At 49.8% G+C, this 49,463-nt stretch carries 44 protein-coding genes and 1 tRNA gene; 5 read left to right on the plus strand and 40 right to left on the minus strand.

Annotated elements, in window-relative coordinates; genetic code table 11:
• The 19 genes from OEM52_00845 to OEM52_00935 form a co-directional block, all read right to left on the minus strand.
• Positions 1-497: hypothetical protein (locus OEM52_00845; GenBank protein ID MDK9698684.1), on the minus strand; the 497-nt coding region annotated here is incomplete at its 3' end.
• Positions 498-556: 59 nt separating this feature from the next.
• Positions 557-3,484 (minus strand): DEAD/DEAH box helicase, encoded by a 2,928-nt coding sequence (locus OEM52_00850; protein ID MDK9698685.1) that lies wholly within the window; start codon positions 3,482-3,484, stop codon positions 557-559.
• Positions 3,477-3,788: a hypothetical protein gene (locus OEM52_00855; GenBank protein MDK9698686.1), complete on the minus strand. Its 312-nt coding sequence runs from the start codon at positions 3,786-3,788 to the stop codon at positions 3,477-3,479. The genes OEM52_00850 and OEM52_00855 overlap by 8 nt, the downstream gene beginning before the upstream one ends.
• Positions 3,785-4,780 carry an NAD(P)-dependent oxidoreductase gene (locus OEM52_00860; GenBank protein ID MDK9698687.1) on the minus strand — a complete coding sequence of 332 codons (996 nt, stop codon included), beginning with the start codon at positions 4,778-4,780 and terminating at the stop codon, positions 3,785-3,787. The genes OEM52_00855 and OEM52_00860 overlap by 4 nt, the downstream gene beginning before the upstream one ends.
• Positions 4,777-5,907 carry an N-acetyltransferase gene (locus OEM52_00865; protein ID MDK9698688.1) on the minus strand — a complete coding sequence of 377 codons (1,131 nt, stop codon included), beginning with the start codon at positions 5,905-5,907 and terminating at the stop codon, positions 4,777-4,779. Before OEM52_00865 ends, OEM52_00860 begins: the two co-directional genes overlap by 4 nt.
• Positions 5,908-5,966: 59 nt before the next feature.
• Positions 5,967-7,148, minus strand: coding sequence for a pyridoxal phosphate-dependent aminotransferase family protein (locus OEM52_00870; protein MDK9698689.1), 1,182 nt, complete (start codon positions 7,146-7,148; stop codon positions 5,967-5,969).
• A gap of 6 nt (positions 7,149-7,154) precedes the next feature.
• Complete coding sequence (locus OEM52_00875; protein MDK9698690.1) at positions 7,155-7,511, minus strand: hypothetical protein; 357 nt, start codon at positions 7,509-7,511, stop codon at positions 7,155-7,157.
• A gap of 15 nt (positions 7,512-7,526) precedes the next feature.
• Complete coding sequence (locus OEM52_00880; protein ID MDK9698691.1) at positions 7,527-9,221, minus strand: proline--tRNA ligase; 1,695 nt, start codon at positions 9,219-9,221, stop codon at positions 7,527-7,529.
• 24 nt (positions 9,222-9,245) lie between these two features.
• A tRNA-Arg gene (locus OEM52_00885) sits at positions 9,246-9,322 on the minus strand.
• A gap of 43 nt (positions 9,323-9,365) precedes the next feature.
• A complete protein-coding gene (locus OEM52_00890) occupies positions 9,366-10,508 on the minus strand; it encodes a T9SS type A sorting domain-containing protein (GenBank protein ID MDK9698692.1) in 1,143 nt (380 codons plus the stop codon).
• Positions 10,509-10,510: 2 nt separating this feature from the next.
• The gene (gene purL / locus OEM52_00895) at positions 10,511-12,739 is read right to left on the minus strand and encodes a phosphoribosylformylglycinamidine synthase subunit PurL (protein ID MDK9698693.1); all 2,229 of its coding nucleotides are present in this window, start codon (positions 12,737-12,739) and stop codon (positions 10,511-10,513) included.
• 171 nt (positions 12,740-12,910) lie between these two features.
• The gene (locus tag OEM52_00900) at positions 12,911-13,687 is read right to left on the minus strand and encodes an MBL fold metallo-hydrolase (protein MDK9698694.1); all 777 of its coding nucleotides are present in this window, start codon (positions 13,685-13,687) and stop codon (positions 12,911-12,913) included.
• Position 13,688: 1 nt separating this feature from the next.
• A complete protein-coding gene (pyrE, locus tag OEM52_00905; GenBank protein ID MDK9698695.1) occupies positions 13,689-14,267 on the minus strand; it encodes an orotate phosphoribosyltransferase in 579 nt (192 codons plus the stop codon).
• Positions 14,268-14,403: 136 nt separating this feature from the next.
• Positions 14,404-15,126 carry a PilZ domain-containing protein gene (locus OEM52_00910; protein ID MDK9698696.1) on the minus strand — a complete coding sequence of 241 codons (723 nt, stop codon included), beginning with the start codon at positions 15,124-15,126 and terminating at the stop codon, positions 14,404-14,406.
• Positions 15,104-15,907, minus strand: a complete 804-nt coding sequence (gene pyrF / locus OEM52_00915) for an orotidine-5'-phosphate decarboxylase (GenBank protein ID MDK9698697.1) — start codon at positions 15,905-15,907, stop codon at positions 15,104-15,106. Before pyrF ends, OEM52_00910 begins: the two co-directional genes overlap by 23 nt.
• 150 nt (positions 15,908-16,057) lie before the next feature.
• Positions 16,058-16,822 carry a hypothetical protein gene (locus OEM52_00920; protein ID MDK9698698.1) on the minus strand — a complete coding sequence of 255 codons (765 nt, stop codon included), beginning with the start codon at positions 16,820-16,822 and terminating at the stop codon, positions 16,058-16,060.
• Positions 16,823-16,830: 8 nt separating this feature from the next.
• Positions 16,831-18,048: an ammonium transporter gene (locus OEM52_00925; protein MDK9698699.1), complete on the minus strand. Its 1,218-nt coding sequence runs from the start codon at positions 18,046-18,048 to the stop codon at positions 16,831-16,833.
• A 399-nt stretch (positions 18,049-18,447) separates the two neighbouring features.
• A complete protein-coding gene (locus tag OEM52_00930; protein ID MDK9698700.1) occupies positions 18,448-19,104 on the minus strand; it encodes a response regulator transcription factor in 657 nt (218 codons plus the stop codon).
• Complete coding sequence (locus tag OEM52_00935) at positions 19,101-20,276, minus strand: sensor histidine kinase (protein ID MDK9698701.1); 1,176 nt, start codon at positions 20,274-20,276, stop codon at positions 19,101-19,103. The genes OEM52_00930 and OEM52_00935 overlap by 4 nt, the downstream gene beginning before the upstream one ends.
• 101 nt (positions 20,277-20,377) lie before the next feature.
• On the opposite strand from OEM52_00935, the gene OEM52_00940 reads away from it, so the two are divergent.
• Positions 20,378-21,484 (plus strand): glycosyltransferase, encoded by a 1,107-nt coding sequence (locus tag OEM52_00940; protein MDK9698702.1) that lies wholly within the window; start codon positions 20,378-20,380, stop codon positions 21,482-21,484.
• A gap of 15 nt (positions 21,485-21,499) precedes the next feature.
• Here the strand turns inward: OEM52_00940 and OEM52_00945 are convergent, their stop codons facing one another.
• The 15 genes from OEM52_00945 to OEM52_01015 form a co-directional block, all read right to left on the minus strand.
• Positions 21,500-22,699 (minus strand): ABC transporter permease, encoded by a 1,200-nt coding sequence (locus OEM52_00945; GenBank protein ID MDK9698703.1) that lies wholly within the window; start codon positions 22,697-22,699, stop codon positions 21,500-21,502.
• Positions 22,700-22,735: 36 nt separating this feature from the next.
• The gene (locus tag OEM52_00950; protein ID MDK9698704.1) at positions 22,736-23,971 is read right to left on the minus strand and encodes an ABC transporter permease; all 1,236 of its coding nucleotides are present in this window, start codon (positions 23,969-23,971) and stop codon (positions 22,736-22,738) included.
• A gap of 45 nt (positions 23,972-24,016) precedes the next feature.
• Positions 24,017-24,703: an ABC transporter ATP-binding protein gene (locus tag OEM52_00955; protein ID MDK9698705.1), complete on the minus strand. Its 687-nt coding sequence runs from the start codon at positions 24,701-24,703 to the stop codon at positions 24,017-24,019.
• A 24-nt stretch (positions 24,704-24,727) separates the two neighbouring features.
• Positions 24,728-25,867 carry an efflux RND transporter periplasmic adaptor subunit gene (locus OEM52_00960; GenBank protein ID MDK9698706.1) on the minus strand — a complete coding sequence of 380 codons (1,140 nt, stop codon included), beginning with the start codon at positions 25,865-25,867 and terminating at the stop codon, positions 24,728-24,730.
• Positions 25,868-25,986: 119 nt separating this feature from the next.
• Positions 25,987-27,315: a TolC family protein gene (locus OEM52_00965; protein MDK9698707.1), complete on the minus strand. Its 1,329-nt coding sequence runs from the start codon at positions 27,313-27,315 to the stop codon at positions 25,987-25,989.
• A 220-nt stretch (positions 27,316-27,535) separates the two neighbouring features.
• Positions 27,536-28,324 (minus strand): YIP1 family protein, encoded by a 789-nt coding sequence (locus OEM52_00970; GenBank protein MDK9698708.1) that lies wholly within the window; start codon positions 28,322-28,324, stop codon positions 27,536-27,538.
• A complete protein-coding gene (locus OEM52_00975) occupies positions 28,299-29,831 on the minus strand; it encodes a CCA tRNA nucleotidyltransferase (protein MDK9698709.1) in 1,533 nt (510 codons plus the stop codon). The genes OEM52_00970 and OEM52_00975 overlap by 26 nt, the downstream gene beginning before the upstream one ends.
• A 94-nt stretch (positions 29,832-29,925) precedes the next feature.
• Positions 29,926-30,924, minus strand: coding sequence for a hypothetical protein (locus OEM52_00980; GenBank protein MDK9698710.1), 999 nt, complete (start codon positions 30,922-30,924; stop codon positions 29,926-29,928).
• Positions 30,924-32,456 (minus strand): hypothetical protein, encoded by a 1,533-nt coding sequence (locus tag OEM52_00985; GenBank protein ID MDK9698711.1) that lies wholly within the window; start codon positions 32,454-32,456, stop codon positions 30,924-30,926. Before OEM52_00985 ends, OEM52_00980 begins: the two co-directional genes overlap by 1 nt.
• Positions 32,457-32,485: 29 nt before the next feature.
• Positions 32,486-33,340, minus strand: a complete 855-nt coding sequence (locus OEM52_00990; protein MDK9698712.1) for a purine-nucleoside phosphorylase — start codon at positions 33,338-33,340, stop codon at positions 32,486-32,488.
• Positions 33,341-33,384: 44 nt separating this feature from the next.
• Positions 33,385-33,978 (minus strand): thymidine kinase, encoded by a 594-nt coding sequence (locus OEM52_00995; protein ID MDK9698713.1) that lies wholly within the window; start codon positions 33,976-33,978, stop codon positions 33,385-33,387.
• Positions 33,979-34,033: 55 nt separating this feature from the next.
• On the minus strand, positions 34,034-34,660 hold the full coding sequence (gene udk, locus OEM52_01000) for a uridine kinase (protein MDK9698714.1): 627 nt from the start codon (positions 34,658-34,660) through the stop codon (positions 34,034-34,036).
• A 17-nt stretch (positions 34,661-34,677) separates the two neighbouring features.
• Positions 34,678-35,103: a cytidine deaminase gene (gene cdd, locus OEM52_01005; GenBank protein MDK9698715.1), complete on the minus strand. Its 426-nt coding sequence runs from the start codon at positions 35,101-35,103 to the stop codon at positions 34,678-34,680.
• 5 nt (positions 35,104-35,108) lie between these two features.
• The gene (locus tag OEM52_01010) at positions 35,109-36,092 is read right to left on the minus strand and encodes a hypothetical protein (GenBank protein ID MDK9698716.1); all 984 of its coding nucleotides are present in this window, start codon (positions 36,090-36,092) and stop codon (positions 35,109-35,111) included.
• 41 nt (positions 36,093-36,133) lie between these two features.
• Complete coding sequence (locus OEM52_01015) at positions 36,134-38,521, minus strand: patatin-like phospholipase family protein (GenBank protein ID MDK9698717.1); 2,388 nt, start codon at positions 38,519-38,521, stop codon at positions 36,134-36,136.
• Positions 38,522-38,649: 128 nt separating this feature from the next.
• Here OEM52_01015 and OEM52_01020 point away from each other — a divergent pair, with 128 nt between their 5' ends.
• The 4 genes from OEM52_01020 to rsmA are packed head-to-tail and all read left to right on the plus strand — an operon-like array spanning position 38,650 to position 43,971.
• Positions 38,650-40,167, plus strand: a complete 1,518-nt coding sequence (locus OEM52_01020) for a glycosyltransferase (protein ID MDK9698718.1) — start codon at positions 38,650-38,652, stop codon at positions 40,165-40,167.
• Positions 40,164-41,057 (plus strand): hypothetical protein, encoded by an 894-nt coding sequence (locus OEM52_01025; protein ID MDK9698719.1) that lies wholly within the window; start codon positions 40,164-40,166, stop codon positions 41,055-41,057. Before OEM52_01020 ends, OEM52_01025 begins: the two co-directional genes overlap by 4 nt.
• A gap of 1 nt (position 41,058) precedes the next feature.
• Positions 41,059-43,002, plus strand: coding sequence for an asparagine synthase (glutamine-hydrolyzing) (gene asnB, locus OEM52_01030; protein MDK9698720.1), 1,944 nt, complete (start codon positions 41,059-41,061; stop codon positions 43,000-43,002).
• Positions 43,003-43,056: 54 nt separating this feature from the next.
• Positions 43,057-43,971 carry a 16S rRNA (adenine(1518)-N(6)/adenine(1519)-N(6))-dimethyltransferase RsmA gene (gene rsmA, locus OEM52_01035; GenBank protein ID MDK9698721.1) on the plus strand — a complete coding sequence of 305 codons (915 nt, stop codon included), beginning with the start codon at positions 43,057-43,059 and terminating at the stop codon, positions 43,969-43,971.
• Here the strand turns inward: rsmA and queG are convergent.
• The 6 genes from queG to OEM52_01065 all read right to left on the minus strand — a co-directional run bounded on the left by queG (position 43,968) and on the right by OEM52_01065 (position 49,275).
• Positions 43,968-45,056 carry a tRNA epoxyqueuosine(34) reductase QueG gene (gene queG / locus OEM52_01040; GenBank protein MDK9698722.1) on the minus strand — a complete coding sequence of 363 codons (1,089 nt, stop codon included), beginning with the start codon at positions 45,054-45,056 and terminating at the stop codon, positions 43,968-43,970. The two genes, rsmA and queG, sit on opposite strands and share 4 nt — an antisense overlap.
• 107 nt (positions 45,057-45,163) lie before the next feature.
• Complete coding sequence (locus OEM52_01045; protein MDK9698723.1) at positions 45,164-46,444, minus strand: glucose-1-phosphate adenylyltransferase; 1,281 nt, start codon at positions 46,442-46,444, stop codon at positions 45,164-45,166.
• Positions 46,445-46,633: 189 nt separating this feature from the next.
• Positions 46,634-46,852, minus strand: coding sequence for a hypothetical protein (locus OEM52_01050; GenBank protein MDK9698724.1), 219 nt, complete (start codon positions 46,850-46,852; stop codon positions 46,634-46,636).
• A 307-nt stretch (positions 46,853-47,159) separates the two neighbouring features.
• Positions 47,160-47,474, minus strand: coding sequence for a hypothetical protein (locus OEM52_01055; GenBank protein MDK9698725.1), 315 nt, complete (start codon positions 47,472-47,474; stop codon positions 47,160-47,162).
• Positions 47,475-47,686: 212 nt separating this feature from the next.
• Positions 47,687-49,093 carry a sigma-54 dependent transcriptional regulator gene (locus tag OEM52_01060; protein ID MDK9698726.1) on the minus strand — a complete coding sequence of 469 codons (1,407 nt, stop codon included), beginning with the start codon at positions 49,091-49,093 and terminating at the stop codon, positions 47,687-47,689.
• Complete coding sequence (locus OEM52_01065) at positions 49,093-49,275, minus strand: hypothetical protein (GenBank protein ID MDK9698727.1); 183 nt, start codon at positions 49,273-49,275, stop codon at positions 49,093-49,095. Before OEM52_01065 ends, OEM52_01060 begins: the two co-directional genes overlap by 1 nt.
• Positions 49,276-49,463: the final 188 nt, after the last annotated feature.

A 49,463-nucleotide genomic window follows, 5' to 3' on the forward strand; every position in this document is an offset into this window, starting at 1 on the left:
CCGGTAGTATCGCCGGGTATGGAAACGGTACCATTTAACTTAGTCGAGTGATTGCGAATCGAATCAAGTGATAAATCAAAGTATTGTGAGTAAACATTCGGCTGCCAGAATTCGAGCGGAATCGGCGTTGTTACATTATCAGCAAGCAATCCGTACTCCTCGCGAATCGGATGCAGCGTAAGCCAGACTTGTTCAACCCGGGCGGAATCGTACAGTGCGGTATCGAGGACAAGTGAATCGAAGTTGTCGAACCGCATGGCGGTACTCGCTTCCATCCCGCGATAGTATCCGAAATGGAGATTGCCATTGGTCATGATACTGCCGCTGTTCCGGTAGCTGCTGTCGTTGGTTGCGACCAAAATTGTATCGTAAAATCTGCCATCCAACGGCGGTGTGATTTGATTTTGCCCGATATTACTGGAAAAGTCGGCACATGATGCCAACATGCCCGCTATTGCCAGCAACGCCGCCAATACAAGAATTTTGTTCCGTTTCATTGATTCCTATGAACTAAGGGTTCGTTATTGAATGTACAACGCAAGCGTAGCACGGGCAATTATCGCGAGCCGAGAATTTTGTCAAGATTCCAGTCGAGGGCGATTTTCAAACGCATGCCCCGCCGATCTTCCGTTAACAGATAACCGCGTTCCAACCCGAACTTAAAGAGATCGCGGGTAAGCTGCACATCATGGGTACAATACTCTTCGATTAAATTCCATTTCCCTTCTTTTACCCATTGAAGACTCTGTAACCCGTCGGCACTTTTGTCATTGTTGAGTGTCGCTTTCGCCAATGCCGACAGGGGAAGCCGTTTGCCGCCATAACGCTGCTGTACTTCCACCAGCATATCGAAACTGCGCCATTCTTTGAAATCTCGTAAAACGTAGCCGCGCAATACTTCGTAATCGAATCGCAGCGTATTGTAACCGATCACCAATTCCGCCGAATCGAGATGTGCGATCAGTTGCTGCACATCCTTTTCGCGATAGGTGGTGTACTGCTGAGTCCGCTCATCGAACACAACGGCAAGGGCGATCCCCATCAGGTTAATTTTTCCCCAACCACCCACATCGTCGGCGCTGCGAAGCGTTTCGATGTCGAAGTATACGGTGCCGGTCTCTTCTAATTTCCGCGGCAATAATTGTTGAGTTTTCACGATTTCCGGTTTCGCTTTGGAATGACGGGCAACAATCGTCGAAGATTGTACGGATTGCTCATGTTTTCCGTTCCGCATGAATTCGAGTAGCGCGATACACCCTTTTTTGTCGAGGGGGCGGTTCCCGCTGCCGCACTTTGGCGACTGGATACAACTGGGGCAACCGTCGATCTCTTGACAGGGACACTCGTTGACCAGTTGATGTGATCGCCGTAACCACTCTTCCCACTGCCGGTAACCGGTCTCAACCAGTCCGGCTCCGCCGGTAAAACCATCATACAGAAATATCGTTGGGCACCGGGTCTGCTCGTGAATATCGAGGGTGATCCCCCCAACGTCGTTCCGGTCGCATAATGCGATGAGCGGCAACATCGCGAGCAAGGCATGTTCGGTGGCGTGGCGCGCGCCGGGAAAATGATACCCGTTTTCCGTCCACCGCTCGATAATAGATGCCGGCATTTCAATCCAAGCCCCGGTTGTTTCGAATACCGTCTCCGGTAAATCAAGTGGAAACACATTTTCCAACCGTCGCGTATCCTTTTGACGTCGTTCGTAGGCAACAACTTGCTCATGCACTTTCAATCTGCCGAAACAGATCCGATACTCACCAAAGGTCCGCGATTCCAGTTCTTCCAGAATCTCGGTTTCCTTTTCTGTACGCGGCATTGTGTAGTAGGGCGGCGGCGGCGACGGTTCGGTTACAAGTATATTGCTGGTCGATGGATCAAGCGCGGTTACGACGAATACCCGTCCGTTATGCAGATACACCGCATTCGGATGGCATTCGCGAAATACGGTATTCCCGGAAACTTCTCCGATTTTCTTGCCGGTAACTTGATCCTGAATAATGTAAGGCGAACCAGCCGAGCGGATATCGACTTTGCGTTGCGGTTGTTGATCCGGCGAGAACCACTGACCGCCATCGGCAGCCTCGATCAAGTTCCCCGCTGCGATACTCGCGTCCATCCGATCCCGCACTTTGGGATTTTGGAGCCACGGCTCTTCCAACCGGAGCGGTATCTCTTGCGCGGCGCATTGGAGATGAGCGTCGAGGACATTCGCATTGTTGCTATTGATGTTCGCCGATTCAAATGGACGGGAAAACAGTTCTTCGGGATGCCGAAGCAAATATTGGTCGAGGGCATTCGGAGAAGCGACCAACGCAACCATTGCCTCAGAGTCACCCCTCCCCACTCTACCCCACCGTTGCCAAGTCTGTGCGATCAGACCGGGAAATCCGCTAAGGATACAGACATCCAAGCCACCAATATCGATACCCAATTCGAGCGCAGAAGTGGAAATCACCCCTAATAAATCGCCGGTTGCCAACCTGCTTTCGATCTCGCGGCGTTCCTCCGGCAAGTAGCCGGCACGGTACGCGGAGATTTTATTGGCAATAGATGGAGCGGATTCGGCAATCGCTTGATACATCCGCTCGGTTTCCTGACGCGACCGGGTGAATACCAATGTCCGCAATCCGTTAGTCACAGATAATGTGAACAACCGTGCCGTTTCCGTGAAAGCGCTGGTTTCTTCGGGATTAAACAACATGACATTGCGGGCGGGACGCGGCGCGCCGGACTCTTCAATAGCGACGGTATCGCCGCCGAACAACATTTCGCCTAATTGTTGCGCGTTGGCAATGGTCGCGCTGGTCGCGAGGAATTGCGGTTTCGCGCCATACCGTTCGCAAACTCGACGCAAGCGGCGGAACACCAACGCCATGTGGGTGCCGAATAAACCGCGATAGGTGTGAAGTTCATCGACTACAATCAGCGATAGCGATGCGATAAAATCTTTCCACAAAGCGTGATAGGGAAGAATCCCCAGATGCAGCATATCCGGCGTTGTAAACAAGGCGTGAGGCGGCGTTTTACGAATCAGTTTCCGCTGTGGATCAGGGGTGTCGCCATCGTAGATCAAAGCTCTGGGCGGATTTCCCAATGGCATCAGCTTGGTAAACTGCTCCCATTTTCGCAGTTGATCATTCTCTAACGCTTTCAACGGGTACATGAAAATCGCTCGACCGTTTTTCGTCAGCGCAGATTCGATTACCGGAATGAAGTAGCTGAGAGTTTTTCCCGAGGCGGTGGGCGTCGCGATGACAACGCTCTTCCCTTCGCGGATTCTTCGTAATGCTTCGACTTGATGGGAATAGAGCCGGAAGATACCTTGCGATTGCAGCGCGGTTAAAACGGGCGGCAGTAACAACGGATCGTCTTCGAATCGTACCGGCGAACCGGGGAGCCGCTCGTGCATCGCGAGGATTTTACCGAGCGAAGGGTGGCTCTTTATCTGGGAAATTAACATTTGCAGCCGCTCAGACATATTGGCTCAACGGCACGGTAACAGTACCGGGGAAGGGGCGGGGTCGTAAATGGACGTGGGCATGTTCGGGAATCTTCCGCTGTTCCCAATCCAATACGCCGTGAATGCCGAACAACTCGATCAACATCTTCGCTAAGGTGTTTTTCTCATGATCGTTGAACGAAGGGCGATGCGCTTTCAATACAACCATCGGCGTTTGACAAATAATACAATCAACGACAATGAATTGCTCATTCTCGTAATGCAGCGTCGATTTTAATTCACGCAGTGAGTGCAGCCGGCAAAGATCGCAGGATTCGTTCATAACCACTTTTCCATTCGATACCAATCAATCGTTTCCTGCAACGCAATTTTCAGGGACGTGCGGTTCGTCAATCCAGTAAGATGGCGAAACGCGGTATCGTCGCATCGCCAATCGCTGTAAGATAACTCCAAAATTTTGTCGCGATTCAGTAACGCCGGTTTTCCGGTAAAGTTCGTTGCAAATTCACTGAAATTCGCGACCAATTTCGCAAAGGTTTCCGGCATTGTGACGACGCGATACTTAACTTGCAGCGCTTCGGCAGCGGCAGCCCGGAATTCTTCCCAATCGGTGTCGCCCGACTTCACAAAATTGATTTGGTTGCGGCAAGCGTCGGAATCCATCACTGATAGAATCGCTTCGATAAAGTCGGTCACATAGATCCAACTAAATTGTCGCTTTACATTGCCAATTCGGGTTGACCAGCCACGGGACAATACCCGAAAGAACACGAAAATGTCTTTTTCCCGGGGTCCAAACACCGCTGGCGGTCGTAATACTGTCCACCAGAGTGAATTACCCGCAGCAAGTACTACTTCTTCCTGCGCCCGTTTCGATTTGCCATACCAGCTTATCGGTTGCGCCGGATCGTCGTCAGTAAGTGGTACGCTTCGTCGGGCAGGACCAGCCGCCGCTTGCGATGAGCACAGTAATAGTTTTGGTGGAACCGATCTGGTTTGGATAGCAGTAAGGAGATTTTCTGTACTCTTACGATTGATCGCCGGGAGCTGCGATTGATTGGTTGCACGCAACGCCGCTGCCAAATGAATCACCCAATCGCATCCGTCGATGGCGCTTGAAATCGAATCAATCCTATCGTAATTGCAGGAAATGTATACTTTTTGTGGGGACTGCGAAGTCGTTTGCGTTGCAACTCCGGACGAACTGGCAACTTTATCGCGGGTAAGAATTCGTACGGAATCACCGCGTGCGAGCAATGCTTCGACAAAGTGGGAGCCGATAAATCCGGTGCCGCCTGTCACGGCAATTTTCACCGCAAATCCTTGGTGTAAATCCGATACCGTTTATACAATTTCGCATTGAGATTCTCGAGGATTTGATTCATCATCGTATTGTCTTCGAGAATCCATGAGAGTTCGGCAGCTTGGTAACCCAATCGATTTGCGGCTTCAATCGCCGCATGATAGAGCAGCACATCAATACCGCGGCTGCGATACTCCGGCAGTATTCCCATCACCAACATTCGTAACTGAGTGATGGTCTTGGCGACTTTGATATGCCACAGCAGTTTCAACCAACCGAATGGCATCAGTTTTCCATCGCGGATATATCTCATCGCTTGGTAGTAGTCGGGAAGCGTTAATGAGAAACCAACGGGTTTATCGTCGATAAAGGCGAAAATGCAAAGGTCGGGTACGACAATTGGTTTCAATGCTTTCGCGAGATGGTTCATCTCAGCATCGGTCATTGGGAAGAAACCCCAGTTTTTTTCCCATGCCATATTATAAATCGTCTTAACTAACGCGACATCTTCTTCAAATCGATCCATGTTAAGCGAGCGGATAACCGCCTTTGTACGCCGTTGAATTAGCTCAGCGCCGCGGCGGTATCGTTCGGAAACGTTGGCTTGCACAAACCACCAGGCGTACAAATCTTTTGCCTTCGTGTGACCGGCATTTTCCACCAACTTGAGATAGTATTCCGGATTCCATGTCATCATGATAACGGGCGGTTGATCAAAGGCATCGATCAGCATGCCACACTCGTCATTGGTGGAGGGATTCATCGGGCCGAGAATCTTGTCGCGTCCCCGCTGTAACACCCATTGTTCTGCCGCGTGAAACAGCGCGTTTGCAACTTCCTGATTGTCAGTACACTCGAAGTAACCCCAATGTCCGACATTCTCATCGTGACATTCGTTATGAGCATGGTTATCGATTGCGGCAATTCGTCCGACCAGTTCGCCGTCTTTCTTGGCGAGAAAGAGTTGGCGCTCCGCCCGTTGCCAAAAAGGATTCGCAGTGCGGTCAAGTACTTTTAGTACATCCGATTGCAACTGATTGGCGAACTGAGGATACTTCGCATTTAAGCGAAACCCCAGTTCGACAAACGCCCGATCCTCGACCGGGCGTTCTACAGGAATGATTTCGATAGTACTCATTCTAAGTTTTCCAATCACTTACTAATATCGATACACTACTTCCCAAAACGAAATCTCAATCACAATACTCGCAACTCGCGCGCCACCTTCACAATCGCATCGACAGCACGGTCGATTTGATCAAATGTATGCGTCGCCATTAGCGATAATCGAATGAGTGCTTCTCCCGGATCGACCGCGGGCGACACTACAGGATTTACGAAAACACCTTCCTCTTGTAAGCGGTGGCAAAAAGTAAATGAGGTCATATCGTCACCGACCACGACTGGCACTATCGGCGTTTCACTCGTAAGTGTATTGAAATTGTAAGTATGGAGAGCGGAATGCAAATGATGCGTGTTTGCCCACAACTTTTCGCGGCGCTCCGGTTCACGTTGCATAATTTCGAGCGCTTTCATCACCGCGCCGACATTTGCTGGCGACGGAGAAGCGGTGAAAATCAAACAACGGCTATGATGTTTTAGATAGTGGATTATCTCTTCGCTGCCGCCGACAAATCCACCGACTGACGCCAACGATTTAGAAAATGTTCCACCGGTCAATGTTACTTTATCCTGTACTCCAAAATGCGCTGCCGTACCTTCGCCATGAGGACCGATAATTCCAATCGCGTGAGCGTCGTCTACCATAACATCGGCGTTGAACTCATCCGCTAACTTACAGATTTCGTCCAACTTGGCGATATCGCCTTCCATCGAGAAAATTCCATCGACCACGATGAACTTTATTTTGTCGATAGGCAGCGCTTCGAGTACTTCGCGCAACGAAGCCATATCGTTATGAGCAAATTTGCGTTTCGCGGCATAGGTTAACCGGGTACCGTCGACGATACTGGCATGATCTTGTGAATCGACGATGACATAATCACCGCGCGTCACCAATGTATCGATAACCCCTAAGTTGACATGATGTCCAGTGGTAAAGACTAGTACTTTTTCAACGCCCATGAACTCGGCAAGCATGTCCTCGAGTTCAAGATGGATGCGCAAAGTGCCATTCAAAAAGCGTGAGCCGGCGCAACCGGTACCAAACCGGTCAATCGCATCCTTAGCGGCTTGTTTCACTTCGGGATGATTCGTTAATCCGAGGTAGTTGTTGGAACCCATCATCAAAACGGATTTTCCGTCGATGATAACTTCGGTATCCTGATCACTATCGATGGAACGGAAATAGGGATAAATACCCGCCGCCATCACTTCCCGGGCGCGTGTAAACTCTTTCGCCCGATCGATAATCTTCAAACTTTGTTACCCCCTAAGTCCACCAAACCAATCGGATAGAATGGGAATGTGGAAAGAGCGTCCGGAAAATGCGTTAATCATACCGAACAAAGCGAGCCCCGCACAAATCACGAGCAGTGCATCCCAAACCAAATTCCAGCGGAATAACAGCGCAGCGATCTCGATGATAAACAAAAGGAAACCTTGCCGCGCATGATGGTAGATAAACCGGTTCTCCGGTCCTTGAAGTAGTCCAATGAAACAGAGTCCCGGCAAATAGCTAAGTAACGCCAATCCTTTTCCGGACTCGATCTCTTCTTCGTCCCAGAGTTCGGCACGAGAGGTTCGGTATCGACTCGAACTATCTTTGCCAAGCTCTGACATATTTGCAGTACTCCGTTAAACCGATTGTAACAACTCTAACAAAGCAGCCCGGGTAGTCATCGAACGTTCGCCAGTACGGCGATCTTTTACTTCAAACAAACCTTCGGCAACTGATTTATCGCCAACGACGATGGTGTAAGGGAATCCGAGCAAATCGGCATCCTTGAATTTCACTCCGGCGCGCGCATCGCGGTCGTCGAGTAACAACTCCATCCCAATTGCTTTGCAATCGTCATGCAGCTTCTCGGCAACTTCCCAGAGTTCTTTCTTGGCAACATTTACCGGAACAATCGTTGCCTTCAGAGGGGTCAACGACCGTGGCCATACGATACCGTTCTCGTCGTGATCCTGCTCAATCGCACCGACCAAGATACGCCCGACGCCAATGCCATAGGAACCCATGATGATGTCTTTTTCCTTACCGTGCTCATCAAGATAGGTTGCACCCATCGCGTGGGAATACTTAGTACCCAATTTGAAGATATGTCCCAACTCAATTGCAGAAACGACAGTTAATGGGCCGCCGCCGTCAGGTGAGCCCTCGCCCTCTTTTACGGCGCGTAAATCGACAAAAGAGGTTGGTTTAAAGTCACGACCAGTATCAAGCCCACCGAGATGATAGCCGTTTTTATTCGCACCGGATATCAGATTGCGTCCGTTTAACAACCGGTGATCCGCATAGATTGGGAGTTGCACTCCCTGCGGTCCTAAGAATCCGACATCGGCACCGTTAAAGTGTTCGGGTATTGCGTTAGGAGGTGCTTGGAAGATTTGTTCCCCGACCGCCGCCATTAACTTCGCTTCGACCAATTCATCGTCACCGCGTAACAGCGCGACCACCAGTTTATCCGATCCTGTGATGTAAACCAACGTCTTCACCATCCGATAGGCAGGAACACCAAGCAAGGCAGTTACTTCATCAATGGTACGTTGCTCGGGTGTTACCAATTCATAAGGTGTCGAAACAGATTCTTCATCGGTGATGGGATGAGGAATCGAAGTGGCAATCTCGACATTCGCGGCATAGCCAGTCGCTTCGCATCGGGCTATCCTATCTTCTCCGGCATCGGATTCAATCATAAATTCTTCGCTGCCGGTACCGCCCATCAAGCCGGAAGATGCGCCGACGATGAAGTAATTCAAACCGCACCGTTCAAAAATTCGCTGGTAAGCTACGCGGTGCTTGCTATACGAAAGGTCTAACCCGTCCTGATCGATATCGAGCGAGTAGGCATCCTTCATCAGGAATTGTCGGACACGCAGTAAACCGGAACGGGGACGTGGTTCGTCGCGATACTTGGTTTGAATCTGATACCAGATTTGCGGCATATCACGCCAAGAGCGAACTTCGCTGCGTGCGAGGTGGCAAATGATTTCTTCATGGGTTGGCGCTAATGCGTATTCGCGACCCTTGCGGTCTTTTACCCGCATCATATCGTCGCCGAAAGCTGCATTGCGTCCGGTTTCATCCCAGATTTCAATCGGATTCAACGAGGGGAGAAAAAACTCTTGTGCACCGATGCCATCCATCTCCTCGCGGACGATGTTTATGGCTTTCTGAAGGGCTTTGAGACCGAGTGGCAAAAAGGAATAAACTCCGGCGACCAGTTGCCGGACAAGACCCGCGCGCACCATGAGTTGATGCGAGACAACTTGGGCATCCGCAGGAGATTCTTTTAGGGTTGGAACAAAATATCGCGACCGCAACATGGGTAAAACCTTTCCGGTGGCGAATGGTGCGCCCGGCGGGATTTGAACCCACAACCTTTGGCTCCGGAGGCCAACGCTCTATCCAATTGAGCTACGGGCGCGCTCGCCAATGATAAACCGCACAATATAACATCTTTTTCGCAATTACGGTAAACGGAGCAAAACCGACGATTTCGTCATCCCATTCACGGTCGCACGAACAAAGTATACTCCTGCGGAAGCCTTAGCATTCCAATGCAATTGGAGCATCGTTCCCGCTTCAATGTTACCACGATAAAGCGAAGCGACTTCCCTACCTAACACATCGGTAATCGACACAACAGCCGTACCTGCCACATCGGACGTAACCTGAATTGAAGTCGCAGGATTGAAGGGATTCGGATACGCTTTGATGACGAGATCGCTTGGCATCGGTGCATTTTCCAGTGGTTGTGATACGCTGGAATTCCAGCGCCGACCGTTCAATTGCAACTGTGTAGCGCGGGTGAAGTTCGGTGTTGTAATCCCGGTATCGCTTATTGCTGTAACCACTGGGCCGTGATTTTCCGCAATCCAAGTCACTTGGGTTTGCGCAGGAATCGTTATCGTTTGCAAAGGAATGAAAATGCTAAAGATTACGGTACCAATTTGGATGTTTCCGCTGGAAACTGAAACCTGCCGCAGGGTTTGGGCGGAATCGTTGGGATAAAGACACATCCCATAAGCATCGACAACGTGCTGATACCGGACATTCAATTTCGCTTTCAAATCGACACCACCGGTATCGGGTAAATCGATGGTCGCTTTTAATGAGTCCCACCACGTCGCATTATAATTCAATGGAATTTGCGCCATCCGAATGGAATTCGATGGTTTCACCGCTTGAGTTGGAATCAACGTATCGGCGCTGATGCCAAAACCGAGCATCTCAAATGCGTTTGTCGAGAAACGAAAATAGGTATAGAAGCCGCTTGTATCGACCAGACCACCAGTTAAACCGGCACCACGCTCGGCAAGCTGCGCATACCGGGGATTAGAGGTACTGCCCCAGTTAAATGTCGATGGCCAAGGAGTAGAATCTGGAGAAATTGTAACATTCACCTGCGGTACTGCGCCTTCGGGAATCTGCGAAAAATCCCAACGTTGCGGGCCGCCAGTCGTTCCCAAATTGACTTCTTCGTTAAAGCCCGTGAGAAAAGTCGTGGTGGCTCCAACGCTTTGCGGAAACTCGCTGCGATCAATCGAAATCTGCGCGAATGCTGTTGAGGCAATTATTGCTAATGATACAATAATGAGGGTCTGTTTCATGGTTACTCTGCCTCTCCCATTACATCGAAGAGTCTGGTTTCGTACTTCGTTTTTAGTTCGGAAACCGGGCAATCCATCCAATCGTCGAATCGAATGCGATCTCCTCCGGTTTGACCTAAGACAAGGGCAGGGAGTTTTATACTCTGCGTGGCTGCAAGTAACTCGTCGACGTATTCCGGTTCGACACATACAACGACTCGTGACGCCGATTCGCCAAACCAATGCAACCGGTTCGTATGAGCTGGCAGGTTAGCGGTTACGCCGATGTTTCCAGTAACTGCCATTTCAGCCAGACAGAGCGCTAAGCCGCCTTCGGAACAGTCATGAGCCGCCAAAAACCAACCGTCCGCAATCCCTTCCTGTAAGAGTTCAAGTATAGTGTTGTGTCGGTTGAAATCCAAGGTTGGCAGGGGTCCGGCGGTTTTTCCTGATGTGAGCTTCAGCAAGGTACTGCCGCCTAATTCCAAATCGCCCCGATCACCTAAGAGAACCAAAGTCGTTCCCGGAATCGCACCACAGCCAACATTTTTCGTGACATCGTCAAGAATTCCTAACATGCCGATGGTGGGTGTTGGCAATACTGCGCAATCGATGGATTCATTGTAAAAGCTGACATTACCGCCCGATACGGGAGTACCGAGTTCCCGGCAGGCTTGTCCCATTCCAGCGACTGCTTCGCGGAAGAAGTAATACGCTTCCGGTTTATACGGATTCCCAAAATTCAAGCAATTAGTAATGGCAACCGGTGCAGCGCCGGTACAAGCCACATTCAATGCGCTCTCGGCAACAGCGTGAGCGGCACCCCAAAATGGGTTTAGTCCTACCCAATGGGCGTTACAATCGGTCTTGGTCGCAAAGCCTTTTCCCGTACCGGGAATCCAAACAACTGCGGCGTCGGCTTCGCCGGGACCGCGAACCGTGGCTCCCATCACAGTGTGATCATATTGCCGGAATACCCAACGTTTCGAGACTAACGAAACATCTTGCCAAAGTAAGTCAAAGCACTCGGAGTTCGAGGGATATTCAACCGACAATGGATCGAATGCTTGCCGCTCTTTCAAGTCTGCGGGTTCGCGGCTTTCACGAGTGTACCGCGGAGCGCCGCCACCGAGTACAAGTACATCAGCAGGAATCTGAGCAACCACTCTTCCCTGATGTTTGATAATAAGATTACCGGTATCAGTAACAACACCTATCGGTACCGCTGTGACGCTCCACTTGGCACAAACCGCCTCGACTTCTGCCGCGTTCTCCGGTGTACACACCGCCAGCATCCGCTCTTGCGATTCCGATAACATGATTTCGTAGGAAGTGAGTCCTGGTTCTCGTTGCGGCACTTTGTCTAAATCGATATCCATACCGATGAATGGATGACGAGCGGACATTTCGGAAGTTGAGCAAGACAGCCCTGCTGCGCCCATATCCTGTATACCGACTAATAAACCTTTTACTCCCAGTTCAAGCGTTGCTTCCAACAAGAGTTTTTCGGTAAAGGGATCGCCAACCTGTACGTTGGGTCGTTTTGCCGTAGAGTCTTCGGATAGTTCATCAGAGGCGAAGGTTGCGCCATGAATGCCATCTCGTCCGGTTTTGTTTCCAATGTAGTACACCAGATTTCCCGGTCCCGAAGCCGCCGCTGAGAGAATATGTTTGGTATCGACGACTCCAACCGTCATCGCATTGATCAGGGGATTTGTTTGATAGCTGGGATCGAAGGCGACTTCGCCGGCAACAGTGGGGATCCCCATACAATTGCCATAATCGCCGATGCCGCGAACAACACCGTCGACTAAATAGCGGGTATGCTCATCAGTCGGATCGCCGAAGCGGAGGGAATTGAGATTGGCAATCGGACGAGCGCCCATCGTAAAAATGTCGCGGAGAATACCGCCAACACCGGTCGCTGCGCCTTGATGCGGTTCGACAGCGGATGGGTGGTTATGCGATTCGATTTTGAAGGCAATCGCCAATCCATCGCCAATATCTACTAATCCGGCATTTTCCTCACCGGCTTCCACGAGCAACCGCCCACCGCTACGAGGGAGTTTTTTCAATTCCAAGATCGAATTCTTGTACGAACAGTGTTCGGACCACATCACGGAAAAAATGCCCAACTCAGTCCAAGTCGGTGTTCGTCCGAGAATATCACAAATCCGGTCGTATTCGATCTCGAGTAAGCCATGCTCCCGAGCGATCGGCAACGTTACGGTGGGTTCGGTTTTCGTCGACATAGCCTTCATCACTGTTTGTTTGACTGCTACATAGTAGTAAAAAAGGGAAAGGAATGAAAACGCTGCTTGGGGTTCGGAATTCGGGGTTCGGAATTCGAAAAATTGAATCAGTTGGATTTAGTTGTTTTTACGAACTCAGTCACTAAAATTCCGGGTTCCGATGTGCTAACATCAGGAATTATCGGAAGTCCAGATATTCGAGGCGGTTCGTTGACTGGTTAACTCAATCGAAGGAATTTTCTTCCCGGCAGTCTCTACGATCTGTTGAACGGTATCGATGGAAAGATGAGGATCGTTGTTCTTTTCGGAACGGTGCGCTAAAAACACTTTCTGCAACGATTCGTGATGAATTTCAGTCAAAAATTGACCGGAATCCTGATTCGAGAGGTGACCCAACCGCGAAGCAATCCGTTGCTTCAAGTCCCACGGGTAGGGGCCGTTTTGCAACATCTGGGGGTCGTAGTTCGCTTCAAACACGAGGGCATTCACACCGGTTAACTGGTCGCGTACAAGGTTCGTTACTGAGCCGATATCGGTCACAACGGCGGCGGATTCGTGGGAGTTCACTAATCGGAATCCCATTGGGTCAGCGGCGTCATGGTTAATCGAAAAGGAATGGATTTGCACAGCGCCGATGGCAAACGGTTCGCGTTTCAATTCAAACCATTTGCCATAGGGCATCGGAAACTGCAGTGCTTTTTTCGTTGCAAGATTAGTAAACAACCGCAAGCCATACTTTTCCATCAAACGGGGAATTCCAGTCACATGGTCGTGGTGCTCATGAGTCAGGAGGATTCCTTCCACATCTTCGATACGCTCGCCGACTGCCCGGAGACCATCGACGATCCTGCGTGCAGAAATTCCGGCGTCAACTAACAGCCGTACGCCGCCGATTTCAATGAAGGTGCAGTTACCGCTGGAACCGCTGGCTAATACACAGATTTTCATACTATTGAAGATTACGAGAACCGGGCTTAATCGCTTGGGTGTTGACTAAATGTTGTGGCAAATTGTCGGCTTTCCACGCTTGAATGTTTAACGTACAAACCGCATAGGTATCGACCGGGAAGTTCACTTTTCCGCCGCTACGGTCACAAATCAAACCAAGTCCGACCACATTACCGGGCAGGGCATTCAGCGTTTCGAGTACTTCGGCTATCGAGCCGCCGGTAGTCACAATGTCTTCAACGGCAAGAATCCGGTCGCTCTCCGAAAACTCGAAGCCACGGCGGAAGGAAAACTTACCATCGACCCGTTCCGGAAACGCCATGCGGACATTCAATGCCCGGGCGACTTCGTAAGCAAGGATAATCCCACCCATTGCCGGGCCGACCACTACCGTTGGTTTGGCGTCGTGGAAACGTTCAGCCATCGATGCAGCAAATTGTGAACAATACTCCGGACGTTCCAGTAACCGGAACTTTTCGACATAACGGTCACTATGTAAACCGCTGGTTAGTATGAAATGTCCCGTTAGCAATGCTCCCGATTTTTCAAGGAGGGCAACGGCTTCGTCTTGTGTTAGCATGTTATACACCTTTGTTGGAAGGTTATAAAGTACAACTCGGGATAGTACCGGACAAATCGACGAGTAAGCAAGATTTTCTCAAAGAAAAAGGGCCATTAACTGACCCTCTCGAAAACACTCGATATTGATACTTTACTTAGAGTCGCTCCCGATTGACGAGAAATTTTTCGCGCTCCGCACAATACTTGGTAATCTCATGGGGTACTGCCCGTGCCATTTTTTGGAACCTAACCGAGAAGCGAGTTTGAATGTTGCGCATGACCCGATCCTTTTGTAAACGGGTTACCGATGCGGTGATTTCCCCCAATGGCCCGATATCCGGTAAGGAAAAGCGTAAGTACACTTTCGTCTTTACTGAGAGAATTGGAGTCGTATCGGCGCGTACCATAATCAATGCGCCTTGCGTATTCAAGTCCATCACTGAGCCGTTGTAGGTCGCAATCCGTCGCTCCCCATTCGCTTCCTGAACAACATCCAGCTCGATGGGGATGAATACTGGAACCCGGTTGATTTCACGACGTTGTACGATGCGGGCTTTCTCAGGTTCCGATAACGTCCACAACCGGACTTTCGCATCGTCGTCGGCTTCGAGAACCCATGTCTGGGCTTCAACCATGCCTGCTGGCAACCAATACCGTATCGTTAGTTTTCGATTCAACCCAAATGGTCCTAACGCTCGAACATCGGGTGCCGAAACAATAATCACTGGACGTTTATTTTCGCTGACACGAATCTCCGATACCCGGACAGTAACTGATGGGCCGCCCTGCCATTCCAGCGGACGTAACTCCAATCGATCCCACACCTTTGGGAATGCGATTTTAGTTGGTTCCGATTTACCGAGTAGTCGTGATAACATGTGCTATTTTTCGATTCCAGTCTTGTGCTGCTTCGGCTGCTTTCTCGGCAAAGTCCGAAGAATTTGATACATATAAAATTGCACGTGAGATATTAATCACACCCGGGAATTTTCCATTACCAAGTCCATCACCGATTGCCGCCTCCAACGAACCTCCTTGAGCGCCAATGCCGGGAATCAAGAAAGGACGGGTGCCTGCCAATTCCCGAGCTTGAGAAAGTTGTTCAATCCGGGTCGCCCCAATGACATAGCCCAAATTCTGAGTATCCCACGTCGAACTCTTTTTTATGACAGTCTGCCAAAGTGGTGGTTCGCCATAATATTGAAAGTCGTTTGAACCGGGATTGGAAGTTAGCGCAAGGAGGAAAACTCCCTTTTCCGGATTCGTGAGAAACGGTTGTACCGAATCAGCGCCGAGGTATGGGCTAACGGTGATTGCATCAGCTCCCAAGTTATCGAACAATGCTCGGGCATAGCTCTTGGAAGTGTTACCGATATCTCCCCGTTTTGCATCCAGTATCCAAAGTACGTGCTCCGGTTTTTGTTCGCGCAATCGGGCGAGTACTTGCCATCCTTCGAAACCAAATTGTTCAAAGAAGGCAAGATTTGGTTTGATAGCTACCACCGAATCAGCACATGCAGCAACAATTTCAGAACAAAATGTATAGAGTCCATTGATCCCTGATAGACCATGAGGCAGTTTCTCCGGATCGGGATCTAAACCAAGGCAAAGAAAGCCGCGCTCCCGATTCAGCGATTGGATGCGTTCATTAAAAAACACTGGTTATGCTCCTGTTTCTGAAAAGAATGTAATTGATTTCCATCACGCAGGCAACGTTCTCAGTATTGTATGGGGTTATTACTGTAACCAATAGAATACCGGGAGCTTACGAAAAACTCCCGGTATCGGCTTAGTATGAAAGGAGGATTATTACTTTGATGGGCTCATGATTGGAAAATCAATGTCAGTCTGAATCGTGATACAGTCTTCCACCCCTGCCAAATCCTTGTCATTCATGATATCATAGCCAACCAGAACGGAGACATTATCGGCGAATTTCCATGCAAAACCAAGGTTCAGCGTTCCGTAAGCACTCTTGGTTCCCATATACTCCACACAAACCCATCCCTTTTCAAAAACAGTACGTTCCCATGCTGCCATAACTCCAGCATTATCTTTCTCACCTTTACTATCCAGCAGTAATTTCTCGTTGCCACTGAAGTAACCAACAGAGATTCTTCCTGCTGATGCTAATGTCCAGGCAAGTTTCCCGTAACCAGTATTGTAATCAGTAACATCCGCCTTGGTTCCCAAATCGAACATACCAACCGCAATCGCTGGTGAGAATTGATGAAACGCCTTTTCCGGAATGCCAATCTTTGCATTGAAGTACATCGGATACTTATCGACATTACCGAATCCTGACTTATGATCGAAGCCAACTTCCATTTGCATCTTTTCAAATGGAAGTACACCCATTGTAAGACCGAGATTGGTTATTGGCGGTAATCTGGTACCGGCAGTATTGTTCGGAGCATCCAGTTGCGTGGGGAGATACATATCACTCGTGATGTGCATGACTTTAAATCCTTGCACATCCGTCGAGGGTCCCCAAATGTGAGTAGTAGCCGTAGCAAATGCGGTTAGCGTCAATGCGCAAACCACTAATAGTATAATAAAAATGCGTAACGACACGTTGCCTCCTATTCGTATGCGATTTCACCGTGTAACGATTCGTCAAGACCTTTTTCTTCTTCGTTTTCGGACGTTCGGACACGGGTAATCTTATTGATAACAACTAACATCAGGTAGGTAAAACCAAAAGCGTAAATCGATGAAACCACGACTGCCATCAACTGCGCCATAAAGAACGAAGTGTTACCGAGTAATAATCCATCGGCACCGGCGGCATTCACCGATTTATCTGCCATGATACCGAGCAAGATGATACCAATCATACCACCGACTCCGTGGACGCCCCAGACATCAAGCGCATCGTCCCACTGCAGCTTATTCTTGAGACTTACTGCGAAGTAACAAACGGTTCCGGCGAGGATACCGATGATAGCGGCGCTGGTTGGGGTAACATACCCGGCACAGGGCGTAATCGTTGCTAAGCCGGCGACTGCGCCAGTCAGTAATCCAAGGAACTTCGGTTTCCGTTCGATAATCCAAGCAAGCAACATCCAAGTCGGTCCGGCAAACGAAGCGGCAATGTCAGTATTCAAAAAGGCAAGACCGGTCACAGCGTCGACTTTTAACTCACTGCCCGCGTTGAATCCATACCAACCAAACCAAAGCAAACCGGTACCGAGTGCGACAAGAGGAATACTGTGGGGAACCGCGTCGCCAACGCGACGGCGTCCGACGTAGAGCACCGAAGCTAATGCCGCCATGCCGGCGATGTTGTGAACGACGATACCGCCAGCGAAATCAAGTACGCCAAGTTTCGCTAACAAACCGTTGCCCCACACCATGTGAACGAACGGGAAGTATACCAACACTAACCAACCGACCAGAAACATTAGATATGCGCCAAAGCGAATCCGGTTGGAAAATGCACCGGTGATGAGTGCCGGTGTTATGATGGCGAACATCATTTGATAAGCCATGAAGACAAACTCGGGGATGTTCCCGGTGCCATAAGGTGAAACCGTATTCAGGGTTACACCCATCATGAATGCTTTGTCGAGGTTGCCAATCACTCCGCCTTCGCCGCCGCTAAAGCAAAGCGAATAGCCGAACGCCCACCAAATAATGGTGGTGACGCCCATCGAAACAAAACTTTGAATCATGATGGTCAATACGTTTTTACGTCCGACGAGACCGCCGTAGAAAAACGCCAGACCGGGGGTCATCAACATGACCAAACTCGTTGCCACTAACATGAATCCGGTATTCCCGGTATCGAAAGTACCCATAAACAACTCCTATGGCGGGTTAGACGGAAAGGGGGAGAATAACGTGAATAATTTACCATAAGGTAGAAAGCGGCGGTATCGGGAGATTCCTGATTTTCGTGGGGGAAATGCTGAGGAAAGTCGTTTTTTTGATAAATGTAGATACAATTGATTTATTTTTTTCTTGTCTTTGCGAGGAACGCTGGTTGCAACATTGTGCGACCGAAGTGACGTGGCAATCTCATTGTTCGATGTAAGTACTCTTTGTTAGATCGCCGCGTCATTCCGCTTCGGATGTGCTTTGCACAATCCTACACTGCATTACGAAACTCTTTAAAGATTCATTTGTGTTCGTGATTCTGCGCTACTTCACATGCGCAGAATTCCTCACGAAGACAAGAAACCTAATCTTACTTAGATTTAATCGAGCGGTGAAAGCCCTTCGCGGATGGCGTAGCGGGTGAGTTCGGCTACGGAGTAGAGATTTAATTTGTCCATGATGTGCATTCGGTGGGTTTCGATTGTCTTCGCACTCAGGAACAGAAGCTCCGAGATTTTCTTGGTCGATTTTCCTTCGGCGAGCAATTGGAGTACTTCCCGTTCGCGGGGGCTGAGGACATCGAACGCGGTACTAGAAGCGATATCAGGGTCTTTTTGGAGATATTCTTTTAAGATCATTTCGGCGATTTTGGTAGCAAGAAACACCTGTCCGTTTTTAATCGATTTGATCGCGGTTAGCAATTCGTCGGGAGATGAATCTTTCAGGAGGTATCCCCGCGCCCCCGCCCGCATCGCCTCCACGACATAACGGCGGTCGGAGTGCATCGATAGCATTGCGATTTGCGCATCCGGTTGCCCCTCGATAATCCGCCGAACCGCTTCGATTCCGTTAATTTCAGGCATCGAGATATCCATTAGGATCACATCCGGTTTCAAGTCACGCGTCATTTGAATCGCTTCCAGCCCGGTAACCGCCAGTCCTATCACTGCAACCGTTTGCGAACTCTCAAGAATCTGTTTTAATCCGGCGCTAAACAACCGATGATCGTCGGCGATGAGTACGCGAATCGGCGTCATACCTGCTCCTGCTTTGTTATCGATAATGTGACAACCGTTCCAGCTCCCGGTTCCGATTGGATGGTAACCGAACCTCCTAAACTGCGCAACCGCTCCCGAATACTGAATAGTCCAAAACTGGTGATTTCGGAATCGCTCCGTTGCTCATCCGGTACAACAAATCCGCAACCGTCGTCGGAAACCGTTACAATTACCTTGTCCGCAATGGTTGCAACTTCGATGCGTACCGCCCGCGCTTTGGCGTGTTTGATGACGTTGGTTATCAGCTCCTGTACCGCTTTGAAGAGGGTGATTCGAATTGGCTCGGCGAGCGAAGGCTCCGTTCCCTTCACGATTACCCGGACTGGCAGCCGGTGTTTCAAGAAGGTGCTCTCCGCCAACCACTGCAAAGCGGCAACAAAACCTAACTCATAAAGAATCGGAGTACTAATCTCAAACGTCAATTTGCGGGTAAACTGAATCGCCCGGTCAATCAGGGTAACAATTTCCGAGAGATTCTCATCGAACCCGCTGAAAATCGCATCCCCTTTCAACTGCTGGATTCGCATTTTCAAAAAAGCAAATTCCTGTCCGATGTGATCATGAAGCTCAGCCGCGATTGCCCGGCGTTCGCGGGCTTCGGCAAGCGATAGTTCGGTTGCCATCCGCCGTAACTGATCTTGATGCTGCTCGATTTTTTCTTGGGTGCGACGATGTTCTTCGATTTCGTGACGCAAGGCGGCGGTGCGATTTGCAACCAATCGCTCCAAATTTTCATGGGATTCGTGGAGCGCTTGGTCGGCAAGCCGATGATGAAAATAAGAGCGCAGCATTTCGGCAAGCGAATCGATTAAGTCGCGTTCTTCCACCAAAAACGGCCCTTCGGCTTCGTTGGGACGCGGTTCCCGGTAGATGACCGAGATAGTCCCTTCCTCCCCATTCTTTAATCGGATCGGAGCGGTTTGCATCCATTCCGTCGGCCGATAATTCGATGTCGAGAAATCGTAGCCAAGGATATGAATCCGGGCTTCCGTGACTTCAGGATATTGCCACGCCGGGGGTAACAGCGCCAAGACCTTCTGCAGCAGCTCCTCGCAGGAAAGTTCCTCATCCTGTATCAGTCTTGCCGTCCGGTGCAATGCCGATAGCTCTTTGACGCGTTCCGATAGTTTGTGGCCGGTTGGGTCGTTCATATCGAAAATATACCGAAACTGTCAACCTAAGTGAAAGCATTAGCAAAGCTTCCCAAGCAACGGTATTTTCGGAAAACGACAACGCAATTGGGAGTGGTTCCATGAAGTGGTTAGTACTTGGACTGAATTACTTTCGGCATGAGATGCGGGAAGCCGGCGACGAATGGATCGAAGAACCTTGCCGTAGTTATGAGGGCGGGTTGCGGTATTTACCGGCATTGCTTGACGAGATTAAGCGTGAAAAAGGTTTTGTACCCGATGCCATCGTGTTCGGCGATTATAGCAATGCGCCTGGTTTCTATGGCTTGGAGCAAGCGCCATGTCCGACCGCTTTTGTGTGTATTGACCCCCACTGTCATTACGATTGGTTTTCGGTTTGGTCAAATGCATGGGACGTCGTATTGGTTGCCGAAGTCGATTACATACCGAATATGCGGACGATGGCTCCAAAATCGTTCATTGAGCCTTATCCATTATGGGGCAGAAACGACCCACCACCGGAGTATGTCCGGACGATTCCGATCGCTTTTGTCGGTACCCGGAACCCGCAAACTACTCCAGATCGGGAAGCCATGTTTCAGGCAATAGAGAAACGGCTGCCGCTGCAAGTACTGCAAGGGGATTGGCGGGAACCGTACGCCCGGGCAAAAATCGTCATCAACCAGACACTACAAAACGATTTGAATTTCCGGCACTTCGAAGCTATGAGCAGTGGCGCGATGCTCATCACCGAAAAAATCGATAACGGTTTACTCGACTTCTTTCAGGATGGCGTTCATTTGGTAACGTATGGCTATCGGAATTGGGATGAGCTCGTTGAAAAAGCGGAGTATTACTTAACTCACGACGAGGAGCGGAAGCGGATCGCGAAAGCCGGCATGGAGATAACAATTACGAAACACTCACCACGGGTACGATATCGCGATCTCTGCGCAATGGTGCAAGCGGATGTGGTGGTTGCGCGAAGCAAACAACGCCAACAAGAATTCGTCGAGGTAAGAAGGGCTGAGAGCGAAGCGTTCCAGATTTTAGCGAAACGGTTTGTCAGTGAGAAGGCGCGCGATTTCTTTCATGCCTACTCATATCGGGCTCGGCTACAGGATGAAGCATTTTCACCAGAAATCATAGCAGAAGTGATGAAAAGCGTACCTGACAAAGCAGTAGCTAAGTTTGTTTTGCAAAAACTGAGCACGGATTTGCAACCGTAGATATAAGTCGCGTTACTACTCGTAGCGCAACGCTTCGATGGGATCGAGGCGGGAGGCTTTCATCGCCGGCCAGATGCCAAAGATGACACCAACAAAACTACAGAAGATGAGTGCGAGGACAATCGTCCATACCGGAAAACCGACGGGGAACTTGACTGCGGCACTCAAAATGAGTGGTCCGCCGATTCCTAACAGCATGCCAAATAACGCGCCGATTTCAGATAATACAACCGCTTCGACGAGAAACTGAAAGAGAATGTCGCGACGACGACTTCCCAACGCTTTCCGGACGCCGATCTCCCGCGTTCGTTCGGTTACCGATACCAACATAATATTCATAATCCCGATACCGGCAACCAAGAGTGACACGGCAACAATTCCCATCGCGGCAGCTTTGATCCATTTCGTGAAATTATTGAAAGTATCGAGGATTTGTTGATTGTTCCAGATCGCAAAGTTATCGGGTTCCTGCGGTTTTAGGTGGCGTATCGACCGCAACAAAATCCGCGACTCCTCCATCGCCTCATCCATCATCGCTGGTGTACGTGAACTCACTGTGATGAACACCCCACGCTCAAGTCCAAAGATGTTCTCATAGGCACTAAGCGGAATCGAGACGAAGAAGTTTTTATCACCGCCATCAAACATTTCCGCTTTCTCGGTAAACACACCGATGATTTGAAATGGTCTTCCACGGATACGGAGCCATTGACCGACTGGTTCACGATTAGAGAATAGTTTGTCGGCGAGTTTGCTGCCTAATACTGCTACTGCTTGTTTACTGTTTACTTCACTCTCGGTAAAAAATCGACCCTTCTCGATGGTATAACCGTTGTTTAAGGCGAACTCACTCGTTCCGCCAGCAACTGTTACATTCGGATTCGTTTGAATAAGAGAAGTGACAATCACCTGCCCCCATTGCCAGGCTTCCGCACCAACGGAACCAACACTCGGTAAATCCTGCAAGTACCGGATATAGTCCCACTTGATGGGGGGGCGGGTGCGGTCGCGGTGCTGATGAGAGAATCCGACATTGTTGTCGAAGCGCTGAATCTGAAAAACACCTGCCGATAATCCACTGAGTTCTTCATCGATTTTCTTTTGCAATCCGGTGATAATCGCCATCATCCCAATGATTGCCGCAACGCCAATCACGACTCCGAGCAATGTCAAACCCGATCGCATTTTATGCGACCAGATCGTAGTAAGCGACATTGTAATGGTTTCCCGGATGATCATTGATGAATGCCTTTATCCTTCGTAACGTAACGCTTCAATCGGGTTAAGCCGCGATGCCCGCGCTGCGGGATACAAGCCAAAAAGAATGCCAATGAATGCAGAGAAAACAATCGAACCAATCGCCAACCAAACCGGAACCGTGGCAGGAAGGGAGTTCTTGATTAATTCTGCAATGCCAAATGAGAGTGCTAATCCGATCACACCACCAATCGCGCAAAGCACCGCCGATTCCATCAGGAATTGTGTCAATATGTAGCCACGCTTTGCACCGAGCGCTTTTCGCATTCCGATTTCATTGGTACGCTCTGTTACCGATACCAACATGATATTCATAATACCGATGCCACCCACTAACAAAGAGATACCTGCAATGAGAATGCCCGCCATGTAAACACCACCGGTAACACTTTTATAGAATTGGTCGAGCGCATTCTGCCGGTTGATCGAGAAGTCGTTGTCTTGTTGCGGTTTTAGGCGACGGGTGACTCGCATGAGTCCTAACACTTCACTCTCTAACTCATCCATGCCACCGGCATCATAAGCTTTGGCAATAATTGTAATATCCGGGTGTCGTCGGGTGAATTTTGTCGCGCAGAAATAGGGTATAATCACGAGTTTATCGAGGGATTGACCAAACGATTTACCTTGCTTTGTCAGTAGTCCTACGACAGTGAACGGAATGTTGCCGATTTTTATTTCTCTGCCTATCGGATCGAACATTCCGTAAATCTCATCTGCAACATCTTGTCCAATAACGGCAAAGTTCCTTGCATTGGTTACATCTTCTGCGGTAAAGAAGCGTCCGGACTCCATTTCACCACCGCGAGTATCGAGGTACTTTTCATCGACCCCAAAAATTGTCACACCGGAAAGGGTGATTCCGCGCCCTTTTACACTATTCGTAAACCCGGTCATCCCGGTAACAGCTTCGGCTAACTCAGAATTGTCGCGTAGGAATTGGTAGTTCTCGTACTTAATCTCTTTCCGGTTCATGAAGACCCACCAGTCATCCATGACAACCCATGGCCATTTCTGGATATAGAGTGTCCCGATTCCAAGCATATTGAACTGAGTGGCAAATGCTTTGTTCAAACCTTGAATGATGGCAAGCATCGTACAGACGGTGGCGACCCCCATGATGACTCCCGTAGTCGCAAGCATCGTGCGGGTTTTATTTGCACGCAATGCCCGGAGCGCTGCAATCCAGCTCTCGCGTAACAGGAATAGATAAGGGTCAAGTTTCTTCATGTTAAACTTTGTTGCATACAATAAACAATAACTTTTGTAAGGTTGCTATGCTACTGCAATAATACTCCGTTTTTGCGGACTCGGTTCGTCGCTACTCACCTTCCCATCGAATAACCGGACGATCCGCCTTGCATACTCAGCGATGGTCTCTTCGTGCGTCACTAATATGATTGTATTGCCAGCAGCATAGAGTTGATCGAACAACGCCATGATTTCATCACCAGTCTTGGAATCAAGGTTACCGGTCGGCTCATCGGCAAGCAAAATTGCTGGATTGTTGATGAGTGCCCGGGCAATCGCAACACGCTGCCGTTGACCGCCGGATAGCTCATTGGGGCGGTGATGCATCCGGTCTGCTAAACCAACCCGTTCCAGCATTTCCGTAGCTCGGCGTTTGCGTTCCTCGGCACTTACTCCAGCATAGATAAGAGGCAGTTCGACATTATGCAGGGCATCGGCACGGGCAAGTAGATTAAACGTCTGAAACACAAAACCGATTTTCCGGTTGCGGACTGCAGCTAACTCATCGTCGGTCATCCGCGATACATCAATGCCATCCAAAAAGTATGTTCCATCGGTCGGTGTATCGAGACAGCCTATCATGTTCATCAAAGTCGATTTACCCGAACCGGATGGACCCATAATCGCAACATACTCACCTTGTTCGATTCCGAGATCAACTCCGCGCAAGGCGTCGACGTTCGTATCGCCCATCATGTATCGTTTTGTCATTCCGTGGATATCGATAATCATCCACTACTTCCTTTCTTTCATCCGCTTTTTGCGCTCTTCCTCTTTCTTCTTCGGGTCTTCGAGCTTTACTTGATCGTTCTCTTTCAGATCGCGAGATACCATCCGGTATGGGCCGGTAACAATGGTGTCGCCGATACTTACCCCACTGCGTACTTGAATGTCCAGATTTGAGGCAATGCCTGTCAACACCGGTACTTTCTTTGCTTTCCCCTTTTCGTAACGGAAGACAACTTCTGGTAGTTTTTCGCGCTTCAAGCGGTCAGATAATCGTTTTTGTGCCTGTGAACTCACATCGCTTGGCATTTCGATTTCGGTCTTCTCGAGTGATTCCTGCCGAACTGTGATCGATTGAATCGGCACCATCACCGCATCATCGACGACTTCAGTAACGATATCGACGGTGGCACTCATACCGGGACGCAATTGCGGCAGTGTGTTATCCAGCCGGATTTTCACGAGGAAATTGGTGACTTGATCCTGCGTACCAAATCCAGAAACCTTTGCAGTATGCGCTATCTCAGTTACATGACCGATGATAATCGAATCGGGAAAGGCATCGACCAAAACTCGCGCACTATCGCCAATCGATATCTTCACGACATCGTTTTCGTCGATATCGCATTCGACAGTCATTTTTCCCAAATCGCTGATTACAAGAATGACATCTTCCTGGAATTGAGCACCAAGTGTTAGCTCACCCTCTTTTTTGCGAACGTCGGTAATAACGCCATCCACTGGAGCGGAAATGGTCGTTTTCGACATCATATCGTTCACTTCTTTTAGAGCGGCAGCACCTTGCTCAACGGCGCTGGTCGTTTGCAATAGCGTAGCTTCGGCGGCTTCGAGCTCACTGGCGCTCACCAATTGTTTCGATGCTAACTCGCGCAATCGCTTTACATCGGCGATGGTCTTGGCGTAATTCGCTTTAGCGCTGCTTAAATTGGATGTGGCGCGATCGACTTGTGCTTGATACGTTTCCCGATCCAATTGAGCAAGGAATTGACCACGAGTAACCCGGTCGCCTTCTTTTGCATGTAAGCGAATGATTTTGCCTGCGACTTGCGCTGACACTTTGACACCGAGTTCGCTTTGTACGCGCCCGCTGCCTGACACCGTTTCCACTAAGGTGCCTTGCTTTGCCACTGCCCACTTTACTTCGGTTCCTTTATCGCGTTGGCGGTAAAAGTTTGCACCAATCGCAGCACCAAGCAGGACGACACCGGCAATAATCCAGATGAGTTTCTTCTTGTTCGTAACCCCTCCTACCGCGTAAGAGAGCTGCCGACCGAATACTCGAGCAGCGCTTTCGCAGTACGCGCTTCCAACTTTCGTTTTACTAATTCAATTTCCGAGTCGAGCTCCGCTGTCTGTGCATTTTGTACATTCAACAACGTCGAGGAACCGACTCGATAACGTTCCTGTTCCATGTCCCGCTGGCGTTTCGCCAAATCGAGATTGGCTTCCGCTATTACGATTTGCGCTTTAGCCCGGACATACTTCGAGTGATTTTCACGCACTGACTGTTCTAAATCTTCGTAGGTTTTGTTTTGGGTCCACTTCGATTGTTTGAGTTCAACTTTTGAACGTTCGCGGGTCTCAGCGCGTTGAAAACCGGTGAACAGCGGATAGTTCAAACTGATGCCAACCGAGGATGATTTGCCTTCAGGAGCTATTGTCCAATCTTTGCTATTTGCCCCGGTTTCGGAGTAATCGTAACCAGCAGAAAGCGACAGTGTCGGCCACCAGGTGGCATCGGAAATCTTCTTGTTGTTCAACGAATTCATATAATTCAGTTTAGCAAGAATGCTAGTAGGGGAACTGCTTAATGCTCGATTCACCAAAGAATCAACCCCCGTATTGGATATCGATTCTTCCTGCGGCTCTGCAAGAGGATAACGGCTGGTCAACGCGACACCGATGATCTGATTGATTTTTTCACGGTAAATCGTCGAGTCTTGAATTGCTTGCAGAAGGGTATTCTCGGCAGTTCCGACTTGAATTCGAGTCGATAACACATCGATTTCGGTGGTAGCACCCAAGGCATACTTGGTTTCTGCTAACCGCAACAATTCTTTCCGTAATGCGATAGCACTGCGAGCTGCACGTACTAATTCGGAACTCGCAATCGACGTATTTATCGCCAACCGGAGGTTGTATGATAACTGCTGCTGTGATTGCGTAAGAATAATCGGTGACGCCTTCACGGCAAGCCGTGCATTATCCAAGGTGTAATATCGCGCTCCCCCTTCCCAGATCGGCAGGGATAACGAAACTCCGTATCCACTGGAACCACTGGTGGTGGAAGTTGGGCTATAATTTTTGTTCACTGAGTATCGACTGCTCAAAGTGATACCAGGTAAGAAATCGCCATAAGCACGATACAGAGTATACTTCGCTAAAATCTGTTCTTCCCAAGTTGAGCGATAGGTTGGACTTGTTTCCAACGCTTGTTTGAACAAGTCTTCATACGTCTGGGGGGTCTCCCGGTCGTAGCGTGGCGCGGCGATGCTAACGGTTACGCTCATCGCTGCTATTGCCGCGATAACGATAAACAATTTCATAAATCGTTGTGTGTGTGTGTGGCGTTTCATAGAATTCATATTTCCCGATTCAGCGAAGGAATGCCATTCGCTTGGTTCAACATGTTGGAGTAACTCGATGTTTGAAAGGTTGCAGTCCTCTGGTGATACGATGTCGCTGATATGACAATGAATCACTGTCACAAGATTAACAAACGGGGCGTAACTGGAACGCCCCGTTGCATCGATTAGACGACAAACATACCTATGATCTTGCTTGGAATCACGTTATTCACATCTCGCTAAAGCCTGCGCCGATCAATAAGAATATGGCAAAGATTCCTACCGATACCGAAATACCTTTATTCTTCGACCAACCATAGATTGCTGCGGTAACGATTCCTGTTGCTACGACTTGCCAGATGTAAATAATATCGAGTCCAGAAAGAATTGTATGAAGGAATCCTTCACTCCCTTCCGGCAACAATGCCGCAGGACCCAGCGGAATTTCAAATGTGTCGCGAAGAATCTGCATTGGCAGCCGGATAACCGAACCCGACACCGAGATGAGATTCACCCAAATCGTTGCGGCAAAAAGATGGGAAAATTTCGCCGAGCCTCCCATGATTAAATTTCCGATTAGCATCCAAACCAACGCAGAGAATGCTCCCATTATTGGAATACCGAGCGCTGCAAACAAAGGGGTCGAAACGCGCGATGCGGATAGTGCCATCTCGATAGCACGTTCCTGCTGATCGACAGACATTTGTGATTCTTGCTTGGCAAAAGAGGCGCGCGTCTTCTTCTCGATCATCTGCGACATCTGCGGCCAGATGATAAGCTGAGTGATCACCATAATCACTGCGCCGATGACGAAGGGAAACCACCAATTCGATTTTCGCTTTACCGTTTCCCCCACTTTGTAGGGGTCGCTAAACACCCAACCAGCAACCGTGACCAGACCGGGTAACGGCTGGGCGATGGTAAGATAATCCGGTTGTGATTGTTGATCCGAAATCGGTTGTTCCGGTTCCGGAGTTACGAATGGTTCTTGTTCATTCATTGGATTCGGATTGCTCATGACTCTCCTTTACCGCTTGTAGAAGACGTTCCACTTGTTTCTCGTCGAGTTGCTCGAGCGACTTTTTTCTGATGCGTTGTTCCGGTTCGCTTAGCAATCGTTCCCGGTTTTCGAGTAACCACACTTTCGCTGGTTCGTACTCATTGGGAATCACACCGTCGAGAATTGCTTCTTCGATTGCCGTCTTGATCATGCCAATCCGCGGGCCAAACGGAATTCCGCACAGTTCCGCGATTTCCTCACCACGCACCGGCGATTGAAAAGAAGATAAATGATCGCGCTTCTCGACCAAATCAAGACGTTGCAACATCGTTTGATAATTCTTTAAGTACTTTTCGACCCGCTTCGGATTCGCGCTCGTGATATCAGCACGACAAAGCTGTAACAGCGCTTCCAGCTCTTCGCCGGCTTCCACCCTAAGTCGCCGGATAGCACTGTCGGTCACGCCCTCTTGTGCTAACCGTACCGGCCGCATATGTAACCGGGTGATTTTTCCCACTCGTTTCGCTAACAAATTCGACAACCGCAACCGGCGAAACACTCGGTTGATCGATCGTACACCTAAGACCTCATGACCATAAAATGTCCAACCGATTTCCGGTAGGAATTTTTTCGTCTGTGGTTTGGCGATGTCGTGAAAGAGCGCACTCAACCGAACTGCAATATCATTCGACAATGTCGAAGCGTTTTCCAGCACTTGCAATGTGTGGGTGTACACATCCTTGTGGCTATGTTTTCCCCGCTGATCAACGCCGTGTAACTCAACAATCTCCGGTAAAATGTACGTTAGTACACCAGTGCGGAAAAGGACATCGATACCAAGATGGGGAAACGGAGCCGCCAAGGTCTGCAATAGTTCATCAGCTATCCGCTCAACATGGACTATTTCAATCCGAGCTGCGTTTTCGGTGATGCCGTTTTCCGTAACCGGATCGATAGAAAAGTTTAACTTGGCGACAAAGCGCGCTGCCCGCATCATCCGCAAGGGATCATCGGAGAAGGTTTTTCCGGGATCGAGTGGTGTCCGTAGAATCCCTTGCTCCAAATCGCGGACACCGCCAAAGGGGTCGAACAAAACACCATTTTCAGCGCCGTTTACACCCCACGCTAATGCGTTTACCGTGAAATCACGGCGGGCAGCGTCTTCTTCAAACGTCGAAGCCACCACATCTGGATTCCGGCTGTCGGATTGGTACGACTCGGTCCGAGCGGTAGCAAATTCAAACATCCACTCTTTCCAATCGACCCGCGCCGTACCGAAATGTCCATACTGATAGTGTCTGGCATGAGGGAAAATGGTTGCAACCAATTCAGCGAGTTTTAACGCGTCACCGGTTGTAACAAAATCCATTTCCGGTTTCGGGGGAACCGGCAACCGATTCGCCGCTTGCAGCAAACGGTCGCGTACGAAACCACCAACAACCCGGAGCGGCATTCCTTCGCGCTCGGCGAGGGCTGCAATACGTTGGAGCAATTCCTGCTCGTTCGGTGTGATAAAGGATAACATCAATCGAAAGATAGGGGTGATACGACTTGATTAAAAACCGCAGGATTCCGTACCAGAGAATTTGGACGAACACCAAACATTCAGCACGAGATAACTACTCAGACAGTTCCTGTTGCCAACGTTTTAAATCATCCCAATCTTTTTGCTTGCGGGAGCGGGTGGACTCCGAAAGCGGGAGGGCAAATGCGTCACGAATGTAAGTACGGGCAGCATCGCGGTCTCCGGTTTTCAAACTGATTTCCGCTAATCGGTGGTAGCAGCCGAATGCGTTGTAGTTGTTGCCTTGGGCGGGATCGGCTAAAACACTTGTCAGTATTTTCCGGTAATATTGTAATACAGCAGGATAGTCGTGGGCTGCCAGCGCTGCTTCCCCCGCTGCCCAAAGGAAACTGCGGGATGTGGGAAACTTTGCCAACCATTGCTCAGACAACTTTAACGCCTTTGCACCTTCCCCTTGATCGATGTAAATCCAGATCAGGGCAGTAGCGGCTCCTGCTTGGTTCAGTTTTGATTTATTGAGGGCGGTTTCGATGCGGGCGATGCCTTTCGCGCGGTTATCACCGGAAAACGGAAGGAAATTCAAACTACGGGAAGACCAATACTCATAACTTCCAATCCCAACTAAGGCATCGACATACTCGGGATCGCGGGCAATGACTTCTTCCAGATTCGATTTCATAGCAAGCGCATACTTTACGCTACGCAGCCACTTTCCTTCCCGCATCAGGACATTCGTCCGAAAGCCGTTAATTGTTCCCAGCGCGAAGTTTGCCGCGGTGGGTCGCAATCCAAGTTCCCGATTTGCTTTGCTTTCTGCCATCTCGCAAGCGTTATAAAACTTTGCGGCTAAGTCAAAGGATTCGTAATCGATTATCTGGGCATGAAATACCATCGCCCGTAGTGACCACGGTTCAAAGCCGCCAATCGTCTGTTCCAATGAATCAATCCGAGAGAAAGCCGTCTGATAGTTTTGCTCGACAACATCTTCAATGGCACGGCGTGAAATGTCTTCGATGTAAGTGGCATCGACCGCGGATGTGGAGGAAACGGTGAGAAGAACTGCGACCGATAATAGCAGAGGGTTGATGTTCATTACTCGAGGATTCTTCCCTCTTGATAGTATTTAAACCGGCAAAATCCTGCGCCAGTTGCTAAAGCAACTTGGTTCCCGAGCAATTGGATTTGGTAGACCGTCCAATGCGGTAATCCATCGGAGGGTTTGTATTGATGAATACGACCAGCAAACAACTCCATCGGATCATGGCGCTCTCTGCCCCGCGCATTACGGTCTAACCGGAACAATCCCCGGCTGGTACCAATCCAGACGATGCTGTCGGTTGGTGCTATCGAAAGGGTATAGCTGTTATCTAAATCATACTTATGCCACACCGCCCACTTCCCAGATGTGAGATCCAATGCCGCGACGCCTTCTCTGCCACCCAACCACACTTCATTTGCGGTTGCCGCAACGGTGTACCAATCGTCGGATGCAATGCCCTCAGGTCCATCGAGAAACACGATGGTTGAGTCGGTGTGAGTCATTTGGAAGAAACCGCGATTGGAAGCCCCATAGAGGGTATTGCCTGACACCACTAAATCCCGAACTTCCACCGGTTCACTGGGATTCCGCCAAATCGCACGCACTTTTTTATTTGAACTGATTTGATCAAGACCGGCATCAGTTCCCACGATAGCATTGCCGCCAAATATCACAATGGATAGTGCATTTTCGGAACCTAATCCTTCGGTCATGCCCACCCGCCGCCACGAGCGAGTATTCAACGAAGTGGCATAGACTGCGCCTTGTGAAGTCGCCATCCAGAACTCATCTCGATTGCCCGGCGCGATGCTGCGGATGTTGCCACTGGTCGCCGACATTCCGGTAAATTCCGGTTCCGACCACTCCCAGAGTTGGGTCGATTCGTCGAAGGAACTGAGGCCTTTGCTAAACCCTCCCAACAGCCATCCTTTTTTGGTTTTTGCCATCGCTTGCACGCCATTCTCGATAAGTCCCAAGCGATTCCATAGTAACGATTTGTTGTAGCGACTCCCTTGTAGTAAACCAACCCCCGATACAGCGAACCAAACGTCGCCGCGCTCGTCCTCGAGTTGACCCGATAGATAGTAGTATCGTTGATCGGGGCTTAAAACCCGTTTATCGGGCAGATACGACCACCCGAATGGCATGATGTAACGGGAAAGATTTATCGTAGAATCAACCGGAGCGGGAGAAGTGAATCGGGTTTTCTCATCGAGTTTTATCGAACCCTCGCCATCGCCACCGTTCTTGCTCCAAGTAAACCAAACCGGTTCCCGTATATAATTGCCCTGGGTGGTTCCCACGATGAGACGGTTATCGTTTGTCACCGCTATCGAACGGACTCCGCGTAAATCGAACGATTCCAAAAAGGAAGGAACGATGGTGTATGGAGCGCTCCATCTACGCTCGAACCGGTTCCAGTTCCAGACCCCATTTTCCGCAGCGACATAGAGTTCGCGGGGACCTAATTCGAGTTGGTAGATCCGACCGGGATGGCGCCAAGTTTCCCAGGTTCCGATCGGAAACTTACCTTGCGCAAAAACGGGTAGTGCGAATAGATTCGCAAATATTACTGCGAAAAGCAACGCGGCTTTCCGGGATTCTAAACGGTAGGTTATCGCAGACGTGGCAATACTCCGAGTAGTAGTTTAACAAATTTTTCGCGGACTTGATTCGCAACGATTGTTACTTCTTCGTGAGTAAGTGGGGTCGTCGAAAGACCGGCAGCGCGGTTGGTAATACATGAGATACCCAGCACCTTCATTCCCATCGCGGTAGCTACCATCACTTCCGGAACAGTACTCATGCACGCGGCATCAACGCCCAACGTACGCCACATTCGAACCTCTGCCGGGGTTTCGTAAGTTGGACCGCTCATTGCTCCCAGAATGCCTTGACGCAATGAAATCTGTAATTCATCGGCAACGGTGTCGGCAATCTTTCCCCATTCAGCAGTGTAGGAATTGGTAAGATCGGGAAAGCGCGGTCCTAATTCCGGGTTGTGTAAACCACGCAATGGATTCATGCCGATGAAATTGATATGATCGGTAATCCGCATCAGCGTACCGGGTGTAAGATCATCGCGAATGCCGCCCGAAGCGTTGGTTACGACATAACCCGTTGCGCCCAATCCGCGTAACATCCGAACGGGCATTACAACTTGCTGCGGTGTGTACCCTTCATAATAGTGTATTCGCCCGGAGAGCAGTGCCACTCGACGTCCTGCCAGTGAACCGATATACAATTTTCCAGCATGACCGGGAACAGTCGATACGGGATAATCCGGTAGCTCATTGGTGGGAATAATCACAGGATTTTCGACTTGTTCCGCAAGAGCGCCGAGCCCAGAACCCAAGACAACACCCAATTCGACCGGTTCCAATAGTTTGCCGGGATTCGCTTGCAGCCAACGGGAATGAATGGTATCCAAAATCGGTTTCAAGTCGGGGTGTTGCGATGTTTCGAGCATGGTTTCCTTTGACAGAATTGAGTGAATTGAGGTGTATTTACAGGTTATACGATAGTTGGGGGATCATCGGGTTTCGTGAATGCATCGGGATTCGTCCAGCAATTGCGGCACCGCGCTTCGTACAAATCCTTCGCTCCAACGACGACCCGGTCGCCACCGGCAACAAGGCGTTGGGTGCGGCTGGCGGGATTTCCACAACGGACGCAAATCGCCAGCATTTTATCCAGATACTCGGCAGTCGCCATGAGATACGGCATCGGTTCAAACGGCACGCCGGCATAATCGAGATCCAAACCGGATACTATCACCCGTTTTCCTTGTTTGATGAGCGCTTCGACAATCCCAATGAGTCCAACTCCCAAAAACTGTCCTTCGTCGATACCAATGACATGCGATGTTTGGGATAGCGGGAAAATATCGTCATGGGTAGCGATGGGAATCGAAGGGAAATGAATCTCGCTATGGGATACGATATCGACCGCATCATACCGGCTATCAATCGCCGGTTTGAAGACTACAACATTTTGTCCAGCGATGGCAGCTCGGCGAACCCTGCGGATTAGTTCTTCCGTTTTCCCGGAGAACATCGGTCCGACAATTACTTCGAGCCAACCGTGATCACTGCGGATAATATTCATAAGTAAACCATTTCATCGACGAAGCGAATTCGTCTTGTATTCAAAGCGCGAAGCTTTATTTGCGATGGGCGAGTAAGTCACGAATCTTCGTTACCAGTAAATCGATGGCAACATGATTGTATCCGCCTTCAGGGATAATGATATCGGAATACCGCTTCGACGGCTCTACGAATAGTAAATGCATCACCCGAACCGTTTCTTCGTACTGCTTCAGGACATTTGTTATTGACCGGCCGCGTTCCTGAATATCCCGCAGAATTCGGCGAGCCAACCGGATATCGGCGTCGGTATCGACATAGACTTTGATATCCATCAGCTTTCGCAATTCCGGATCGTCAAGTACAAGTATTCCTTCGAGCACGATTACATGATGCGGCCCAATCGGCAACGTTTCATCAGTGCGGGTATGGGTAGAATAATCGTATATCGGCTGCTGGATCGTTTTCCCATCGAGTAAATCGTTTATCTGCTCCACCAACAATTCCCGTTCAAACGCCTGTGGATGATCGAAATTGAACTTTGCCCGTTCCGCGGGTGGTAGATGCGCCAAGTCTCGGTAATAGGAATCCTGTTGAATCACCATGACATCTTCGCTGCCCAACCGTTCAAAGATCGAACGAGCGACTAAGGTCTTCCCGCTTCCCGTTCCTCCAGCGATTCCGATAAGTATTCCGCGGCTCACAGCGTTCCTCCGATGGGTCAATGGTTGGTAGGTTGTTTCGTTTGAATTAATGCGTTATCGTCGAACGCATCCGGTAAGAGATTGGCTACAGTCGATTCCCGGAAATCGCCGGCGGTGTTTCCTAACACCACTGCGGCTTGGGGGGCATAATCGTGCAGTAACTGGCGACAAGCGCCACAGGGGGATACCGGTTCTTTGGTATCGGCAATCACTGCGATGGCAGTAAACTCACTTTCCCCTTCACTCAGTGCTTTCACCAGCGCTACCCGCTCAGCACAAATGGAAAGGCCATAGCTACTGCTTTCCACATTACTCCCGGTATAGATTTTTCCCGAAGCAGTGAGCAAGGCGGCACCAACTTGAAAATGGGAATACTTCGCGTGGGCGAACCCCCGGGCAATTTTGGCTTGTTCCAATAGCGAACGGTATTTCGATTCGGACATCTTGCTTACTTTCCCGCAGGTTTAAGTGTCGTTGCTTTGAGGGAATCAGTATCCGGTAACTTCACTGGTTGACGCACAAAAGCTTTCTTGCGATCAGTTATTAACTGTGCGACAACAGGTTGTTCGGGCACGTTACTCGTTAGTTCCCGACCTGTGTACAACCAAGGTAGCAACCCGGTTTCCTGAAACTTCACCGCTTCCCAGTTCTTCCCTTGAGGAACTGCTGTTACAACATACCCATAGGGTCGTTCGTTGATTTTCATCATTTGCCAAACCGGTGAAGAAGAAATTACCAATTGAAATCCGGTGAGCCCTGCAAGCAACGAATCCAGACGCTTCGGCGCAGCATCGGTTAGTAAGATTATCGCATCGGCTTTCTGACTTTTCAAATCGGTTAGGATGTCTTTCAACAAAAGATTCCAATCCAACGCGATAATCCCTTCGCGTTGATTGGAAATGCGGGTGTAACTGGGATCGGTTAACCCAACGAATGCCACCTTGATCGACTTTCCCCGGAGATTTCCAGTTCCAAAGCGATATGGAGGATACAGCGGTGCATTGTTGGAATCGATCCGTAAGTTTGCCGAGACAAATGGAATGCTATCAGAAAAGGCAAGACTGTCAAGTAATTTTCGTCCTAACATTAAATCCCGTAAGCTGACATTAACAGCAGCAAGCGGTCCCACCTTCATAGAAGCCAGTAACGCCGCGGTGCGTGCGTTTCCATCTACTGGATCAGCAAGGTCGCGCCACTCGCCAGCATCAACATAGAAATGCAAATCGCTCCCGGCGACTTTTTGCATAGTAGCGATTTCACCTATCCGTTTTGCGATGCCACCTGCCGGAATCTTGCAACCACAAGGATCGACCGACCCACGCAAGCACCCCGAATAGTGAATCCAAACGCCATCGGCTAATTCGGCAAACACAGGTACACTCAAAGCAAGTAGTAACCCGAATGAAATCACCACTGCGAAGTGACGCTTCATGCAGAATCCCCAGTTAATAAAAAGTAAGCAACGAACGAACCTTAATAAATCGGACGAGGTCCTAACGGGTTTGGTATCGAGCTTCCCAACGATAACGAAACCATAGGGGTCGCTTTTTCTGGTTCTTGACCCGACCAAGCCCAAACCAATCTTACCGGACCTAACCATGTAGAAAGTGCTACGCCAATTCCACCACCTAAAATGCGATTCTCCTTTTTCCAGCGCAAACTCTGAGTATGCGATAAGATGGCGGCATTCCCTCTCAATTCAAGATAGGTGTCAGCAACCAATTGAGAGATTAAATCCCACCGGGCGGTAAAAGCTGCCATTCCCAAGTTTCGCGCTTCCCGCTCCCCGGTCTCCAAACCCCAGAAATCCCATGGACCGCCAATCCGGTACCACTCTGACCGCGGTGAACCGCCATTGTTAAAACCACCAACCAATTGTGGCGAAACTACCAATCGCTTCATCAATTTATAACTGGAAACATGGTACAGGTAGAAGCGGGAGTACTCGGCATCTGACCACTGTTTTTGCGCCGATTCCCAAATCGCATAGGTTTGCTGTCCCGAATTCGGGAAAGGATTGCGATCCTCGGTGTCCATTGTCAACCGAGCAAATAGTGGTGTCAACCGGTAAATCGTCTTTCGATTAAACTCGTCGACTTGCAATTCCTGCCAACGAAATCCAAATGCGACCAGACTCCAACGAGCAACCGACTGCCCCAATGCTGCACTGCCACCGATCCTCCGATAACTAATCTGAGATAAATTCGCTTCGGTAAATTTAGGCCACTCGGTACGTTGACCAGTAACATCGAAATCGACTGCGCCAAACTTCCCCACTAACCGGTCGGCACGGAACCTTACCGATGCCATTACATCACGCTCGCCAAATTGAAACATCAATGCACCGTGGGTTGAAATCCCGACAATGTTGTCATACAGGAACTGGATTTGACCACTTCCCCCTCGATGCGAATCGTAGCCGGCACCCAATCGCAAGACCGGTAATGTTCGCTCTTTCACCAGAAAGCGAAGGGAATAGCCACCGGGAACCGCTTCTCGAACCGGATAGACAAAATCGAACATCCCCGAACCATACAAGTAATCGACCGTGCGATCCAAATCGCGTTTACGTAGAGGTAAACCGGTACGCAACCCGATTTCCCCTTTCATTAAGGTAGGGAGCGATTTATCACTTCCTTCGACCCGAACTGAAATCAAGTTCGGGGTTTGAACAGTATAATAGGTACGGTCGGATAATCGGTCGATTTTTGAGACGTACCCGTTTACCCAACCATTTTTTCCATAATAGGTCGATAGTCGTCGAAAAACGGAGTAGTCATTATCAGTTGGTTGTTCTAACTCTTTTCGGTCATCTGTTGTCAATGGAATTGCGTATATCGATATTTCATCTGTTTTGCGTGAGGATTTGCGTAACTGGAGTTCGGGATGCTTCCGGAGCAACTCAAGTCCCGACGATTCCCCCATCATAATCAGACTATCGATTTTCGAGAAATCGACTGAGCTAAAACTTTGTGTTACTGGGTTCAGCACGATGTCGGCATTCACCTGGCTGAGGTAATTGCGATCTTGCTGTAGGATGGTTGTAACTCGGTCGGCGATTTCCCACGGGGTTTCCGACTTAATCTCCGGCAAAATCGGCGCGGTGCAGTTTACTGCTACAACAAACGCTCGCGGATATAGTTCGCGAGCAGTCATTACCGGGATGTTCTCGGCAATTCCGCCATCGGCATACAAGTGTGTTCCTTCGGGAACCGGCGCAAAAAAGAGGGGGTAACTCACAGTCGCCCGACATGCTAAGGCCAAGGCCCTTTCGCAAAATACTTTCCGTTCGCCATTGGAGAGATCGCAACTTACAATACGGATTGGGACTCGTAATGCATCAAAAGAGGGGGTCGGTTGATAGGGTGCGGCATCAAAGATATGTCGCAAATTGGAAAACAACACTTGACCGATAATCAAACTGGAAGGAACAATCGGCCGCCCCCCCGGTCCGAATCGCAATGTCAGTAAGCCCAGTTGGTCATACTCACGCTTACTTAAAAACATCGCTGTCCGGTTTGGACGGTCGGAAAAGAGATTCGACCAATCGAAATCCTTGAAGATGGTCGAGATTTCATCGGTACTGTAACCACTACTCCATAACGCACCGACAACGGCACCAAACGAAGTACCGACAATCATGTCAGGTACAATTCCATTCCATTCCAACACCCGCAGTAAACCGATGTGAGCAAGCCCACGGGATCCACCGCCACTCAAAACTAAGACGAACGGAGTTTTTGTTACCGTATCTTGACGCGCGACTACTTCCGTTTCTGCATACACCGGGGAAAGAAGACTTCCCAGCAGAAGAGCAGTAAGTAGCACAATTCGACGAATCGCGCTACCTTTCTCTTTCATTTGCTCTGGATAGTACATCGGATGTAAAATAACGGACGTTGTATAACCCTGCAAGAAACCGAGAGGAATCCTGTCGGGTGACTGTAGGAATTGTCAAACCTTTCACTTGACCACATGTAGGAAATAGAATGGCTTTGTACTTTGACTTGTTAGCGTTACCAGCGCCAGGCGATATCTCGCGACTTTGGAATTCGTTGTTTCAACAAACCGAACAACGGTTTCGGTTATTTTTACCGAAGTCCACCGGGACAATTCCGGTAGACCCTCGTATTATCGTTTTGGATACCCCGGATGACATTCCCGCCGGCGACTTGTTACGGCTTTTCTTTGCCCAAAGTGAAGCACCAATACTGGGACTGTTACCAAGTACAACGACATTAACAGGCAATGCATTGGAACGAATCGACCGGATGCTCCGTTCACGGCGCGATTGCGGTTGGGCATTTTCCGATTACGAAACAGTCGAAACTTGCGGAACCCGACGGATCGAGCTACTCGACGATCGCGGCGACTTAACCGAGCGGGAGGACCGCGGCCCATGTTTATGGATCGTCCGTGATGCATTGCAAGCAGCGGGTGGAATTCGGGAAGGGCTCCGGTTTGCTCCGTTGTACGATCTGAAATTACGGTTGGGTGAACGTTATCGTACGCTACATATCCCGGAAGCGCTGGTACAGCAACATCTTGTACAACCAATTCTCAGCGAAGCGGAAAAAAAGCAGGCGGAGAAGCTCTATTTCCCCGGACAAGGAAAGTTTGGCGGTTTTTCCTACCTCTTTCTCGATCCCGCTGAAGAAGCGGAAATTGAATCGGTGTTTTACGATTCGTTGAAACGCCGGGGCGCATGGCTGGAAGCGGAAGAAGGGATTATCGATTGTCCTCCCGATGTATGGTACCAAACCGGCGCTCCCGTTGTTTCGGTGGTGATTCCCGTGTACAACCGAGCGAAATTCATCGGCAGCGCCATTGAATCGGTCGTTCAAGGAATTTATTCGGATTACGAAATCATCGTAGTAGATAACGCTTCGACCGACAATACGGTGCAAGTGGTCGAAGCGATCATGCAAACGAATCCGAAAATCCGGTTATTGAAACGCAAGACCAATGTCATCGGCGAAGCGCTGAACGACGGTTTGTTCGCCGCCCGCGGCAAGTACCTTGCCCAGCTCGACAGTGATGATTTTTATTCGCCGAATACACTGCAAAGTGCGGTTGCTGTATTGGACAACGATCCGAAAGCTGGAGTTGCTATCAGCTATTACGATTTGGTCGATGAGAATGGTGTGGCAATGCCGGAATTTGGTACGATTACCCATTCGCAGTATAACCGCAACAACATTCTGCGGCGGGATGGCGCAGGCGCGGCACGAATATGGCGGCGCAGTGTGTTACTGCACAATGGGGGATTCGACGAGGCAAGTTTTGGCAGTTACGGCGAAGATTACGACATGATTTTGAAATGTGGCGAGCGGCATCGCGTCGTACGCATTCAAGAGATTTTGTACCATTATCGCCGCCATCCTGATAACACCGATGTGCTGCGACATCACAGCATGAAAATCTGGTCGAAGACGGAAGCTCGGCAACGAGGGTTGATTCGCCGTCGCCGGATCAACGATCTTTTGAAATCGGAAACAGCATCATGATTACGATGGGCATCGACGCCGGTGGAACATCCTCAACTGCCGTTCTGTGTAACGGAAGCGAAGCGCTTGCCACAGTACAAGGCGGCGCTGGCAACATGAAACGAATCGGATACGATGGCGTTGTCGCATTAGTAGCGTTACTGTATGAGCAATTGCTGGCAATTGCACCCACCCAGCCGATAGAACGGATCGGGATTGGTTTGGCAGGCGCTGGGAAAGCGGAAGAGCAAACGAAACTTTGTTCGTTGTTAATGGCGAGATTTTCACTTCCTTGTACCGTAGCGACCGACGCCGCGATCGCTTTGCATGGCGCATTCGATGGCGCTGCGGGGATGTTGCTGATCGCCGGAACCGGTTCGATAGCCTACGGCAGAAATCGCTTGAGTGAACAACCGGAACGGGTCGGTGGATGGGGTTGGCAAGTCGGCGACGAGGGTTCCGGCTCTTGGCTCGGACGCGAAGCGATACGCTGCGCGTTACTCGCGGAAGATGGCCGCGGTGATGAAACCGCACTGAGTCCAAACATCTGTGCAGCGTTGTCGATAGCAAAGATTACCGATTGTATCCCGTTGATTTATAGTAACGAATGGAGTGCTCAGCGTTACGGCGAAATCGCGCCGTTGGTGTTGGAAACCGCGAAAGAAGATTATGTTGCGCGGCGGTTAGTGCGGCTTGCCGCATCGCATTTGGCGAAACATCTGGTCGTTTTGCAACAAAAGCTCGGCGGAGAAGCGCAAGTAAGAGATGTCGTGTTTAGCGGTGGACTCATCGCGAACGACACTTTACTGCGACAGGAGTTGCTCACGGAATTGGATCATATTGGAACATTTGCATTGACTACGGCGATGTATCCCCCCGCTGTAGGCGCTGCCCGGATGGCAGGCGCATAATATGTGCGGCATCGCTGGCATTCTGGGCAGATCCGAATCTCTCCGACCACCGATCCAGTGGTTGCAGGGGATGGCAAAGTCGATTGCCCATCGCGGGCCTGACGGCGACGGTTTTTTTCTCGAAGGAACTTGCGGGTTTGCTCATCGCCGGTTATCGATCCGCGATCTAACAGAAACCGGCAAACAGCCGATGACCTCCCACAACGGTCTCGTTACCGTTGTATTCAACGGCGAATTGTATAATGACGATGAGTTACGCAGTTCGCTGCATGCCAGTGGAACAAGATTTCGCGGTAGCTCCGACACCGAAGTTTTGGTCGAATTGTTCGCCCGCGATGGGTGGGACGCCCTCCCCCAATTCAGCGGGATGTTTGCATTAGCGGTCTGGTTTCACGACCGGAAGGAATTGTTGCTCGCCCGCGATTTCGCCGGGATCAAACCACTCTACTATTCGATTCAACCTGCTTGGTTTTTGTTCGCTTCGGAAATCCCCGCGTTACTGACAACAGGATTAGTGCCGCCGGATATCAATGAACCTGCAATATCGCAGTATGTTCGCCATGCACAACCAGCCATCGGCGAACGTACGTTATGGTCGCACATTCGGGTGTTACCGCCGAGTGGTTGGCTGCGGGTAAATCATTTGGGGGAAGTATCGCACGGCTTTTTGTGGCGGCCGCCCACTCACATCGAGGAAGAGTATCGCAATAATGACGCCCTTGTCGCTCATCGCTTGCAAGAGCTGTTATCCGACGAAACGAAACGTGAATTGAAAGCCGATGTGCCAGTCGGAGCGTATCTTTCGGGCGGAGTCGATTCGACCATTCTGCTTGCCGAAGTAGCTTCCGTCGCAACAAGTGTTCGCACCTTCGGTATCCGGTTTCCCGATGCGGGATTCGATGAGAGTCGCTATGCGAAGTTAGCGGCGAGTGCTTTTCAAGTCCAGCACACTCAGCTCACTTACTCGTTGGACAGTTATGTCGACGACTGGGTACAATTGGTGGCGCAGCGCGGCGCACCGCTCACCGTTCCGAATGAACCGCCATTAAAAGCGTTGGCGCAAGCCGCTTCGCAAGAGTTGAAAGTCGTACTCACTGGAGAAGGAAGCGATGAGTTATTCGGCGGGTATCCGTTACTGTCGCGCGCACCATTCGATTTTCATCGCAGCAAGTTGCTGGCTTCGAATCCCGAATTATTTGGCGAAGCCGCAGAAACGCTTACCAATGCGTTAGTTTCGCAATATGGGCGGGCAACGTTTCTAAGTCCGCTCGATCACTTTACCCGCGCCTACCGCTGGATTCCGGTACCGTTAACTGCAATTCTCTTTGGGTTGGAACGGGCTCGTTCCATCGAAAACGACGCATATCTCGATACGTTTTGGCGCGAACATTTCGCCCGTACCGCTTCGCTTCCTTACGAAGAGCAAGCACAGACAATACTCTGGAGTGTTCACCTGCCGGGATTGCTCGGACGGATCGACGCGACCACGATGGCGGCTTCGATTGAAGGACGGGTGCCGTTCGTATCGAAAAAATTAGTCGAGTTTGGATTGTCGCTGCCGTTGTCGCAGAAATTGCGATTCCGTTCCTTGGAAGCGGAGGCTCAAGCGTTCCGGTTACCCGCTTCCGAGATTTCCGGAAAACTGGATATTGCGAAGTATGTTCTGCGGGAAGCGTACAAAAACCGGATACCGAATTCGCTAAGGATGCGGAGTAAGACGAGTTTTCCGGTGCCGCTTGAGCAGTGGTTTTCCGGGCGGTTGCGGAATACGATTCGCGACCGGTTGATTGCTTGTGCTGAGAAATCGCATTGGTTTGACCGGGACGGCATTGAATACTTGTTTAGTCAAGCGCTTCCCCCCGGGAGTGGTATCGCCTTGTGGATGGCGCTAAATCTGGCGTTATTCTACGACGTGCGGGAATCGTTGCAGACTCCACAGAAGTAACAGGGATAATGGTTCGCGTTTCGGAAATGAAGTGCGAATGTAAAAGAAGAGACGATGCAAACATTACTGAAAAAATCGCTGGGACAAAATTTTCTGAAAGACGCTGAAGCCGCCGAGCGAATTGCCGACGGTTGGGGCGATTTGTCGACTAACGACGTATTGGAAGTCGGACCCGGCGACGGCAGATTGACGCGACACTTATTGAAACGAGCGAAACGGGTGATTGCCGTCGAAATCGATAAGCGCTGGGCAGACCAATTGTGGCGCACTTTTGAAGGACACCCCGGTTTTGTTTTACGGCATGACGATGTCACAAAAATCCAGTGGGAACGCGAAGTCAACAAGCCATTCGTATTGTTTGGCAATCTCCCTTATCACTTGAGTTCTTCGATCTTGTTTGGTGCCATCGAGTATATCCGCCGTCGTCAAGCCGATCCATCGTTGCCGCAACTGCTCGGTATGGTTGTGATGCTGCAAAAAGAAGTTGCATTACGCGCCGCCTCGGAACCGGGCAGCAGCGAATACGGACTGCTCTCGTCATTTCTACAGTTATATGGCACAACCGAAGTATTGTTTCATCTCCCGCCTTCCGCCTTTGTTCCCGCGCCGAAAGTGTATTCCTCGGTGCTAAAAGTAACTTTCGATAAATTGGATGTCGCAATCGACAATTGGTTACTGTTTAACTCAATCGTGCGGGCGGGATATGCCGGTCGACGAAAAATGCTACGCAATACGCTACCAGCAATCCGTCCACCACTCCCGGCAGGATTTCTCGATCTGAACTTCGATTACTCGCGGCGTCCTCAGACGCTTTCGCCGGTCGAATGGGTCGCTTTAGCCAACGAATTATCGGCAATGGGAAAATGGTCGCCGGTGCAGAAGAAGAAAAAAGAGAAGCCGTACAAACTTGTTACCAACGACGACAGCGATGAGATGCTTGATGAGGAAGACGACTCGCTACTTACTTAACCGTTCGCGTCGTCGCTTAAAAGTTTCCTCGGGAGATGCGCGCGCACCAAGGGGGAAGTGTCGTAGGCAAGGTATTGCAGGGCGTCGCGGGCTTCCGGACTATTCCAATTCGCCAATGCAATCGCAACATTTCGCAGGAAGGCATCGCGTCCCGGACGTAACAACGGTGTGTCCGCGAAACGCTCCTTGAATTTCTTCTCATCCAACTCGATTAGCGAAAGCAAGGGAGGATGCCACTCCTCCCAATCGTGAGACAGCTCAGGTTGCCGATGCGGCTGAGCAAACCGATTCCACGGACAACAGGTCTGACATTCGTCACAACCAAAAATCCAGTTTTTCATTTTCGGACGAAGTTCTTCTGGTATAATCCCCCGGTACTCAATTGTCAAATAGCTAATGCAACGGTTCGCATCCAAGACAAACGGTTCGAGAATCGCGTCGCTGGGACAAGCTTGTAAACAGCGGGTACAACTGCCACAGGACGGTTTTGCTTTCATCGATACTTCTGTGATTGCGCCGACCGGTTGATCAGGCGGCACCGGCAAATCGGCGGTTGTGAGTAGCTCGCCAAGCAATAGATATGACCCGGCGCGGGGATTAATCAAACAAGTGTTTTTCCCAATGAAACCGGTTCCGCCATCGGCGGCAACCGCACGTTCCAAGATCGCACCCGTATCGACATAAGCTTTCGACTGCACTCCCCATTTCGCATCGAGCAGTTTTCCTAAATCGAGTAGTGGTGGGAGCAGCCAATCGTGATAATCCTTCCCATGCGCATACCGCGCGATTTGTCCACGTGAAGGATCGGTTGTAATAGAAGCGGGAATTTCCACTGTGGAATAATTTACCGCAACTGAGATGAACCATTTTGCACCGGGTAAGATTTGGTTGGGATCGGCGCGACGGTTTCTACCGCGGGGAAGGTAGCTCATTGTCCCAAACAGATTCGCGGCAATCCACCGGTCGAAATGACCGATGGTTGGGGAAGGCGCTTGGACCGGAGAAAAAGCGATATACGCGAACCCCAGCGATTTCGCCTGTTCGGTGATCCACTGCCGTAAATCTGTGCTATTTGTTTGAGACATATCGCAAGTAACGATTTTTCTTTCGTAGATGCTATAAGGAAACGGGCAAACCATTAGATAGTTCGCCCGCACTCGATTCGATTAACTACTACTGCCTGTGTACTGAATCAAATAATAGTATGATCAGGGATGATGGCATCTTTCTCGATGACGGTAATCCCATCGTGAACGACCCAACCGTGCCCCTCTTCCGATTCTCCGACACTTCGGCGGCGGATGTGGACATCGTTTCCGACCCGGGCATTTTTGTCGATAATCGCTTCTTCGATGACACAATTTCTGCCGATGCCAATGTCAGGTCTTCCTAACTCACGATTGCGAATGCGATCCTTTTCGGTTTCAAAATTATCGGCACCCATCATGAATACCCGCTGCAGTCGAGTTCCAGAGTCGATACGTGACCGAATACCAATAAGACAATCACGAAACGTTACCCCTTCGAGCAAACTTCCTTCCGAAATCACCGTTCGCTGTGCCGAAACATTTTGCAATTTTGCATACGGTAAAAAGCGGGAGCGCGTAAACAAGCGATTCTCAGGATCAAACAAATCGAACTTCGGATGGGGTTGTGCGAGATCGAGATTTGCCTCAAAGAAACTGCGGATGGTTCCGATATCTTCCCAGTAGCCATCGAATACATACACATTGGTTTTAAATTGGCGAATCACCGTTGGAATAATCTCTTTACCGAAATCGAGTTTCGTCCCATCTGCAAGACTCTTTTCCAATACATCGGTATTGAAAATATAGATTCCCATCGATCCTAAGAAGGGGCGATTTTCCCAATCGGGACGGGTATCACCGGTAATCGGCGCGGTAATTCGCAGCGACTCGATTACCGCCGGGTCTTTCGGTTTCTCGATAAAGTTTAGCACTTTCCCTGATTCATCGATCTGAAAAATTCCCAAACCGGGTACTTTTTCGGTCTCGACCGGAATCGCTGCAATTGTAACCTGTGCGCCCGTCGACCGGTGTTGCTCAATCATCTTCCGATAATCCATCCGATAGATATGATCCCCACTAAGGATAAGAACTTCCCGGCTATTGTAAGGGCGAAGATGTTTGAGCGACTTCCGGACAGCGTCGGCTGTTCCCTGAAACCATGCGTTACTATCTGGGGTTTGTTCTGCTGCGATAATGTCGACAAAGCCTTCCCGGAACGAATCGAGGAAGTATCCGTGATGGATATGACGATTCAGCGATGCGCTATTGTATTGAGTAAGAATAAAAATGCGATGGAGGTCGCTGTTCAAACAGTTAGAAATGGGAATATCGATCAACCGGTACTTGCCACCAATCGGCACCGCTGGTTTCGAACGGTACTTCGTGAGGGGGTTTAGTCGGGTTCCAGCGCCACCGCCAAGGATAACGGACAATACATCGTGCATGACTTACTCCGGGGAATATGGTACTACGTAGGGAACAACAATATACGGAAGGAAGATGGAGAAAAGGGATTACTTTTCGGTGTAGACAAACTTCTAACGTGATGTCTTCCGTTAACAGCTTGATCGAGAATAAACCGGGTGACTCGAACGAATCACCCGGTACTTCGTTGTTCCCTGTCAATAAAGTGCTCAAGCGGATAGATCGATCACTGCTCCTAAAAAAGGGATGACATCTGGACGTAACCGCTTACGCAATTCTTCCCGCAGCAGTACGAGTCCGGTTGGCTCATCAAGCGGTTGGGGATCGGGAAATGTTACTTCTCCTGTCATATTCCGGCGTTCTCCCGGCCAAGCACTCAACAACGGATCCATTGGACGTGGGCCAAAGATGATCTCGCCGGTCGCCATTTTGCACACTCCTGTTTGAAGGAAATCTTACGGAAAAGCACACAAAACTTTCGATAAACACTCAAGTTTTGGTTTTATCGAGTCGAAAGAGTATCGCAGGCCAACGGGTTCTAACCGCGCGAGAGCCTGAGGTACGCGAAACAGCAATGGTCAGCGGGAACCTAACTGACACGCCCCGTCCGAAGGTCGCTACTGAGCCAGCACTGTTTCGGATTGCGCACCGCATTGGCGGGAGCGGACCGTTGGCCCACTCTTCCTCACGACCGAATCGCCGTTCCCGTCCAGTAATTGGGCGGGAACGGTTTTTCTATTCCCCAGGGGTCACCGGTCCCGGGAGAGCGAGTCCTTCGGAATACCCTACGCGGTACCAGTCTCTTCCCACTGCTTCCAGTTGTTCCACTGTTACCGGTAGCTCTTGAGCAGTCTCGGAGAGATACTTCTGAAACAAGGCGCGAGCTGCCTCAGAAATTTCAACGGAATCCTCGACTGACGCGGCTAACCGGGCAGTGGTCATGTAATGCATCGTTTCTTGCACCGCATAGGAACCAGTTACCGATGGGGTAGCCGGAACTCGGTTCGCGGGAAGATTCGTTGGGTTGTTGACTGGTTTCGACGGATCCATGTTGCAATCCTTTCAGATCAGGATTGAACAACTCCCGTGCCAAAACACAATCACTTGATAATTAATAAGATAGAATTTTCAGGTGAGGACACGCTGTTACGGATAGGTAACAGTTGTTAAAAGTGTTCGAGTGATAAGGGGTAACAATCAGATAATCAGGGAATGAGTAGGTGTGGTTTTGTGTTGGTTTTCAAGCCTGGAAACACAAACGATTACTTCGTTAATGCGATAATCGGGCTTTCTTGCACTGAATCTTCGCGTAGTTGCTCTAAATTGATCGCTAATTGCTCGATTTTCTCATACAGATTTTTTCGGGCAATTTTCATGAGCTCTGCTGCTTGCGACACATTTCCGTCACATTTTCGTAACACCCGGCAGATGAACTCGCGTTCAAAATGCTTACGGGCATCTTTTAGAGTAGGAATTTCACCTTCAGCCGGCACTTCCATCGCCAAAATGGAAAACGGTTCACCCAAGTCTTGCGGTGTTAATACATCGCTGGACATGAGTACCATCGCCCGTTCCAGTACATTTTCCAATTCGCGGATGTTTCCGGGCCAACGATGTCTTTGTAGGGCTATCTGCGTTTGTGGGGGTAAGATCGGGGCGGCTTTACCTAACCGTTTCGCTAACCGTTCCAGTATCATTTTGGTCAAACCTTCGATGTCTCCGATCCGGTCGCGCAAAGGTGGCAAATGAATTTTTATCACATTAAGCCGGTAGAAGAGATCTTCTCGAAATTTTCCTTCTTTAACATCCTCCGCCAGATTGTGCCAAGTAGATGTGATCAGACGGACATCGACTTTGATCGTACGCTCACCGCCTACCCGCTCAATCGTTCGCTCTTGGATTGCGCGTAGCAATTTAACTTGCACCGGGAGCGGAAGGTCACCTACCTCATCGAGGAGGAGAGTACCCCCATTAGCTAACTCAAACCGACCAATCCGTTGCTTTACTGCTCCGGTGAATGCTCCAGCTTCATGTCCGAACAGCTCTGACTCAAGCAGCGATTCCGGCAAAGCGGCACATGCTACTTTGATAAACGGTTTGTCTTTTCGTTTTGAATAATGATGAATCAAGGATGCCATGACTTCTTTGCCGGTACCCGATTCCCCTTGTATCAGCACTGTTGTGTCGGTTTGCGCAATTTTATCGATTACAGCGCGGTACAATTTCGATAACTCTTCATTCCGGGAATAAAAGGTCGCTTTCGGTTTATTGTTCGATTGAGTTCGTTCGCCTATCTCCAATGCTGTTTCGCGATAGGTGTGACATAGTTCAGAGATTTGTTGTGGAGTCAGTGGCTTCAGTAAAAAATCGACAGCCCCGGATTTCAATGCATTTACGGCGGCATCAAGGGATGCCGTCGAGGTATAAATCACAATCGGGAGACCTTGCCGATTGCGCTTCAACCATTGCACGATTTCAATACCACCGGAACCCGGCAAAACTAATTCCGAGATAACGAATCCTACCGGTAACTGTTCCAGTCTTCGGATCGCTTCGGCGCCGTCGGTTTCGGTATGTACTACCCAATTGAACCGTTTCATCGACGCGGCAAGCTGTTTTGCTGTTTGGTAATCGTCATCAATGATGAGTGCAACGGGATTGTGTTCCATTACCAATTTCCACTGTTGGGTGTATCCATCGAATCGGGAACGACAGCGCGCAATTCAGGGCCAGGCTCAAATCCTAACGGTTCCTGGAGTCGATTGTAGAGAATGCGTTGCCAACCAGCATCACGGAATGACATTTCTTTCAGGAATTGCAGGTGATCATCTGCTTCTTGACTTCGATTCATTTGCTTCAACAAATGAAACTTCATGATGTGGCGAGAACATTGTCCCCTTCATCCTCAAGAACTTCCTCGACCCGTTGTAACGCAGACGAAAGGTCTTTCTGTTCTAACTCAATTTGGGCAACCCGAAGTTTCGCTTCAGTCAGCGTGGTATCAAGGATTGCCGCTTCCAGTAAAATCTGCTTTGCTTC

The sequence above is a fragment of the bacterium genome (assembly GCA_030247525.1).
In the GTDB taxonomy this organism is placed as follows: domain Bacteria; phylum Electryoneota; class JAOADG01; order JAOADG01; family JAOADG01; genus JAOTSC01.

Bases quoted from the DNA above. Each gene is read 5' to 3' on its own strand.
- OEM52_00975 (MDK9698709.1), bottom strand. From the start codon at position 29,831: ATGTTATCCTTTATCACACCGAACGAGCAGGAATTGCTCCAACGTATT.
- OEM52_00875 (MDK9698690.1), bottom strand. From the start codon at position 7,511: ATGTCAGAGCTTGGCAAAGATAGTTCGAGTCGATACCGAACCTCTCGT.
- OEM52_00850 (MDK9698685.1), bottom strand. From the start codon at position 3,484: ATGTCTGAGCGGCTGCAAATGTTAATTTCCCAGATAAAGAGCCACCCT.
- OEM52_00980 (MDK9698710.1), bottom strand. From the start codon at position 30,924: ATGAACATCAACCCTCTGCTATTATCGGTCGCAGTTCTTCTCACCGTT.
- OEM52_00955 (MDK9698705.1), bottom strand. From the start codon at position 24,703: ATGACAAAACGATACATGATGGGCGATACGAACGTCGACGCCTTGCGC.
- queG (MDK9698722.1), bottom strand. From the start codon at position 45,056: ATGTCTCAAACAAATAGCACAGATTTACGGCAGTGGATCACCGAACAG.
- OEM52_00890 (MDK9698692.1), bottom strand. From the start codon at position 10,508: ATGAAACAGACCCTCATTATTGTATCATTAGCAATAATTGCCTCAACA.
- OEM52_01020 (MDK9698718.1), top strand. From the start codon at position 38,650: ATGGCTTTGTACTTTGACTTGTTAGCGTTACCAGCGCCAGGCGATATC.
- OEM52_01015 (MDK9698717.1), bottom strand. From the start codon at position 38,521: ATGAAAGAGAAAGGTAGCGCGATTCGTCGAATTGTGCTACTTACTGCT.
- OEM52_00995 (MDK9698713.1), bottom strand. From the start codon at position 33,978: ATGAATATTATCCGCAGTGATCACGGTTGGCTCGAAGTAATTGTCGGA.
- rsmA (MDK9698721.1), top strand. From the start codon at position 43,057: ATGCAAACATTACTGAAAAAATCGCTGGGACAAAATTTTCTGAAAGAC.
- OEM52_01050 (MDK9698724.1), bottom strand. From the start codon at position 46,852: ATGGCGACCGGCGAGATCATCTTTGGCCCACGTCCAATGGATCCGTTG.
- OEM52_01045 (MDK9698723.1), bottom strand. From the start codon at position 46,444: ATGCACGATGTATTGTCCGTTATCCTTGGCGGTGGCGCTGGAACCCGA.
- OEM52_00945 (MDK9698703.1), bottom strand. From the start codon at position 22,699: ATGTCGCTTACTACGATCTGGTCGCATAAAATGCGATCGGGTTTGACA.
- OEM52_00970 (MDK9698708.1), bottom strand. From the start codon at position 28,324: ATGAGCAATCCGAATCCAATGAATGAACAAGAACCATTCGTAACTCCG.
- OEM52_00950 (MDK9698704.1), bottom strand. From the start codon at position 23,971: ATGAAGAAACTTGACCCTTATCTATTCCTGTTACGCGAGAGCTGGATT.
- OEM52_00900 (MDK9698694.1), bottom strand. From the start codon at position 13,687: ATGAAAATCTGTGTATTAGCCAGCGGTTCCAGCGGTAACTGCACCTTC.
- OEM52_00855 (MDK9698686.1), bottom strand. From the start codon at position 3,788: ATGAACGAATCCTGCGATCTTTGCCGGCTGCACTCACTGCGTGAATTA.
- OEM52_00925 (MDK9698699.1), bottom strand. From the start codon at position 18,048: ATGGGTACTTTCGATACCGGGAATACCGGATTCATGTTAGTGGCAACG.
- OEM52_00880 (MDK9698691.1), bottom strand. From the start codon at position 9,221: ATGTTGCGGTCGCGATATTTTGTTCCAACCCTAAAAGAATCTCCTGCG.
- OEM52_01060 (MDK9698726.1), bottom strand. From the start codon at position 49,093: ATGGAACACAATCCCGTTGCACTCATCATTGATGACGATTACCAAACA.
- asnB (MDK9698720.1), top strand. From the start codon at position 41,059: ATGTGCGGCATCGCTGGCATTCTGGGCAGATCCGAATCTCTCCGACCA.
- OEM52_00935 (MDK9698701.1), bottom strand. From the start codon at position 20,276: ATGAACGACCCAACCGGCCACAAACTATCGGAACGCGTCAAAGAGCTA.
- OEM52_01065 (MDK9698727.1), bottom strand. From the start codon at position 49,275: ATGAATCGAAGTCAAGAAGCAGATGATCACCTGCAATTCCTGAAAGAA.
- OEM52_00990 (MDK9698712.1), bottom strand. From the start codon at position 33,340: ATGCTCGAAACATCGCAACACCCCGACTTGAAACCGATTTTGGATACC.
- OEM52_00965 (MDK9698707.1), bottom strand. From the start codon at position 27,315: ATGAAACGCCACACACACACACAACGATTTATGAAATTGTTTATCGTT.
- OEM52_01010 (MDK9698716.1), bottom strand. From the start codon at position 36,092: ATGAAGCGTCACTTCGCAGTGGTGATTTCATTCGGGTTACTACTTGCT.
- OEM52_00910 (MDK9698696.1), bottom strand. From the start codon at position 15,126: ATGTTATCACGACTACTCGGTAAATCGGAACCAACTAAAATCGCATTC.
- pyrE (MDK9698695.1), bottom strand. From the start codon at position 14,267: ATGCTAACACAAGACGAAGCCGTTGCCCTCCTTGAAAAATCGGGAGCA.
- OEM52_00930 (MDK9698700.1), bottom strand. From the start codon at position 19,104: ATGACGCCGATTCGCGTACTCATCGCCGACGATCATCGGTTGTTTAGC.
- OEM52_00865 (MDK9698688.1), bottom strand. From the start codon at position 5,907: ATGAGTACTATCGAAATCATTCCTGTAGAACGCCCGGTCGAGGATCGG.
- OEM52_01025 (MDK9698719.1), top strand. From the start codon at position 40,164: ATGATTACGATGGGCATCGACGCCGGTGGAACATCCTCAACTGCCGTT.
- cdd (MDK9698715.1), bottom strand. From the start codon at position 35,103: ATGTCCGAATCGAAATACCGTTCGCTATTGGAACAAGCCAAAATTGCC.
- OEM52_00940 (MDK9698702.1), top strand. From the start codon at position 20,378: ATGAAGTGGTTAGTACTTGGACTGAATTACTTTCGGCATGAGATGCGG.
- OEM52_01055 (MDK9698725.1), bottom strand. From the start codon at position 47,474: ATGGATCCGTCGAAACCAGTCAACAACCCAACGAATCTTCCCGCGAAC.
- purL (MDK9698693.1), bottom strand. From the start codon at position 12,739: ATGTCGACGAAAACCGAACCCACCGTAACGTTGCCGATCGCTCGGGAG.